Origin of the sequence: Paraburkholderia sp. 31.1, assembly GCF_014397645.1 — a bacterium.
Lineage (GTDB): Bacteria > Pseudomonadota > Gammaproteobacteria > Burkholderiales > Burkholderiaceae > Paraburkholderia > Paraburkholderia tuberum.
Genome location: NZ_VZQN01000003.1, coordinates 170424 through 227650, shown reverse-complemented (window position 1 = coordinate 227650; position 57227 = coordinate 170424). Strand labels below are relative to the sequence as shown.

Sequence of the window (57227 nt, the reverse complement as noted above, 5' to 3'; positions counted from 1 at the left end):
CGTCGACCGTGAAGCCATTGCGGATCTGCGGCCAGTTGAACGCCTGCACGAGCGGCTTCGGCAACGCGAGCCCCGACGTTTCGATCAGCACGTGATCGAGTTCATCGCGGCGCTCCGCGAGCTTTTCCATCACCGGGAAAAATTCTTCCTGCACGGTGCAGCACAAACAACCGTTCGCGAGTTCATACAATTGCCCTTCGGTCTCGACGCCGTTTTCATCGCAACCGATGCCGCAGCCCCTGAGGATTTCGCCGTCGATGCCGAGCTCGCCGAACTCGTTGACGATCACCGCGATGCGCTTGCCGCCCGCATGCTGAAGAATGTGCCGCAGCAGCGTGGTTTTGCCGCTGCCGAGAAAGCCCGTGACGATCGTGACGGGGATCTTGCGCAATTGAGTTTGCATCGTGAGGTCCATCCCTTGGCGTTGATCGGTATGCCGGAAAGTCCGCGCGTGGGTCCGCGTCGGCTGGCGAATGGAGCGAATGAAGCACGCGCAGCAGTACCAGCGATCACCAGACACGGGGACGAACGACGGCATTGCCGCAACAACGGAAATACAGAAAGCGGAACTGAGGTCATGAACGCGCCGCCGCATCCCCGCGGCGGTCGTTCTGCTTCTTTGGGCCGGTATCCGGGCTGGCGAAAGCGCCGCTTCCCCTTCCCGGCCGAGTGGTTTCTCGTCCAGTGGTGAAATGTCCACGCGAGCTTGCGCGAGGACATCGAAGCCGGCACTGCGGTGTCCGGCTATCAAGCCGGAACCGCTTTTCGCTTACCGTTGCGGGGACAGCACAGGTTAGCCGCTCCAGAGCAGGTGGCTCCCTGTTTCCCGTTTAACTGCATGCGCACGAGCGCGCACGCGAGCACCCAAAGTGCGTGCGAGTGTAGGCCCGCGGCCTTGCGCAGTCAAGCAACGCAGCGAGCCGGAAAGCGCCGCCGAGGCTTATCCGGCAAGGCGCCATGTGCTATCGTATGCGCGCGTTTGGTGCCCGCACATGCGCTCGCGTGTGCAGTTAAACGGGAAACAGGCAGCGCCTCGCGCGTTCAACCTGTGCTGTCCCCGCAACGGTAAGCGACCTGCGGCGCGCGATTCGATTCGCCTTCGATTCCGCCGTGCCGCGCATGCGTTTTTTGATGCCACTGTCCCGCGAATCCACAAACCGGGACGGGAAGGCGAAGCGCATGAGGCCGCCAGCCCGGATACCGGCCAGACGCGGAGGCGGTGCCGCATTGCATCCGTGCATCACGCGGCGCCGCCGGCCGCCGGAATCCGCGGGGAACGGATGTGAAGGCGTAGCAGCGCGGCATCGCGCGTGCCCGGATTCGCAGTTCCGCATGACCTCTATATTCACCGCCGCGCGCGCTGTCGCACGCCGCGTCTCTTCTTCCATCACCGCATGGCGCGCGCCATGCACGCCGCGATGACGCGCGCCTGGCTGATCGGCGCCGGTCCCGGCGACGTCGAACTGATCACGCTGAAGGCCACCCGTGCGCTCGCGCAGGCCGATGTCGTGCTCGTCGACGATCTGGTGAATCCCGACGTGCTGCAGTTCGCGCGCACCGGCGCGCAAGTCGTGTACGTCGGCAAACGCGGCGGCCATCCGTCGACGCCGCAAGCCGACATCGTCGCGCAAATGCTCGGGCATCTGCGCGCGGGACGCAGCGTCGCGCGGCTCAAGGGCGGCGATCCGTTCGTGTTCGGCCGCGGCGGCGAAGAGTTGCAGGCGCTACAGGCCGCGGGTATCGAAGTCGACGTGATCAACGGCATCACGGCCGGCATCGCGGCGCCCGCGGCGCTCGGTATCGCGGTCACGCATCGTGATCACGCGCAGGGCGTCGTGTTCGTCACCGGCCACGGCGCCGGCGGCAGTGGCGAACCGGACTGGGCCGCGCTCGCCGCGACGCGCATGACGCTGGTGATCTATATGGGCATGCGCCGGCTCGGCGAGATCGCCCGCGCATTGCTCGCGGCCGGCATGTCCGCCGACACGCCGTGCGCGGCGATCGAGTCGGCGACGCGGCCTGAGCAGCGTCATGTGCTCGCGCCGCTTCGCGAGTTCGCCGAGGCGGTGGCGCACGCGGGGCTCGGCTCGCCGGCGATCGTCGTGATCGGCGGTGTGGCGTCGCTCGCACTGGCGCGTGATGCGGCCAAACGCGACGCCGGCGTTGCTCACGAACTGGCAGCGAGCGCGACACGACACGGACTCGGACGCGCGATCAAAACGCTGAGCGTCGGCATCGGTTGCCGCTTGCACAGCAAAGCCGCTGAGATCGAAGCCGCCGTCCGCGCAGCGCTCGGATCGAATGCCTTCGAGCAGATCCGCGCGATCGCGACGATCGACACCAAAGCCAACGAAGCCGGTCTGCTCGAATTCTGCTCACGTCATCAGCTGCCGCTGCAACTGTTCAGCCGCGAGCAGATCGCCGCGGTACCGGTCGCGTCGCCGTCGGCGGCGGCACACGCGCATCTCGGTGTCGATGGTGTGTGCGAGCCGTGCGCGCTGCTGGCGGCAACGGCGCCGGACTCCACCGCAACCGCGCAAAACGCGCGTCTAATCGTACGCAAGACCGTGCACGCCGGCATCACGGTGGCGATCGCAGCGGCGAACAACGCTGCCCTTAGCGACGCGCCCCCATCCCATCCCGCCTCTCAAAACCAGGACCCTCGATGAAAACCGATCCGGAATCGCATCAACGCATGACCGAACGCCGCCGCGAAGGCCACGAAAAGAAGCAGGCCGGCGCGACCGTCGAAAAAGGCCTGCTGATCGTCAACACCGGCACCGGCAAGGGCAAGAGCACGGCCGCGTTCGGCATGGCCGTGCGGGTGCTCGGCCACGGCATGCGGCTCGGCGTCGTGCAGTTCATCAAGGGCGCGCTGCATACGTCGGAGCGCGATTTCCTCGGCGCGATCGCGCAATGCGATTTCGTCACGATGGGCGACGGCTACACGTGGAACACGCAGAACCGCGAGGCCGACATGGCGACCGCGCGCAAAGGCTGGAACGAAGCGCGGCGGATGATCGAAAGCGGCGACTACCAGATGGTGATCCTCGACGAGCTGAACACCGTGCTGAAGTACGAATACCTGCCGCTCGACGAAGTGCTCGCCGTGATCAACGCGCGTGCGCCGATGTTGCACGTCGTCGTGACCGGACGCCATGCGCCGGACGCGCTGATCGAAGCCGCCGACCTCGTCACCGAAATGCGCGCGATCAAGCATCCGTATCGCGAGCAAGGTGTGAAGGCGCAGCGCGGCGTGGAGTTCTGAGCGATGTCGGCATCCCCCAACGGTGCTTCGTCCGGGGCGTCCCCCCAGGGGACTTCCTTCGGGGCGTGCCCCGCGCTGTTCATCAGCGCGCCCGCGTCGGGACAAGGCAAAACCACGATCACCGCCGGTCTCGCGCGCTATCACCGGCGGCTCGGACGTCGCGTGCGCGTGTTCAAGACCGGACCGGATTTTCTCGATCCGATGATCCTCGCGCGCGCGAGCGGCGCGCCGGTGCTGTCGCTCGATCTGTGGATGGTCGGCGAAAGCGCATGCCGCAACCTGCTCGCGCGGGCGGCGCAAGAAGCCGATCTGATCCTGATCGAAGGCGTGATGGGCCTGTTCGACGGCACGCCGAGCAGCGCCGATCTGGCGACCACGTTCGGCGTGCCGGTGCTCGCGGTGATTTCCGCGCAGGCGATGGCGCAGACCTTCGGCGCGCTCGCGTTCGGCCTTGCGCGCTTCAGACCGCAACTGCCGTTCCACGGCGTGCTCGCGAATCGCGTCGGCTCGGCTAGGCACGCGCAGATGTTGCAGGAAGCACTGCCGCCCGGGTTGCGCTGGTGCGGCCACCTCGCCGCGAGCGACGAGATCACGCTGCCCGACCGCCACCTCGGCCTACACCAGGCCGATGAAATCGACGATCTCGAAGCGCGCCTGGAACGCGCGGCGGATACGCTCGCGTCGACCGCGCTCGCCGAACTGCCGCCGCCGGTCGATTTCGGCGTGCCCTCGCCCGAAGTGCTGCCGCGTCTGCTCGAAGGCAAGCACATCGCGATCGCGCGCGACGCCGCGTTCTCGTTCATCTATCCGGCCAACGTCGCGCTGCTCGAAGCGCTCGGCGCGCGGCTCAGCTATTTCTCGCCGCTTGCCGACGAAGCGTTGCCCGCCGGCACGCACGCGCTCTATCTGCCGGGCGGCTATCCCGAGCTGCATCTGGCGACGCTCGCGGGCAACTCGACCAGCGCGGCATCGATCCGCGCGCACGTCGAGGCGGACAAACCGCTGGTCGCCGAGTGCGGCGGCATGCTCTATCTGCTCGACACGCTGACCGACGCGCAAGGCACTAGCACGCCGATGCTGGGCCTGCTGCCCGGTCACGCGACGATGCAAACGCGCTTCACGTCGCTCGGCATGCAGCAGATCGATGGCGTCCACGGCACGCTGACCGGCCACACGTTCCACTACTCGAAGCTCGCGACGCCGCTCGCGCCGCAGCGCTTCGCCACGCGCGCGCACAGCGACACGCCCGGCGAAGCGGTGTTCCGCGTGGGCCCGATTGTGGCAACCTATATGCACGCTTACTGGCCCTCCAACCCGGCTTTCACGGCCGCCCTCTTTCATGGCGAAACCTTTTGACGACTCCGAGCGCGATGCGGTCTATCGCGCGATTTACGAACGCCGCGACATGCGCCACTTCGTGCCCGATCCGGTCGATCCGGCGGTGCTGCGGCGTCTGCTCGACGCGGCGCATCACGCGCCGAGCGTCGGCTACATGCAGCCGTGGCGCATCGTGCGCATCACCGACGCGGCGCTGCGCACGGGCTTGCGCGACATCGTCGAGCGCGAACGGCTCGCCACCGCCGACGCGCTCGGCAAGCGCCGCGACGAGTTCATGAAGCTGAAGGTGGAAGGCATGCGCGAATGCGCGGAGTTGCTGGTGATCGCGTTGATGGACGGGCGCGAGCGACACGTCTTCGGCCGCCGCACGCTGCCGGAGATGGATCTCGCGTCGGTCGCGTGCGCGATCCAGAACATGTGGCTCGCCGCGCGCGCGGAAGGACTCGGGCTTGGTTGGGTGTCGCTATTCGATGTCGACGCGGTGCACGAGCTACTGGGGATGCCGGAAGGCGCGCGGCCGGTCGCGATTCTGTGCCTCGGCCACGTCGCTGCGTTCTATACCGAGCCGATGCTCGAAACGGAGCGCTGGGCGAGCCGTCTGCCGCTCGCCGATTGCGTGTTCGAAAACCGCTGGCCGCGAGACGAGCCGGCGCAGGAATAACTGATACTCGCGGCCCCGGCGACCCGAGGCGGTGTTTTAACGCTGCAGCGGCTCCATCGAGTCGACGTTCGGCACACCGCTCGTCTTGTCGATGCTGAGCTTCACACGCCAGTCGACCGGCGCATCGAACGGCAGCTTCGCGAGCGCGGTTTTCACGAGCAACGGCAGTGCATGCAGCGGGTCCGCGTCGCGATCCATGAACACCGCGCCGACCTTGTAGCGCTCGGCGCCGCTCGCGTAGTCGAAAAAGCGCAGCGTCAGCGCGTGCTGATACTTGCGCCCAAACAGCAGCGCGCCTGGACCGTCGCTGCCCGCGCCGCAATCGGCGGGCGCGCAATCCTCACCGCCGATGCCGATCGACGCCGGCCGCGTGCTATACGCGATCGACAGCAGATAATGCGCGGGCTTGCCCGCCGTATCGACGAACCCGTGTTTCGCCAACTCGTCGCGCAACAGCTTTTCGACTTGCGGATGGTCGGCGCTGTCGTTCTGCGGCTGCGTGCGCGCGAGCGAATAGGTCTGCTCGCCTTGCAGCGCAACGGCGCGGTCGGCGCCGTTAGCGGAGACGGTGTGCACCTCGGCGCTCAGGCCCGCGCAAGCGGTGAGGCTCGCCGCGGCCAGCGCGGCACAGAGGTGAGCGATCTTTGCCATTGTTTGTTTTCTCTCTAGTACATCGAATACATCAAAGGCGCATCAGACGCGCGGTGCGATCGATTCGTCGAGGGGCGCGTCGTCGAGCTCGGGCAGCCAGATCGTGAAGGCCGTCCCCTCGCCGGGCGCGCTGACGACTTCGACGCTGCCACCGTGGCGCGTGACGACAGTTTTGACGAACGCCATGCCGAGTCCCGCGCCGCCCACTTCCGGCCGCTCCGCCTCGTGAAAACGGCGAAAGCGCTCGAACAATCCCGCTTGCTGCTCCTCAGGAATGCCATAGCCCTGGTCGCGGATCGTGCACGACACGCGCGGCGCCTCGCTGCCCGCGCGCTTTGCCGCCGGCTGGCCAGCGAAGCTGCATACGATGCGCGTGTCGGGCGGACTGTACTTGACCGCATTGTTCAGGATATTGACGAGCGCGCGTGTCATCAGCGAGCGGTCGGCGCAGATCCAGGGATCGTCGTCGGCGTCGTCGCCGGATTCCGTATGCAGCGCGATGCGCTTCGCATGCGCCTGCGGCCAGACCTCGTCGCTCGCATCGATGACGAGTTCGGTCAGATTCAGCGGCTCGAGCACATAGGCCTGCGATTCGGCGCGCGCCAGTTGCACGAAGTCGTCGGCAAGCGTGAGCGCGCGTTGCGCGTAGCGTTCGATGCGCTCCAGCACGCTGCGCGCGAGCGCAGGCTCGGTCCGCGCGCGCTCGATCTCGACCAGCGCAATGATCGACGCCTGCGGCGAGCGCATGTCGTGCGACAGCAGCCGCAGCGCGTCTTCGCGCTGACGCTCGGCCGCATGCAGCGCCGACACGTCGACGAGACCGGCGATCCAGCCGGTCGTCTCGCCCTGCGCGTTGGTGCAGGTCGCATAGCGCAGCAGATGGTCGCGCTCGTTCGCGTCGCGCACCTCGACGCCTTGCGCCATCAGCGCCGCGAACTCGCCGCGCGTCGGATCGAGGAGCGCCGGCCAGTGCGCGTGCGCGGACAGACTGCGCTCGTTGTCCGTGGCCGCGCCGGTGTCGATCGTCTTCACGAGCGTGAGGCCGCCGAGCACGCTCTGCATCGGCTGGCCTTCGGGCATCGGCGCGCCTAGCCGAGCGAAATGCGCTTTCGCCGCGTGATTCGCGATCAGCACGACGCCGGCCACGTCGCTGACGAGAATCGGCTCCGGCACGCTATCGAGGCTGTCCCACACGAAGCGCTTCATGTCCTGCGCCCGTTGCGCGGCCTGCGCCATCAGCGCCATGTGCTGCGCGAGCACGTCGCCGCCGAATTCGCGGCGGCGCTTCGGCGTCTCGGGCAGCAGATGCGGCTCGTCGGCGAGACGTTGCAGTTCGCCGCGCAGATACGCCATCGTCATTTCGAGGCGTCGCCAGTTCCAGATCGGATAGACGATCACGACGCCGAGGATCGCCGGCACCGGCGAGATCCACAGCCTGCCGCCGTACAGCAGCAGCGCGCTGCCGGTCGCGGCGAGCAGCACCAGCGCGCCGGTCAGCAACAACGAGCGGCGCGGCGACAGTACGAGGAAGCCGGCGAGCAGCGCGGCGAGCGGCCCGAGCGCCGCCGCGAACACGACCCACAGCGCGACCGGCTGGATCTCGCGACCGCTCAGCAGCGTGTCGAGCACGTTCGCGTGGATGTAGACGCCGGGCAGCGGACCGAGCTCGCCCGATACCGGTGTCGCGAAGCGGTCGTACAGACCCGACGCCGTCACGCCGATCACGACGATGCGCCCGCGCAACTGATCGGCCGGCACCTTGCCGGCGAGCACGTCGGCGAAACTGAGCTTTGAGTAGTTCGCGGCGTTCGGGCCGAACGGAATCAGGAAGCGCTCTTCGCCGCCGTCGTCGCTGCCGCGTGCGGGCTCGTTCGAGGGGCGCGGCGGCAAGCCGCCGCGCAGATGCAGCTTGCCGTGTTCGACCGCGTCGGCGACGAGCACCGTCAGTTGCGGCCAGCGCGAGCGCTCATCGCCCTGGAAGCGCGCGACGCTACGCACGATGCCGTCGCTGTCCACTTCGAAATTGATATGACCGAGCCCGGCAGCAGCCTGCGCGAGCGGCGCGACGGGTTCATCGACGGTGCGCTTGCCGCTCGCATCGGGCGGCGTCAGCAGCACGGGCAGATAGGTCGGGCTCAGCGCAATGGCGTGGGCGAGCTGGACGTCGTCGACATTGGGCTCGGTGAACAGTACGTCGTAGATCACCGCGGCAGGTTTGGCCGCGGCGATCTGCTCGAGCAGCCGCGCGTGCACGCTGCGCGGCCACGGCCAGCGGCCGAGTGCGTCGATGCTCGCGTTGTCGATCTCGACGACGACGATGTCGGACAGCAGCGGCTGCTCGCGCAGCTTCAGAAACTGGTCGTACACCAGCAGATCGATGCCGGCGCCGACGCGCCCGAACGACGTCAGCAGGATCACCACGAGACCGAGACAGCCAACGCTGACCCACTCGATCAGAAAGCGCCGGCCCGCCCGCCGTCCGAGACGGGCGCGCGGGTCGAGGCTCAGTCGCGTAGAAGTGGCGGGCATGGACGATATAGTCGGGAACGGGAGGACGGACCGGCCAGCAGGCCGGCCCCGAGAATCTACCCGCGTCAGGGCGCAAGCGTAAAGGAGCGGACCGGACTGCTCTTTTCGTAGAAGCGGCCGTTGTCGAACTGCTCGGCGACGATCGTCCAGTAGTAGACGCCCGGAGGCAGATCGCTGATCACGAGTTCGCCGCCCGGCAGATCGGGGCGATCGATTACCGGATGGCTCAGTTCGGCCGTGTTCGCGAGCACGAAGCGGAAACGGGTCGGCACGTTGCTGCGGCTGACGAACCAGCGGAACTCGTAGTCGCGGCTACCCGCGCGCTGCGCGGCCGAAGCGTCCAGCCCCAGCTGGCGGCGCTCGAACGCGTACACGTTCGGCAGGCCGTCGAGACCGTTGCTATCGGTTGACGCGACGCGCACGAAGTACGTGCCGTCGGGCAGATCGCCGAAGTCGGCATGCGGCGCGCTCACGCGCAGGTCTCGCACCAGGTCCAGTTGATCGGCGTCGTGCGAAATCTGCAGCCGATAGCCGACCGCGTGCTCGGCCGGGTTGACGTCGAACGCGACGCTCTTGCCGTCCTGCACGCGCGCCGGCCGCGCGAGCGCGGGTGCGGGCAACAGCTGGACCGGACTGCCGACCGCGCCGCCCGAGTGCGTGACGTTGCCGAAGCTTGCCTTGACCAACTGCTCGGACGCCTGCAACGGCCTGCCTGGCGCCGGCGCGGCGCTCTGGCCATGCTGCGTGGCCGGATCGACGCCGACCGCGCCGTCGAGCACCGCCACCGCGGTGGTTTGCGTATCGCCGTCGTAATCGACGCGGAAACGCGTGCCGCGCACTCCGGCGACCACCGAAGGCGAACGGATCTGGAAGCGATCATCGAGTCGCTTCGCATGCGTGACCTGGCTCTCGACCTCGCCGGCGCGCAGCTCAAAGACGCGATCGGCCACGCCGGTCAGCGTGACGTGCCGCAGTCTCTCTATATTGAGTTCGCCGTTCTGCGCGACCGTCACGTATGAGCCGCCGGGCAGCTCGAGCGTCGCGAACCCGTTCGCGCCGGTGCGCAAGCGATCGCCTTCGGCAAGCGTTTCACCGGTTTTCAGCGGCAGATAGGGGCTCGAGTCGAACGCGTGCTCGACCGGACCGCTTATCGCGATCACGCGAGCCGTGTCCCGATCCTGGCGCAGCCTTCGGGACGGCAAACGCAGCACGATGCCGGCCGCCATGCGGCGCGGCGCGGGCACGTGATTGAGGCTGCTCAACAGCGCCCAGTCGGTCGGATCGGCCATGTAGCGGGCGGCGATGTCATACAGCGTGTCGCCCTCGTGCGTCGTGTACGAAGCGTAGACCGGCGACGCCTTCGCTCCGGTCTTGCCGCGCGCGGGCTGCGCGTGCGCGAGCGCGCTCCAGCCGGTCGCGCCCGTTGCCATCAGACAGGCCGCGGCAAGCCACGCGGCGGCGCGGCGGCCGGGCATGGCGGCGCTGCCCGATGCCGCCCCATCCACGCAGACCGTCACGCTTCCCCCGCTTCTTCAGTGGGTTCGTCGTCGGCGGCCGGTGCTGTGCCGGTTTCGATCCGCTCGAGGCGGTAGCCATAGCCGTAGATCGGCGTGAGCCGATAACCGTGCTCGGGGCGCAGACCGAGCTTGCTGCGCAACATCGACACATGAGTGTCCATCGTGCGCGACGGGATGTCCGTGGCCTGCTTCCAGATCACGTCGAGAATGTGTGCGCGCGACAACGGCCGGCTCATATGCTGGAACAGCAGCAGCGCGAGTTCGAACTCTTTCTGCGTGACGGAGACCGGGGTGCCGCGGACCACGACGTGCTTGACGCTCAGGTCGAACTCGAAGTCGCCGAATACTTCCCTCGTTGCCGGCGGCTTCAGGTAATACGCGCGCCGCAGCAGGGAACTGACCCGCGCGAGCAGCACGGCGCCCGACACGGGTTTGACGAGATAGTCGTCCGCACCGGTATTCAGAATCGAAGTGATGTCGGTTTCGCGGCCGCGGCTCGTCATGAACAGCACCGGCAGGCGCTCGGACAGGCTTTCGCGCACCCAGCGAAGCACTTCTTCGCCGGACATGTCGGGAACGTTCCAGTCGAGCACGAGCAGATCGAACGTCTGACGACGCAACTGGCGCACGAGTTCGCGCCCTGCGCCATACGCGTGACAGACGTGTCCAGCGGCGGACAGCGTTTGACACACAAGGTCGGCCTGAGCCGAATCATCATCGAGGACTGCAATTCTCATAACACCCCACAACGCAACAGCGCCTTCATGGCTGACGGCCGGTATACCGGCTGACGACCGGGATGCCGGCGCAGCACCGCCGATCCGGCTTCCCAAAAAATTCCGGCTGTTACTTTCTGATTAATGGTCCCTCGCCGTACCCCGCCATGACGCTGCTTTCATGAAGCGGAAATCAGCGCATAAATGTAATTTCCATAGCGATTATGCAGGGCAGATTATGCAGGGCAGATCATGATAATCGAAAACCTTCTTTCTTCCCGTTTGCCGTGTACCGGCAATCCGTCGCGAAAAACCCTAATCAGAAACGGCTGACGCGCTTTTCAGGTTTTTCTGGTCTGCCACCACTAGCCGGCGCCGGAAGGAAGTGACACTGCGGGACGGAAGATCCTTGCTGGAGCGGCTTTTTGACCACGCCCGCTTATCGGCTTTAAGATTCCTTTCAGGTACTCTTATTTAACAATTGCGCGTTCAGTATAAGAATAATCTCAAAAGAAATCGTTTAAACATTGTTAGATCTTGTCCCGGTCGAGTTGTCATTCGAGGCAGTCGGCCTGGTCGGGCGAGCGACTCAAAGCCCTCGTTTTGCTTGAGGCATTCGACTGCTTCACATTGTTGGCCGACGCGATGACGCGCCGCGAGACGGACCATCAGCGGGTGATGCGCAGCGTTAGGGTCGCCGGTAAAAAAATGCGGCGCTGCCCCTGTCGGAGCAACGCCGCCCACAAACACTACACACGCTCGCCGGGGTCTAACCGCACGAGTAACGTCAAGTTAGCCTGGGAAAAAGCCATGCTCAAGATGAAAGAACTTCCCTTGTAACCATTGGTGAAGCACTTATTACCCGCCGCACCAGCGCGCGCGACGCGCGAGTCCTACACAGCGCGAGTTCGAAATTGGTATGAGTTGAAGTCCCCATCGACGGTAATTTACATACACAGACGCTTTGTTACAGTGTGGCCCCGATTGGCGTTGCTGCGGCGCGTCAGATTTCCCCCTTGCGTGTCTGCGCGGCCCGTCTGCGTTGCCTCGTTCGGTCACTTGCCCACGCGTTCAACGCGCGCCTTCGATGTCCGGCATAGGCGCGAACAGCGCGTCGAGATCGTCGTCCGAGAACTTTGCGGCGCCGGCCGCATCTTCCGCGAGAATGCTGTCGGCGAGCCCGGCCTTGTGCTCCTGCAACGCGACGATCTTTTCCTCGATGCTGCCGGCCGCGATCAACTTGTACACGAATACCGGCTTGTCCTGTCCCAGCCGATGCGCGCGGTCGGTCGCCTGGTTCTCGGCGGCCGGGTTCCACCACGGGTCGTAGTGGATCACCGTGTCGGCGGCGGTCAGGTTCAGCCCCACTCCGCCGGCCTTCAGGCTGATCAGGAACAGCGGCACCTCGCCCTGCTGGAACCGCTCGACCGGGCTCACGCGATCGGCCGTGTCGCCCGTCAGCATGACGTACGGGATCGCGGCTTCGTCGAGCGCCTCGGCGATCAACGCGAGCATGCCGGTGAACTGCGAGAACAGCAGCACGCGGCGTCCCTCCTCGATCAGCTCGGGCAGCATCGACAGCAGCAGATCGAGCTTGGCCGAGCGCATCGCGCGCTCGCCGCCGCCCGTGGCAGCGCCGTCCGCGATACCGCTGGCGGTGCGCACGAGCCGTGGATCGCAGCACACCTGGCGCAGCTTCAGCAACGCATCGAGCACGATGATGTGGCTGCGCGCGAGCCCCTGCGCGCTGACCGCCGCGCGCACCTTCTGCTGCATCGCGGTGCGCACGGTTTCGTACAGGTCGCGCTGCGCACCTTCGAGATCGACCGGACACACGATCGTCGTCTTCGGCGGCAGCTCCTTCGCGACCTCGTCCTTGCGACGGCGCAGCATGAACGGCCGGATGCGGCGCGCGAGCAACGCGCGGCGCACGTCGTCGCCGTTCTTTTCGATCGGATTGCGCCAGCGTCGCGTGAAGTCCTTCTGGCTGCCGAGAAAGCCCGGCAGCAGAAAATCGAATTGCGACCACAGCTCGCCGAGATGATTCTCGAGCGGCGTGCCCGTCAGGCACAGCCGATGCCGCGCCTGCAAGCCGCGAATCGCCTGGGCGGCTTTGGTGGTCGCGTTCTTCACGTACTGCGCCTCATCGAGAATCAGCAGATGATAGTCGTGCTCGGCGAGCACCTTCTGATCGCGCCACAACAGCGCATAAGTGGTCAGGATCAGTTCGTGTTCGCCGATCTGCTGGAAACGCTCCTTTCTCTGCGGCCCGTTCAGCACCAGCACTTTCAGCTCCGGCGCAAAGCGGCGCGCTTCCTCGCGCCAGTTGTGCACGAGCGTGGTCGGCACGACGATCAGCGCGGGATGCATGAGCCGCCCCGCTTCCTTCTCGGCGAGAACGTGCGCGAGCGTCTGCACGGTTTTGCCGAGGCCCATGTCGTCGGCGAGCACGCCGGCCAGATCCTGTTCGCGCAGGAACTGCATCCAGTTCAGGCCCTGGTGCTGGTACCCGCGCAGCTCGGCCTTCAGCCCGCGCGGCACCGGCACTTCGCGCAGGCCCGGACCGGCTTGCAGACGGCGTGCGAGCTCGCGGATCGAATCGTCGCCGCTGAACTGCCAGCGGCCGGTGTCGTGCAGCGCATCGAGGCGACCCGCATCGACCGCGGGCACGCGCAGAGGCGCGCCTTCGGCAAGCGCGCCGCCGAGCGAATCGAACAGATCGACCAGCACGCGCACCACCGGCTTCAGACGATCGGCGCGCAACCGCAGGCGCTTGTTCTCCTCGGTCTTCAGCTCGATCGGCTCGTCGTCTCGAATACGCTCCAGCGCGCCGGAGAGCCAGCGCCGGTCGCGCCGGAACAGATCGGCCAGCAGCGGTTCGAGCCGCACGTTGCGCTCGCCGACGCGGATCCCCATCTCCAGATCGAACCAGCCATCGCCAGCCTGCTGCGCGGTGCCGTCGATCGCGTCGATCTCGATCACGTTGTAGCGGAACTCGGGCGCCATCGTCACGCGCCAGCCCTTCGCGACCAGATCCGGCACCGCGTCGTTGACGAACTCGGACCACGCGTCGGTGTCGGGCAGACCGAGCATCGTGTCGGGCAACAGACGCGACGCATGCAGGTTGCGCGTCGGCACCTTTTGCAGACCGGTCTTGCGCAATTCCAGCAGACGCTTTTTCTCGGCGTCGTAGCGCCGGCGGATGTGAATCACGTCGCCGCCCGGCAACGGCACCAGCGTCACGCTGCTGTCGGCGTTGATGCTGACACCGTCGTAGTCGAAGCTCGCGGCGGCCAGTTCTACCGCGGCGGACTTGCGCTCCGCGGCCTTCGCGGCCTTCGCGGTTTTTGCCGTTTTGATGCCCTTCCCCGCGCCGGGCAGCGCATGGCTGTTCAGCGTCAGCACCGGCACCGGTTCGACGTCGATCACCCGAATCGCGGGCGCGTCGTGGGTCGGCGGCAGCGGCAGCTCGGGCGCGATCTCGCGCAGCACCGACGCGACGAGCGGCGCCTCGGCGAGCGAGATCGGCGGCATCGCGAGGTAGTCGGGCAGTTGCTGGAACGGCAGCGACAGTGGCACGACGCCCGCCTCGTTGGCGACGCCGTCCACGTACCAGACCGGCTCGGTCGGCAGCACCATGCTCGCGCGCGGTTCGGTGCGCAGTACCGGGCGCAGGCGCTCGTCGGCGAGCGGCTCCCATTCGATGCGGCCGAGGCGGTCGGCGGCGCGCGCGAGCGGCGTCGGTCCGGCCTTGCCCGGCGCGATCCCGAAGTCGAAGAACAGGCGCCCGGTCGCGATCAGCTTCTGCAGCATTTCCGCGCCACTCGTGCCTCGCAGCACGAACTGGCCCAGGTCCTCGCGCGAGCGACCGAGCCATAGGCCGCGGAGGATCGACAGGTCTTCGTCGGACACGAAGCGCGGCTGCCTGAGCAGCGCGCCTTCGACGTCGCCCCAGCTGTCGCCGACTTCGACGATCATGCCGTCCGCGTCGCAACGCGCGCGATGCAGCACGACCTCGTGGCGCATATGAAGACGCGACCAGTTGAGCCGATAGGCGAGCGTTTCCTTGCGCGTGGCGTCGAGCTTCCGGGCGGCGTCTTTTCCGGCGGCGTCGGCCGCGCGGGCGCGGGCGCGAAAACGCTCGAGCCAGCTGACCAGTTCGGGTCGCACACCTTGAGATGAAGAGGGAGACGGTGATGGCGCCGGCGGCGCGCCCGGCACCGTAATCCGTCGCGCGATGAACACCTCCGACGTCGCCGGGTCGCTGCCGTCCTCGACCTGCGTGATGTGATCCATCTCGTCGTGGTAGTCGAGTTCCGCGAGCAGCAGCGCCGCGACGTGCTTGCAATTGCGGCCGACCGGGCACGTGCATTTGCCTTCGGCCGACGGCGAGCCGCCATCGGTGCGAAAGCGAACCCGCGTCAGGTACGGCCGCGGCTGCGAGCCCTGCACGTCGCCCGACAGCGTGTCCCCCTGCCATTTGACGTTGCTGACCGCGCCCACCGAGCGCGCCTTGGCGACGGTGCGCTCACCGAGCCATTCCGCAATCCTTTCCCGATCGAAGAAAACTGATGACATCCGCGTGCATTCCTGTTCAAACCGGCGAAGGCAAGCGCGCGTGGACCATGACGGGGCGCCGCGCGACGCCCGGCCGATTCTGTCCAGTTGCGATTTGCCAGTGATAACCGGCCATTTTACGCGTTGGACGAAAATCGCCAGGGCGGGCGATCTGGACAGTTCGGGAGCAACCCGGTCAAGCCGCGGTTCGACCCATATTAGCGTTCGCCGCGGGCCATGCTGCCCCACACTCCGTCGCGCAGGATCAGCCCATGCAACAACGCCGCCGCCAGATGCAGCAGCACCGTCGCGAACAACGCGAACGCGAGCCACGTATGCAGCGCGCGCAGCAGCGCGAACAGCGCGACGTTGTGCGGTGCGATCGGCGGCAGATGCAGCGGACCGAACAGCGTGACCGGATAGCCGGCCGCCGATAGCATCGCCCAGCCGATCAGCGGCATCGCGAGCATCAGCCCGTACAGCACGAGGTGCGACGCATGCGCCGCGATTCGTTGCGGCTTCGACATGCGCGCGGGCAATGGCGGACTGCCGCGCATCACGCGCACCGCGAGCCGCACCAGCACGAGCAGCAGCAACGCGATGCCGAGCGGCCGATGCAGCGCGACCAACGCATCATGGGCACGCGATACCGTCGCCACCATGCCCACGCCGATAAACAGCATCGCGACGATGAGCGGCGCCATCGTCCAGTGCAGCAGCCGCGCGAGCGGACTGAAGTGAGTGCGGGTGCGCGTCATGAAGGCTCTCCGTTTGGCTGGGTTCGATGGATCTCGGGATGCAGCGCCTCCTCGCGCGTGCGGCGTTGGAACGACTGTGCGTAGGCCGCAGAGCGCGCGGCGAGCAGCGGATCGTCCGATGGCGCGATGCCGGCGGGCACGATCGTCGGATCGAAGTTGATGTCGCGGCAGGCGCCGTCCTCCTGCGACGTGGTGCGTTCGATCACGAGCGTCCCCGCGTCGACGCGCTGGCGGTCGTCGGGCCACTGCAGCGTCGCGTCGCTGGTCGGGTCGCCCGGTTGCGCGACGGTCAACAGCAGATGCCAGCGCAACGGTCCGTGTTGCAGACGCTCTTCGAGATCGGCGGCGAGGAAGTTCTTTTCGGCCTGCTGCGCCGCGGTGATCGGCGCGTAAGGCGTGTCGGGCACGACGGCCCAGCGCACGGCGCGCGTCGTGCCGTGGGCATCGGTAAACAGAAACGCGTCGATGCCGTAGTACGCGGCGTTCGCGAGGCTCGACGACGGCGCGTGCGACTTGACCCAGCGCTGGAACGGCTGCGTCTCGGGATTGGCCGCGTAGAACGCCTTCAGCTTCGCGGGGTCCGGTTTGCCGGTCGCAGGGTCGGGCTTCGCGGCCAGCAATTGCTGATAGAACTGCGCAGGCGTATGCACCGCGAACACCGGCGTCGAATTCATGCCGGTACGCCACTGTTCGCCATCGCGAAGCCGGAACTGCAGCGCGAGACTGCGCACCGGCGAGCTCGTATCGGGCGCGGACGGATTGCCGCCGGGCACCGCGAAGCGACCCGACACCGGCGTGCGGCCCGGCGCGAACACTGCCGCGTGCGACAGCGCCGCGCCATTGCCGTTGCTGTCGAAATAGCCGTCGACGCACAGGCCCTTGGCGTGATTGCGTCGATAGCCGGGATGCGGGCCCGCGACCGCCTCGAACGTATCGATGATGCGCGGGGCGGTCAGACGCGCGGGCGTCAGCCACCCCGCGGTGTAGGCGAAGCCGCCCGCGAGCGCGAGCGCGAGCGCGACCGCGCGGATCGCGGCGAGCCGGCATGGCACGCAGATCGGGCGCGGGTCGGAGCCGGCGGGGTTGGGTTTGGGTGCGAAGGGTGGTGTCACGGAAACTCCTTGCCGGATGGATCGATGATTCGATCGATGGGTCGATCGACTCATCGACCAACGTACGGGCGAACACGCCTCGCTACGGTCTATTCCATCCGGCCCTGGCGCGCACATTCAAACCCATTCGCGCGCCAGTGGCCGATGCTGCTTCAATGGGTGCCAACAGCCGGCGCTCCCGAGTTCGCGACGTGGCTCGCGGCGAGCGCCGCTTGCGCGGCGAGCGCCTGCTTGCGCTGCTCGACCTGACGTGCGAACACGGGACTGACATCGGGATACGACGCGTCGGTGATGTAGTCGAGACCGTTCTGCTGCGCCTCGATCAGTTCCTGGTACACCTGAGCGCGTGTCTTGCCCTGCGCAAACGCGCTCGACGAAGCGGCGAGAACGACGAACGACAAAGCAACGAACGAAAGTTTTTTCATGATCGACTCCTTGGAGAATTGTGCGGGTTCGCACCAGGGAGAACCACGGGTGGGCAGCGTTTATTCCTGTATTCGTGGCGTGAAAAAAACATCGCCGGCGCGGGGAATAAATGTCCCCGCCGCCGTGTTTGCCGTCCGATAGCAGCAATCAAGACCACGCATCATCATGACCTCGACTCACCGCCCCTCCGGCGCTCCGCTCTCCGAAGACGACATCCAGGCCTATGCGGACGGCACGCTGACGCCCGAGCGCGCCGCGTCGCTGCGCGACTATCTCGGCAAGCATCCGGCGGAAGCACGGCGTGTCGCCTTTTACGACCGCTTGAACGCACAGATCCAGGCCACCTTTCAGACCGCCGAGGAGCCCGCGCCTGGGCGCCTCGGCGGATCGCGCCCGCTGCGCATGCGCCCGCAACCGGGTGGTCGCGCACGCCGAACGCTTGTCGCGCTCGTCGCGCTCGCGCTGATGCTGAGCGCCATCAGCGGTTGGCTCCTGGCGACTCAGGTGTCGGCACGAGCGCTCGATAATGCCGCCGTGATGGCGCTCGCCGAAGCCGCCGCACGGCCCTTTTCCTCGGCATCGCCGACGCGCGTCGATCCAGCCGCGCCGGATCTCGGCGCGATCGGCCTGCGCCTCGTCGAGCAACGCGTGCTGCGGCTCGGGCCATTGCAGCGCGCGGACGAACTCGTCTATCTGAACGGCGATCAGCAACCGGTGGTCGTGCTGTCGGCCGCGGCGCCGTTTGCGCGGGAAGAGCCGCAGTGGGCCGCGCGCCGCATCGGCGAGCTGCGGCTGTTGACGTGGACCGCGCAGCGGCAGCGTTTCGTCGTCGCGGGCAATGCGCGCACCCACGGCCTGATGCGCGCCGCCGACGTGATGAGCGCGCGCTGACGCCGGTGCGCGCGGCCCTCGCGGAATAAAATGCGCTGACAGGTGTTTGCAGTTCGAACGCATCGTGCGACGGAAGCCTCCGTGACCGGCCCGGCGCGTATCGATACCGACGCGAGTGAAGCCGATGCAACCCCCACGCCCCTTCACCGGGATCAACCATGGATGTCCGTGACGAGCTGATCGAGCACGTGCCGCGTCTGCGGCGCTATGCGCGGGCGCTGATCAACAATCGGGAGCTCGCCGACGACCTCGTGCAGGACACGCTCGAGCGCGCGCTCGGCCGCACCCGTCTGTTCCAGCCGGGCACCGATCTGCGCGCGTGGCTGTTCACGATCATGCACAACGTCTTCGCGAATCAGGCGCGCAAGGCGTCGGCACGCGCAGTCCACGTCGCGGTCGACGACGACAGCATCGCCGAAAGCGAGCTCGCGGTGCCGTCGGGCCAGACGCGTTCGCTCGAAATGCGCGACCTCGACTACGCGTTGCAGCGGCTGCCGGTCGAACAGCGCGAGGTGGTGCTATTGGTCGGTCTCGAGGAGATGAGCTATGCCGATGTCGCGCTCGCGCTGAACGTTCCGATCGGCACGGTGATGTCGCGGCTCTCGCGCGGACGCGAACGGCTGCGGGCTTTGATGGCGGGCGCCCAGCCCGGTGCGAAATTACAGGTGGTGCGATGAGCGAGCCGCAAATGCCGATCGGCGAAGAAGACTTGCACGCGTACGTGGACGGCACGCTGTCCGGCGAGCGGCGCGACGAGGTGGAGCGCGCGCTCGAACAGAATCCGGAGCTGGCCGCGCGCGTCAGCGATTACTTTTCGCTCAATGGTCTGCTTCACGAGCGCTACGACCGCGTGCTCAGCGAGCCCGTGCCGAAGCGTCTGCAGACCGGTGCGCCGCGCCGCGCGCGAGCAGCCGCGAACTGGCCGCGTTTTGCCGCGCAGTTCGCGGGCATGGCCGCGGCGCTCGTGCTCGGCGTGGGCATCGGCATGCACAGGAACGATCTGATTCCACCGGTTGCGATCGATCGAACCGACCCAGGGGCCGAAACGCAAGCCGGAAATCGTCCGGTCAGCGCGGACAGCGCCGAGGGCTTCGCACGCCAGGCGGCGCTCGCGCACGTCGTCTACATGCCGGCGATCGACCGGCCGGGCGACATGAGCGCCGATCGCGAGCAGGACTTCGTGCAATGGCTCGCGAACCGGCTCGGCACCGAGGTCCATCCGCCGATGCTGTCGAAGAGCGGATTCATGCTGTCGGGCGGCCGCCTGCTGCCCGGCGACGACGGTCCGACCGCGCAGTTCATGTATCGCGGACCGAACGGCGAGCGCGTCACGCTGTGCATCTCGCATCGTCGCGAGAACGCGAATACGACCGCGTTCAAGCTGTATCAGGCGGGGCCCGTCAACGTGTTCTATTGGGTCGACGGCGATTTTGGCTATGCGGTGTCGGGTGGGATCGATCGCAAGGAGCTGCTGCAGCTCGCGCATGATGTCTATGCGCAGTTGACGGGGGCCGCGCCCGGTTGAAGCGGATGGGTTCCGCGCCGCGCGGTTCGCGCATCAACGTCGTGGGTTCTCCTGCCCCGACATGGCCGTGTCATCGCGCGCGGCGCCGCGCAGTTCACGCGGCGTTGCACCGAGCAAACGCGACATGCAGTGCGCCATATGGCTCTGATGCGCAAAGCCCGTTTCGAGCGCGATCTGGCTTGCGCTGAGGCGTCCCTGCAGCAGCAGCGTTCGCGCGCGCTCGACCCTGCGCTGTACCACGTACTGATGCACGGGCACACCGAGCGTGTCGCGAAACAGCGCCTTGAAATGCGGCACGCTCAGTTGCGCCTGCGCGGCGAGCTCGTCGAGCGTCAGACGCTGATCGAGATGCGCGTCGATAAACTCGATCACACGTGCGGCCGTGCGCGGCGCGAGCGTACGCCGCCGGTTGCCCGGCATGGGTTCGACGCCGATCAGACGCACCAGCATCGCCGTACACAGACTTTCGGCGTAGAGCGGATCGGACGCGTCGTTCGCTTCGAGCTCCGCGCGCAGCGCCCAGGCGAGATGCTGAAAGCGCGGATCGCGCATCTGGAAGCGCGGGCGCAGCTGCGCGTCGGCCGAGTTCAACGCGAGTTGCTCGACCGTCCGTCGCGCGAAGTCCTCTGCAAACCAGACGCTGAAAATCGTGCAGGCGGCGTCATCGTTCCACTGACCTTCGAGCCCCGCGGGGATCACGTCGGCGTCGCCGTGCGCCTGAATCCGCGTGTGGCGGCGCGCATCGCACAGACAGCGCGCAGTCACCGGCGCACCAACGTGCACGCCCACGCGATGATGGCGAAACGCGGACATCCGATGCAAACCGGCCGACACGTTGACCAGCTCCGCACCGAAGCCTTGCCAGCCAAGCGCCCTGCTCGTGCGCACGGCGATGCGCGAGCCGCTGTGCGGCGCAGGCGCGGGAATCGGGGTGACGGCGTTCATCGCTTGTCTCCTGAGTGAGCTGAATGACGGCGAGATGCCTGCATTGTGCGGCGTTTTTGGCAGGTTCGCCGTCGTGACGGAATTTCGTAGCTCGCGAACAGCCAACGCGATTCGCGCGACCTGCGCGACCTGCGCGACCTGCGCGACCTGCGCGACCTGCGCGGCATCGGCGTAAAAAATCATCCAGATCTGCGCAAAGTCATCCAGATCTGAGCGCCTCGCGAGCACCGCGTCCCTACCATCACGTCATAGCGATCCTCGAAAGGAGCACAACGTGTTCGTCATTTTCGGAGCGACCGGTCACGTGGGACACGCGAGCGCAACCGCCTTGCGTCGCGCGGGCCACCAGGTACGCGCGGTCGTGCGCGACGCCACGCAAGCCGAAGCGCTCGCGGCAATCGGCTGCGAGCTCGCGATCGCCGACCTGAACGACCCACAGTTGGTCGCGCGCGCGATCGACGGCGCGCAGGCAGTGCAATGGCTCTGTCCGGTGCCGCGAGCGCATGACGATCCCGCGGCCGCGATGCGGCGCATCATCGACGCGGGCGTCGCGGCTTTGCGCATGAGCGCGCCACCGCGGCTCCTCGCGCTGTCCGACTACGGCGCCGAGCACGCGGATGGCACCGGCATCACGACGCTGTTCCACTACCTCGAAACGCAGTTGCGCACCGTCGCGTCGTCGCTGATCTTGTTGCGCGCCGCCGAGCACATGCAGAACTGGGCACGCGTGCTGCCGGTCGCGCTCGGCCGGGGCGCGCTGCCGAGTCTGCATGATCCGCTCGACAAGCTGTTTCCGACCGTCGCGGCGCAGGACGTCGGCGAGCTTGCCGCGCAGTTGCTGCTCGATGAAGGGCCTTCGCGCGCGACGCCACGGGTGGTCAGTATCGAAGGGAAAGAGCGGGTAAGCGCGCTCGACGTCGCGCGTACCTTGGCGGATCTGTCCGGGCGGCCGGTTATCGCCCACCGGGTGCCGCGCGACGAATGGAGTGCCGTGCTGCGCGGCGCCGGGCTCGGCGAGCGGCACGCCCAACTGATCGTCGATCTGTACGACGCGCACAACGCTGGACGCATCGACGTCGAGGCGAATATCAGCGAGCGACGCTTCGGCGCCACCACGTTGCGACAGGTGTTGAGGGCGCTGCTATCGGGCGTGGCCGGTACGGCAGCGGCGGCGCGCTGATCCGCGTGGATGTAGGGCAAGCGGACGGCGTGGCGCGGCGCGAACAGCGTCGAAGGCGTTCAACACTGGAGAGACAGCATGCAGACCTGCCCGTTGCTTCGCGCATCGATCGACGCCAGATCAACGAAAAACGCAATGCGACGGATGCAGTGCGTAGCGTCAACACCGTCAACACCGTCAACGCACCCGAGCTCACGCGCCGAGCGCTGGCTGCGCATAGCGATAAGGCTATCGAGCTTCATGGGCTGGCGCGCGCTTGCCAACCTGCTCGCCGCGATTCCCGACAGCAATGACGATTTCGGCGTGTTCTAGGTTCTCAGTCATGAGCCGCGGGCGGGTCAAGCGGCGGTGCTGGCCTGGTGGCAAGCACCGCAAGCCACCGCCAACCCGCTTATCGAGCCGGTTTACTCGTTCTCGTCGAAATAGCGACGCGGGCGAGTCTTCTCGTACAAACCTACGCCAACGCTTACGCCGGACCACTGAGAGGTCGATACTGTCAGCGATACAGTCGGGTCACGGCCTTTTTCAACGCGATCAACCCTGAACCAGGGTTCGAGCTTCTCTGACCACAACGACGACTTTTAAGGTACGACCACGCCACTTGCCTAACTGAGTCGGCCGGCGGGTGGTCTTGAGGTTTGTTCGACGCCTGCCCATCTCCGCGGACTCACGAGCGCGTGAAGTCGCACGTTGGTTGTATTGGGGGTGAGGTCCAAATTACTACGGTCATCCGCCATCCATCACAATGCACGTTTTGTCCGGGTGAACGCGTTTGGGACGCAGCTAGTATCCAATCGCCGCACATCCTGTGGGACCGCCTTCACGTCAGTTGCGATTTTGCCTGTCGCCATCAGCGCCCTTTTCGCTGAGGGTTTGGTCTACATCTTCTCCTTCACACCGGAACGAATCAGCCACCAGTTCACAGGGTAGCTCGTTACGAAGCCCGCGAGCATGGCGATCTGCATGGCGAACCAGAACTCCGAACTTGTCACGTTCGCGATGCCGCCAAAAACCGGCTTGAACCATAAGAACTGAATGATCGCCATTGCTCCATACATGCCAATCTGCCACGCGGTTATCGAGGCAATATCCGCTTTGACTGCAGCGATCACGCCCTGTCCAATCGACAGGTCGCGCATCGGCTTGATGGTGAAGTACTGAAAACCGATTCCTAGCAGAAAGGCGATCATGAAGTCCGGGATCCAGACGGCAAAAGTTTTCTCGTTGAATACGCTGTGCCATCCGAACCACACCGCCAACCCTGGAAACGCAAACGCTGACCATTCGACAACAATGTCGCCGAGTGTGCAACCAGCGCCGCAATGACTAGTGCCTTTCATCACGATCACTGTGAACGGTTGCGTTTTATCGCCAGCTTCGGCGGCGAGCACGTTGCGTCCCCATGCATACCTGTTCGCGGTGATCTCCCGCTCGGCACGTTGCCCCGGGCCATCGGTCAGAATCACAAGAAGTGAGTTTGGCCTCGCGTTGGCGCGGCCTCCGAAACGCTCCGACAGATCAAACCAGCAGGTCGAGCGATCGACTCTGCCGTCAGAGGAGCGACTGCGCCACCTGTCTCGACTTTAATCCGGCGTGCGTCTCCGGCCCGCGCTGTGCGAGTGGCGAGAGGTCGCGCCGGTTCAGAACAGCTGGTGCAACAGAAAACACCTCACATCGGCATCCCATCTCAAGTCGCGCCAGCTCATTCCTGTCTTTTCACCGCGCTGTTACGCGTATTGCGCTCGATCGCTGTGAGCAGTAGCAGCAAAGTCAGGAAACCTGTCAACGCGAGAAGAATTCCCAGCGACGAACCGAACTGAGCGTTTTTGCCCTCTGCCGCCTGAACGGCGCTTTGGGCCGCATCAATCCGCCAAATCTTGACACGGGCATACTGATCCATGGCCGCTGCAACATACCGCTCGCGGTTGTCCCATTCCCACGTAGCAGCGTGCTGCCCGGCAGCCGCAACGACGTCGGACAGTTCATCCAGGAACTGCTGTCGGTCGGCTTGGGGAATACGCTCGAGCCACGCCTTGAGCAGCGGTTGGCTTGCATTATTCTGGTTCAACAGGGCATTAAGCGGAGCGGGGATAATTAATCCCGCGGCGCCAGCGACATCCGCCATGGCGTTGCCGTTCGCGCTGCCGATCTTCAGACCGTCATTGGCCGCCTCCGAACCCGCTATCGAAGAGAGTACCTCGCTCGCGCTGACGGGCGGATCTGTGATAACAGCTGCCGTCCTCGGAACGCCAAGCGCAAACATTAATGCGATCATCGCCAGGATGGCGCCAACTAGCGCGATCAGACATAGCACGCGCGCCATGCCCAATAGACGCTTTTCGATTCTGTCTGCGATCCCCATATGAACTCCGTCGATGTCTGTTCGACCTACCGTCGCCTTTGCCTCACGGCTTGCGCAGATAACGCTCCGAGAGCGCCTCGTACAGCGGTGGCGCAAAAAAGCGCGAGACGCGACTCGCGATGAGCGCCGTGGCCATCAGCGAGATAACGAGCGCGTGCCCGTTGATCATCTCGATGACGATCACGAACGCCGTGATTGGGCTCTGGGTGACCGCCGCCAGATAGCCGACCATGCCGAGCGCGATGAGCATCGGAAGCTGGATCTGCGAGAACGCCATGTGAACGGTGTTGCCGATGCCAGCCCCGATCGCGAGCGACGGGGCGAACAGGCCTCCGGGCGCGCCTGGCAGATACGACCCCACCATCGAGACCATCTTCAGGAGCGGGTATGCCGCGCTGACATGCGCGCTGCCTTCCAGCATGCTCCGCGCTTCGGCATAGCCGCTGCCAAATGTATGGCCATTGGCGCTCACGCCGACGAGCGCAATGACCAGGCCGCATAGCGCGCCGAACAGCACAGGCCGCTTCACGCGCAGTTCGAGCAGAACTTCGGGCATCCAGCGCTTCGTGTTGAGCAACAGCCAGCAGAAGCATCCCCCTAGCGCGCCCGCAAGGACACCGATCAGCACTACGGCGAGGCTGAGCCATCGGGGCAATCCCGACCCGATATCGATCGTGCCGAAATACACATAGTTTCCCTGAAGCCCAAGTGAGACGACGCCAGCGAAGATGATCGCCGTGATCAGCACGCCGCTCGCGCGCTGCTCGAAGCTGCGCATGAGTTCCTCAATGGCGAACACCACGCCTGCGAGCGGAGCATTGAATGCCGCCGACAAACCGGCGGCCGCACCCGCGAGCGCGAGTCTGCGCTCCAGCACGCCAGGCCGGATCGCCAGAAAACGACTCGGGTAAAAGCGTCTCAGGCTGAACATCAGGGCGGCGCCAACATGAATGGTCGGACCTTCGCGGCCGATGGTAAAGCCGCCGAGCAGGGCCAGGAACGAGACCAGAATCTTTCCAACGAGAATACGCAGTGTGAGCAGCCGTGGCCCGAGTTCGTTCGGCCCGTGCAGCATGGCGATCACCTGGGGGATACCGCTGCCCTCGGAACCGTCAAAGAAGCGCCGTGTAAGCCACACCGTAACGGCGCCTGTTGCGGGCGCCACGATCAGAGGCAGCCAGAACCGGTCAGCCGCATAGCGAAGGAACACAGCGTAGCCGAAATCGATCAGCTTCGCGTAAAGCACCGCGACCAGGCCTACGGCGATCGCCCCCAGCCAGAACACGCCATAGTGGAGCCATAACCGGTTGATGCGCTGCAGCTTTCGACGGTCCATCAGCGCGAGAATGCGCACGATCTGTTCCCCTGTTTTTCTTCTGGGTTTTTTCCGGCGACGCCCTCACCGGCTGCATGTCGCGCCAGAAGCGCGACTCAGGCTTTCCGCGGTGACGGAACCTTCATATTGAACGCGATTGCGAGCCAGCACAATACGAGCCCGGAGCACGCGTAAAACACCGCGTTCGCGCCATCGTGTTTTAGAAGCCAGCCGCCAACCACGCCGCCGAGGGCAAGGCCGATCGACTGCGTGGTGTTGTATACGCCCGTGGCCGCACCCTTCCGATCGCCCGGCGCGAGCTTCGAGACGAGCGAGGGCTGCGACGCTTCGAGGATGTTAAAGCCGAGGAAATACACGAACAGGACGGCGGGCACGATAACGAGTGTATGTTCGAGCGAGCCAAGCAATAGCTGGCCAATGAGGATCAGACCGATTGCAGAGACGACCACGGCCTTCATTTTCCCCCGCTTCTCCGCGGCAATGATGGCCGGCACCATCATGACGAACGCAATACCCATGACCGGCAGATAGACCTTCCAGTGCAACGAGACCGGCAGCCCTGCGTCGACGAGCAGGCGAGGCACCACAAGGAACAGCGCCGTTTGCGTGGCGTGCAGTACGAGCACGCCGAAGTTCAGGCGCAGCAGCTCGACGTTGTGGAGCACTTCGGCAAATGGCGCCCGCAAATGGACGGGCCGGTTCGGCGAATCCGGCACGACCCAGATCACCACGCCCACCGCGAGAATCGAGAGCGCGCCGACCAGCGAGAACAGGCCGCTCATCCCGAGCCAGTGGAACACCAGAGGCGCACCCACGATCGCCACCGCAAAAGAAATGCCGATCGAGGCACCCACCATCGCCATTGCTTTTGTGCGGTGCTGCTCGGCAGTGAGGTCGGCAATAAAAGCGAGCACCGCGGAGGAAACGGCGCCCATTCCCTGGATCACGCGACCGACGATGATCCACACAATATCGTGCGCCCCCGCGGCGACGAAGCTGCCGATCGCAAATATTACGAGACCCGTCGCGATAACTGGCTTGCGGCCAACCTTGTCGGAAACCCAGCCGTAGAAGATATAGAAAAGCGATTGAGTGACGCCGTACGCCCCCAGCGCGATGCCGACCAGCAGGAGATTGTCGCCGCCGGGAATGGTTTTCGCATACACCGAAAACACCGGCATGATCATGAAGAGACCGAGCATGCGCAGTGCAAAGATCGCTGCGAGCGACAGCGTCGCTCGCAGCTCGAGCGCACTCATGCGCGAGCGGGAAGTGGCCGATGTGGAAGTTGCGCTCATATCGTGTAAAAAAAAACCCAGCAGTCGCTGGGTGAAGATAGCTGCCGATGCAGCAGTCGGACGTGCTTGACCGGCAAGCTGAGGACACGTCGAAGTCACGCGATTCCGCGCCGCACCCGCTGAAAGCCTGGTGCAATATTATGGCACGACATGACATTTCCAGGAATTTAGACGCGAAAACTTAAACGAAACTTAAAACCCGGCCCATGAGCCCTCGCTCGTGTCGCGCGCGGCACCGCCGCCCGCACGCCGATGGGCACGCGCGATTTACCGCTCGCGCCGATTACGTCGGATCGCAATCATTTCGCTTCGCGACATGTCGAGAATTATTGGTCCGATGCGGCAGGTCGCTAATAAATGATGCGTCGGCGCCGGGTTCGATGCGCGTGGCGACGATGATCCTTTGAACGTCAGGTCGCATCTGCAGACTTATCGCGTCTATCCCTGGAACGCCCTTGCGCTGACAACGGCATCGGCGCTGTCTCGCGATAACGAAGACATGCGCCGGTACCTCAGTGCTCCAACGGTCTAAATACCCCAGAGAATATCGTCGCCATGGCGATGGGCCTCGCGCATCATGTCGAGCAATGGCCAGGCGCGATGTTCGACGGTCGCGGCCGCACTGTTTGAACTATGGTCGTTCGGCACGTGATGGAGGACGTTGAGGGCTAATTCAGTGCGTGCCTGATCTTCGATAGCGCGTTCAAGTCGCGTTATCACCGTACCCAGTTCGTCGTGGCTGATGACGCCACGAGTGGCGACTTGCTTACCAATGGCTGCGAGGAGATATTCCGCGAGGTTCCGCAGCATGACGACGTCCGGAGTTGAACGGCACTTGAACGTAACAAGCATACAGACCTCTCCGCGAAGGACAACTGTGCCGTTGCGACGGACGCCGAGACGGTCGCCTGATGCAATCGACGCTTATAACCAGCAACGAGGCTTGCGCTAATCTCGATATCCAAAGTGTAGGCCAATGTGTCACATTGTGCTATATAAAGATCAGATGCGCGGACCATACCCTACCGGCGCGCAGGCAGGTCGACATGAATCTAACTCGCGGGCAGCGCTCATTAGCTGCGCACGACGTTCGTCGTGTCGTGGCATAAGCGGAGGCAATAAATGCCATGATCGACTGCTCTTTGGGGGCGTGATGAACCTTCAGAATAAGCTAACGCTAAATTGTCCCTCTGTACCGCCAGGGACGCTTTGGCATCGCGGACAGATTCATCGTGCGCTCGCGGACGAGGCGGGATGCTCGGCAGGCTTCGAAGCCATTTGTGCGGTTTGTGCGTGCTGAGGAATGGCGTCCAGGTCGACCCAGTCATACCGCACGCTCGCCACCGCCTGCCGGAGGGCGTCATTTGCTTGATAGTACTGGTGATGAGAGATCAGCCTCGCAGCGTCATTGACGTCCGCGATCACCAGTTTTAGCGGAACGAGTTCCATGGTGTAGGCAACGTTAATATTCGCGACCTTCAGGGCGTTGAGCGCCTGATCCCGCTGACCTTGCTTGATGTGCTCATTCGCGGATGCCACCGCTTTGGATTTCTCGGAAGACTGGGCGAGATTGTCGGTGATAGTTACGTCAGCGCCAACTGGAAGCCACATCAACTCCTGCGAAGCGCGAGCGACGTCCGCTTGGACATGCGGCGCGCTGGAAGCCGTGGGTGGAAGTTTCAAGTCTTTTTCAGCCTTGGTAAAAGCAGTATTGTCAGCCTGCGCTTCCTGCAGTGATTTCTGGGCGGCTTTTACAAGCGTGGCGGCCTCCGAACCGTTACCGTTGAAGATTGCGAGCCGCGCAAGTTCGATCTGCTGGAACGCCTCGTTTCCTTTCCCCGAGACTTTGCCCATGTCCGACGCGACGGCCCGCGGGGACTCGGCGGCCTGCACGGCCGCACCACAATAGGCGGCGGAGAGCAACGCGCACATGACAGCGATAACCTGATGCCTTTTCATGGTTCATTCTCCTCAGCGAGTGTCCAGTTCCAGACGTCGCATGCGGCCTTGCGCGCTCACATCGGCGGCGCATATGGCATGCGAGACTTTCACAGGGCTTGAACTTCGAACAGTTGACGCTTTAAAGCTAGGCCGTGGTGCTTAAAGGACGCTTAAGAAGGAGCCATCCGGACGCAAGGCGGCAGCACTGGGTAGTGCGAAGAACCGGACCTCGCCAGTTAGCGTTCGCATGATGTGGTAGCAGCGCGAAGCGACCACAGCCGCTTCTGATGCGCAATGACGTCAGGTTCATCGCACATACTCGTGATCATCGGCGTTAGAGGGCGCTCATTCTGCCCTTCGCTTCCGGTTAGACAAGTCTTGCTCGATCTCCGCTCATTACATGAGCGCGACTCCCTGACCAGATCTCACCGTTGGAAGTCTGGCTTGCAGTTCAGGCGGGTACTCGGGTAGTCCCTTCAAGCGCCCCGCTAACGGATAGAGCTTCCGTTGACCCCTCCCTCGCTGAACGATGGCGTTGCCAGTCAACTCGTCGCGTCCATTCGCTCCATCATTGCTCGCGTCTGCTCGACGCCCAACGCGCAGCGCATTGCGAGCCTCATCACGATCACGCTCCAGAGCGCCACTAGAAGAATGTCCCAACCGAATCCGATCACACCGAGTCCGCCACCGACGCCGCCGAGCCACGACAATAACCAGATGCCCCCAAACCATGGCAACAGCCACGCAATGTTGTTCCAGCCGAAGTCTTTCGCCGCTTTGCGCAAGACGATGTGGTAGTACGCCGCGTAGAGTACGAAACCGATCGCCACCAGCGCAAACAGAAAGGTGTTCGTTGCAAAGCCAGTCCAATATATTACGAGGTTGCTGCAGATAAATGCGACTGGCGCCAGCACGGGCGCGGCCCACATGCGAAATGGACGATGCAGTTCCGGAAGGTTACGGCGCAACACCAGCAACGCGACCGGACCAAGACCATATGTCAGCACCGTAACCGACGTAATGTAGTCGACCATCTTCTGCCATGCAGGAAACGGCAGCAGGAAAATGGTGCCAACCACCCACATCACGAGAACCGCCAGCCATGGCACCTTGTTGCGGTTCAGCTTTGTCAGCACGCGGGGACCTGCCTCCATTTCGCCCGTAGCAAAGAGGACGCGCGATCCGCCGGTTACATACATCAGCCCCGTGCCTCCAGGCGATATATAGGCGTCGATATAGAGAAGCGTCGCCATCCAGCCGAGCCCGAGCGTCGCGGCAAGTCCAGCGAACGGTCCCATTTCCCCCTTGAAGCTGAGGTGTGCCCATCCGTGCGCGAGATCGACCGGCGACAGCGCCCAGATAAAGGCCACTTGCAACATGATGTAAACCACTGCAGCGAGCACGACCGAGCCAATCACGGCTAGCGGAATGTCGCGATGTGGATTGGCCGTTTCGCCGCCGAGGTCGATCGCAGTACGGAAGCCCAAATAGCTGAAAACGATACCTGCTGCGGGAAGTGCCGTGAACATGCCGGAGAGCTTGTAGGTGTCAGGCGCTGCACGCACGACATCCCAGTGGGTGCTCGCTGCCATCAAGCCGACGATGGTCAGTATCGGCACCAGAATTTTCCACCACGTAATGGTTGAATTGACGTTGAGCAGCCATCTGATCACCATCAGATTCAGCAGCGCGGTGATTCCGAGCAAACCGGCGCACACGAAGAAGCCCGCCAAACTCAGCACCCCGGCGGAGCCAGGACGGATCAGCCATGGCAGATAGTTGCTTGCATAAGTGACGATTGCTTCGGCTTCGACTGCAGGCACCGGGACATAGGCGAGGAAGAGCAGCCAGCACCACAACCTTCCAAGTCCGTCGCCATGGCTCGCGTGGCTCATATGAACCAGCGCCCCACTACGAGGAAAAACGGCGGCAAGCTCCGCGAAACATAGCGCAATCAGCATGATGATGACAGCGCCAAGCGCCCAACTGCCTATGCTCAACGGACCGGCTATTCTCGATGCATGGTAGGCGCCGAACAGCCACCCTGAACCAATCATGCTAGTGGTGCTTGCGAACAGCAACCCCACTATCCCAGCATCGCGACGCAGTTTGCCCGATAGCGTCAGGTCGGAAATCGTGCTCATTTCTGGTCTCCTTGCGCCTGCCCCGAAGTTCGGCTTTGAACCGGCGTTGCGCGAAAGAGGCGGTGCGCATCCGCGCACCGTCATACATGAACGGCTCACCCTGAACGCTTCGACCGCAAAGACGGCGATAAAATTCCCGCCGTGAGCCGAAGCAACAATTAAAGGGCTTGGAAATGCCTGTGCGCTTCGACGAGCGTTAGTTCACACTGTGCCATTTCATATTCGTGGCATGGCTTCATGCGATTCAAGCATCGTCGAGCATGCGCCAATCGCTCGCACTGGCCCCGGCCAGAGTACGAACACGAGCTTCGTCGCGCGCAAGTTCTCGCGCGGATCCGGAAAAAACGACCCGACCATCGTCCAGCACGCAAGCCGCGTCGGCAATCTCGACAGCCGCTCGAACGTTCTGCTCAACCAGAAGCACCGACATGCCTTCGGCGCGCATTCTGACGATAACATCAAACACTTCCCGCACCATCAGCGGTGCGAGACCTTGAGACGGCTCATCGAGAAGCAGTACGCGTGGGTTGAGCAGCAGGCCGCGTGCGATCGCGAGCATTTCCTGCTCCCCTCCGGAGAGTTGCCGGCCCTTGCTGTTCCGACGCTCGCGTAACCGGGGAAAAAGCTCAAACACACGTGCGATCGTCCAAGGACCGGTGCGCCCGTTGGGCACAAGCAGATTTTCTTCCACGCTGAGACCCGCGAATATGCGCCTACCCTCGGGCACATATCCGACACCGAGCGACGCGACCCGGTCTGGCGGCCAGCCGGTCGTTTCGCGGCCTAGAATGCTCACCCTTCCCGCGCGTGGCCGGGTCAATCCCATCAGGCTTCGCATGGTTGTCGTCTTGCCGGCGCCGTTGCGCCCTACCAGGGCGACAATCTGGCCGTCGTCAACGTCCACCGATACGCCATGCAGAATGTGGCTCTTGCCGTACCAGGTCTGCAGTCCCTCGGCAACCAGGGCACTCATTTTGCTGTTCCCAGATAGGCTGCTTGCACGGCTTGATTGCCGGTGATTTCTTCCGGCGTTCCTTCTGCCAGAATCCTGCCTTCGGCGAGCACCATGATGCGCTGTGCCAGTTGGAAGATGACGCGCATGTCGTGCTCGATCAGAATCATCGTCAGCGATCGATCGCGGTGCAGGCGTCGTATCAGTCGCGTCACGTCGTAGGTTTCCTGATCTCCCATCCCCGCAGTCGGTTCGTCGAGGAGCAGGAGCCTGGGTTCGAGTGCGAGCGACATGATGATTTCCGTGGCTCGCTGGTCGCCAAGCGACAGTTCACCCACCAACCGGCGCGCACGCTGCTCGAGTCCGCCGAGCACGAGCAATTCTTCCAGCCGCTGGTTGACGGTCGTGCGCGCCGCCCTCGATAGCCACGGCGAGAGCCTGTGCCCGGCCCGAAGTTCGACCGGAATCCGCAGATTATCGCGAACGGACAACTCAGGAAAAACTTCCGTAATCTGGAAAGTCCGCGCCATTCCCATGGCAACGCGGCGATGAGGCGCAAGCCGGGTCACGTCGCGTCCGTCGAACACGATACGCCCCGACGTAGGCGGAAAGAACCCACTGATCAGATTGAAGAACGTCGTCTTTCCTGCACCGTTAGGCCCAATTACCGCGCGAAGCTCACCGGCTTCCACAGTCAGGCAAACATCGCTAACCGCGCGAAGATTGCCGAACCGGTGAGATACGTGATCGACTACGAGCAGGCTCATGAACGCACCCCGCCCGTCCGGATGCCCAGCACGCCACGGGGAAAGAACAGAACGACGAGGATGAACAGCAGGCCGATAAACGACATCCAGTTCTCAGTCCGTGTGGAGATGTAATCCTGAACCAGCACGAAGACGGCCGCGCCGATCAGCGGTCCCCACAACGAGCGCATTCCCCCCAGCACGGCCATGATCACAAAATCGCCTGACTGGTCCCACCGCAGATCATGCGGATCGGCGAAGTTATTGAGCAGCGCGTACAAGGTACCGGCAAAACTCACGAAAAAGCAGGAGATCACGAACGACAGCCAGATATGCTGCTCCACCGGCAGCCCCAGGAAGCGCGCCCGCTTTTCGTTCTCGCGTATCGCCAGAAGCGTACGGCCAAACGGAGAGCGCAACAGCGCAGTCATGACGGCAACCGACACGGCAAAGCAAAGCAGAACGAAATAGTAAAACACGGTGCTGTTGCCAAGAATGTCGATTCTCTGCTGGCCAAAGTGGAGAGGCATGCGATGCCATCCGGAGAGTCCATCGTCGCCGCCAGTCACGGCGTTCCAGCGAAAGGCGACGAAGTAGAACACCTGGCCGAATGCGATCGTCGCCATCGCGAAATAGACGCCCCGAAGCCTGGCAATCAGCGCGCCGATGAGCGCCGCCGCCAGCGTGCCGGCCGCGACCCCAATGACGATACCAAGCGGCGTATTCGGCACCAGATAACGGATCGTCATACCAACGCCATACGCGCCGAGACCAAAATATGCCGCGTGACCGAACGACAACACGCCAGTAAAACCGAGTAGAAAATTGAGCGCCATCGCCGCCAATGCCATTACTACTACGCGTGTACCAAGTGCCGTATAGCCGCCGAGCCAGGTGATCCAGTACGGCATGGCTGCGAGCGCCAGCCAGACCGCCGCATCCCCCGCGAGTTGCAGTGATGATCTCACTGGACCCTCCCTTCCTCACCCAGCAGTCCGCGCGGACGTACGAGCAGCACTAGACCCATCAGGACGTAAATCACCGCCTCGGTCGCGGACGGGAAAAAGACAGAAGTCAGGCCAGAAGCGACGCCAATGAGAATGCCGCCGAGCAGCGTACCCGGCAGGCTGCCCAGTCCCCCGACGATGATCGCAACGAAACTCGGCATGATGAGCGAATCACCGATGGTCGGTTGCAGTCCGAGCATGCCGGCTGCCAGTACGCCAGCCAGCCCCGCGAGAAAGATGCCGAGGCCGAAATTCATGCTGCGAAGCCACCGTACATTCACGCCCAGTGTCGCGACCGTTTCGAGGTCTCCGACGCCAGCGCGGATACGAATGCCGGATCGAGTGAACTTCAGGAACATGAAGAGCGCCGCCACGACGATCACAACCAGAACGACCATGAACACACGATAGCCCGTTAGAAAGAAGAACGAGGACGTCAATGGCCGGTTCAGCGCGTCCGGAATCTGGTATGGCAATGTCTGAGGCCCCCAGATATAGCGGCTACCGTCCTGCAGCAGAAACGCGAGCCCGAACGTGAGCAGCAGACTGTATAGGGGATCTCTTCCATACAGCGGGCGAATCAGTACCCGCTCGATCAGCAGTCCGAGAGCAGCGGTCAGCAAGGGTGCAATAACAAGCGCCGCCCAAAAGCCGACATACGGCATGATCGTGTAGGCGAGGTAAGCGCCAATTGCCAGGAATCCGCCGTGCGCGAAGTTGATGACACCGCTCAGATTCAGGATCAGCGACAGGCCAAGCGCCATTAGCGCGTAAAACGCGCCAATGACGATACCGTTGAATACGTTGAACAGGATCAGTTGCGTCATACCGTTACCTGTGCTGCCGACGTCCGCTTCCGATGTCCCGGCTCATCGGTCGCGCGGCAGTTGCGGCAGCGCGACATCATTAGGCACTCAGCCCCCTGTCTGGCTCCCCGAACCGGTCATGCCCATCTGAGACGGCAGCCGGTTTCGCTGACCGGCAGCGCCGCGTCGATGCCCTTTACCAGCTGATCGACGTGGAATAGATCATCAGGTCTAGGTCCCTGCGCTACCGCATGTCCCACATAGAGATCCGGCATGAGCTGATGGTTGCCGGCCCGATAGAACGGTGTGTCCGGCATCAGCCCTACATCCGGCGGCAACTTGAAGCCTTCGAGCGCCCGCGCCAGTTTCACCGCGTCAAGCGTCTTCTCCTGATTAGCGACGAGTGCAACGCTATTGACAGCGACGTGCCCGAACCAGTGTCTGGCAGTCGGCACTCTCCCGGCCTTCTTACGGATGCCGGCCACGTATTCCGCTACGTGGGGTACGTTGGGCTGGTCCCAGTACCATTCGAATACCCACGTACCGATTCGCGCATCCGGCGGCAAGCCCTCGAGCACCTCCAGTTCCTGCTGCGCCCCGGCGATGTGGAAACGCTTGTTAAGGCCGAACTGCACCGCCTGCTTAAGCGAATTGACAGCATCCTGACCTGCGGTAAGAAACAGGATGACGTCAGGATCGGCAGCCTGCGCCTTGATCAAATATGACGAATAGTCGGTGGTGCCAAGCGGCGCCAACGCGGCTCCAGCCTCCACCCCTCCGAACTTCTTCAGGCTCGCCTCGAAGCCGAGTTGCAAGGTGTGGCCAAATGCGTAATCGGGGGTGATGAAAAACCATTTTTTTCCGTACCGGTCGAACAGGACCTTCGATACCGAGTTGGTTTCCATCCTCGTCGTATTGCAGACCCGAAAGACGTTCCAGTGACAATCTGTACCGGTCACGGCGTCGGTATGCCCACCCGTCACGATATGCAGTGTTTTCAATTCGTTTGAAACCTGCCCGATCGCAAGCGCCATAGCCGAGTTGACATTGCCAAGCAGGAAGTCCACCTTGTCACGTTCGATCAGCTTGCGCGCCTTCTGTACGGCAGCGCCAGTATCGGCGCTGGTGGAATCCTCCACGATGAGCTGAACCGGACGACCCAATATGCCCCCGCGCGCATTGATCTGATCGATCGCGTATTCGCAACCCATTTGCTCGTTCTTGCCGAGTTCGGCGTAGGTACCTGTCAACGGGTCGTCGAGCCCGAATTTGATTGGAACCTCTCCGCGCGCCTTGATGATGAAGGGTGCGCCGATCTGCGCAATTCCGGCTGCGGCAGCAGCCTTCAGTACGAGCCGGCGATGCCGTCGGCCCGCGGTCGATAGTCTTCCCATTTCGGTCTCCCACAGAATGGACACGTCCGAGCAATGCTCGCGCTCTCCTCCTGGGAAAGCTGGTTCCGATTTCTACGCTTCGGATTTCCAACGCATATCAAATGTTAGTGCACGATATGACATAATTCCATGAGATGTAACGAAACCTCTGAGTGCCAGCCGGTCTATCGCGGTGATTCAACGCACACCGGCGCGGTGCGCGGGTAAAGCGCTTCAGTAAATGTCCCGGAATGCGCATGAAAGAGACTCGGGAAAACCTCCACTCTGAAGAACCCTTCCTCCATGAGGCATCTGGAACAACTCCGATGCTCGCGCCGGGTGTTGGGAGATCTGGCAGCATCGTAGGCAGTGGTCGCGCTCGCAACCGATCCGGTTGTCAAAGATTGCGCCAAAGCGAACGCGAAATTGTGGGACCACATCGGCGTTTCGTGCGCGGCATCCGTTACAGAGATGGCCGATTTCGAATGGGTGAGTTCCCCTCCACAATCAGGCAAGACCAGCCACGGCCCTCGCTACCGCGATTGAGATGATTAATCGAGGCTCGAAGCCCCGAAACCCAACGCGCTGAGTGCGAAACTTCCTGCGCCAAACGCATTACGTGACGGCGTGTATGCATCGTCAAACGCCAGGATTTCGCCGTGCGCTGCCAGCGATATGTCCGCCAAAGAAGACCGGGAATACGGATCGGCGCGCTCCGGATACCATGGTGTCGTTGGAGAGGATACTGCCTCAGAGGTCGAGCCTCTGCTCGAAGACCTCATCTTGGCCCATGGACCAGAGGAATCCAGCGGCACTAACTCTTCCAGCATCCGATCACCTGTCATCGCGTTCACGCTACCGCACATGGCTGTCGCGACCAACAGCACGGCCTTGGTGAGCTTGCGAAGGAGTTTTGATGAGTCTGGCGCAGACTTCATGAATGATCGCTGTATCACTTCAGAATTCAGACGTTTGCAACTTGCCGCCTCACGGCACAGTCGCTGCATGATAGCGGGTGGCCTCTGCCAAATAAATCTGTGTTTACTCCCTATCTGCGAGTGCAGCGCACCAATGGATCCCGCACCCGGTGCTCACCCTCGATGATCGGATGTGGCCCTGCAGCGGCCGCGCATGCCTTGTCCAGCCATCTGGCCGACAATTTGCGCAAACTCAGCGCATATGCCACGAACAACTTCATTGTACGGATGTCGCAAGGCAACGCTCGCCTCAAAGCTGCCCATCCGAAATCCAGTACTACATGCCGATATATCTGTAACGCTCCGCCCGTGCGTCGTAAAGTGGTGGCGCAAAAAACCTCGAAATGCGGCTGGCAATCAGCGCGGTCGCCATAGCGAATGACCAGTGCGTCCCTATTGATCATCGCGATGACAATCACGAAAGCCTTGCCAACCCGGAGATGACGCCGATCAGCAGCACCGCGACGGCGAGTAGCGGATGGTCCGAAATCGCGCGGGATGGAAGTGCCGCAGGTTAAGCATCAGCGATGCGCCGACGTGGATCGTCGGCACGCCGCAATATGTCACAATCTGCATCAATCAGATGCGCTTCCAGCACTGCGACGAGAGCGGTGACCAACGGGCCCACCCAGAAGATTCCATAGTGGAACCAAAGCCGCCGAACATGTTGCAGCGTTCTTCTGTCCAGGATGCGGAAGAAAGTGGCAGACGGTTTCAACGTCAGATAGGGATCAACGAAAAAAAAGCCCAGCCGTGAAGCTGGGCGGAGGGGAATCGCCTTCTGTCGCCTGAAAACGAGTGGGCTTGCTGCCGGACCATACGCCATAACATGCAATATCGGCACGCCAGGTCCCACACCACTAGCCCTTAGGATAAGCACGTTGTGACATTTATTCAAGCGATTCCTGCACCTTTTTCGTAAAACCAGGAAGGGGGAACACGGCAGGAGTTCATTCAGATGACCTTCGCGAGATAACGGCGGCGGCTCCGATGGCGGCATCGCCTGGGAAAATACGGAGGCACACCACGCAAACGCCACATAGACTTCAAGACGTCGCTTCCCTCGACGTACTGCCCTGCTCCACGTCGTCACTTTTCTGGGAGACAGAATGAAAAAATGCACGATCCGGCTCACGTTCGTGATGCTCGCGCTGCTCGCCGGATGTCATGAAACGAAAACGCCGCAAACGGTCACGTCGAGCGGCCAGGCTGCCAATGCGTCGGCGCTCAGTACCAGTCCCTCGACGATCGACGAACTGAACAATCCCAACAGTCCGCTTGCAAAGCGAAGCATCTATTTCGATTTCGACAGCTATACGGTCAGGGATGACTATCAGGCGCTACTCCAGGCACATGCGGACTATCTGCGCCGGCATCCGTCCCAGCATGTGCTGATACAGGGCAACACCGACGAGCGCGGCACCACCGAATACAATCTCGCCCTGGGCGAGCGGCGCTCGCAGGCCGTTATGCGTGAGTTGAAAACGCTTGGCGTGCCCGGGACGCAACTGGAAGCCGTCAGCCTGGGCAAAGAAAAACCGGTTGCGCTGGGGCACGACGAGGCGTCGTGGTCGCAGAATCGCCGCGCCGACCTGGTGTACCGCTAATCGCGCAGCGCACGACGCGCGGACCAGTTCAAAGCCCGAAGTACCAGAGCCGCACGTCCTCTTCCTCCGACCATATCTGCACGTCCAGCATCTCGTCGAATTCGACCGGCTCGCCCTGGTACATGCAGCAGAACCCGCGCTCGGTCCGATAGACGATCACCCACTCGCGCGGGTCGGGGGTTGCGTCGGGCGAACGGTCTTCCCGTGTGCTCCCGGCATCCGCAAGGTGCGCTGCGGCCTTGAGCCGCTCGCGCAACGTCCGCCACTCAGTTTTCAGCTTCACGGTCGCTCACCTTGAGACCCCTGCCGTGCACGGCATACGAAGCGTCGTTGACGCGCACGGATTGCATCGACGTGGCGGTCCTTCCGCGAGCCCGGGGCTGGAAAATATCGATACTACGGGCGACGGCGTCCGCAATATGCTCCTTCGCAATCACGCCGGACACGTCGAACGCGCCATCGACAGCGGCATCGACGAGGACCACCGCCATCACCGCGCGGCGCTGCCGGAGTTCGCTGATCACTTCGAACGCCGCATCGGATCGCTTCACGACGATGAAGTTGCGATTCGCGAGTTGCCCGATCGTGACCGTCGGATTGTCATGGCTGACCGCGCGGCGCAGGCCGGTGTTGATGCGCAGCACGCCGTACAGCATGCCTGCCTTCGTGACGACGATGTGCCGGAACGGCGCGACGCCCATGCGATCGAGGAGATCGCGAAACGGGACCTCCGCGTCGAGCACCAGTATGTCGGCCTCCATGATCGCCCCCGCGTTCTGCACGAGAAACATATTGGCGTGCAACGCATCTGGAATGACATGACCGCGCCTGACGAGTTTCATCGTGTAGATCGTCTCGCGCGAGAGGAGCCGGCGGGTGCCGATGCTGAACGCAACCGCAAGTATCATCGGCAGCACGATGTCGTAATCGCGCGTCATTTCGAAGATCATCGCCACTGCCGTCATCGCGGCACCCGTGCCGCCCGCGACCACCGCCCCCATGCCGACCATCGCGAATGCAGGCACGCTGACCGGAGCGGCCGGCACCAGCAGATGGAACAGGGACGCCAGCGCGGCGCCCAACGTCGCGCCGATGAACAGCGACGGCGAGAACACGCCGCCCGACGAGCCGGAGCCGAGGCTAACCGACGTCGCGGCCATCTTGCACAGCGCAAGCAGCAGCAGGAACAGGCCACCTTGCAACTGTTCATTGAGCGTCGCCTGGATCGTTGCGTAGCCCACGCCTTCCACGTAGTAGTGGCCTGCGTAGCGCATCAGCAGATACATCATTACGCCGACGAACAGCATGCCGAGCGCGTGGCGCGCAAAACGCCCCGGAACGCGATCGAAGGCGTCCTCCGCCCAGTGCAATCCGCGAATCAGCAAGGCGGCCGCCACACCGGCCACGACCCCGAGCAGCGCGTAAAGCAGCAGCGTGAAGCCGCTCGCGAGATGGTTATCGAGCGCTCCGAGCTGAGGGGGAACCAGGAAAGCCGCTGCTCCGCCCAAGAACAGCCGTCCCACGAATGTCGCGGTGCCCGTTGCCAGTGCGACGGGCAGAAAAGTCCCCACGCTGATTTCCGGCATCATCAGCTCGGTCGCGAACAGTACGCCGCCGATCGGCGTATTGAACGTCGCGGCAATGCCGGCCCCCGCGCCGCTCGCAACGAGAATGATCCGCTGACTGGCGGGCATCCGCAGCCACTGACCCAGCGTCGAGCCCAGTGCAGAACCGATCTGGATGATCGGACCTTCCCGGCCCACCGCCGCGCCGGTGCCGATCGCGATCGCCGATGCGAGCGACTTGACGACCGCCACGACCGGACGGATCACGCCGCCCCCGAAATAGATCGCGTCCATCACTTCTGGCACGCCATGCCCTTTTGCTTCCGGTGCGAAGCGGCTTACCAGCCACGTGACCACGAAGCCGCCTGCTACCGGCACAAGAATCACCCATGCGCCCCACGGCGACGGCGGGGTAAACTGGCTCGCGTCGTAGAGCGGCGAAAGGCGTCCGAGAAACGCCGCATTATGGATAGTGCCGATCAGCATCCTGAACACGACCGCGCCAAAACCGGTCACGATCCCGAGGCAGAACCCCAGCATGCTCATGCGATAGAGGTCGAGCGGCTTCACGACTTCTTGCGCGTTTTCAGGAGGCGCCGAATCTCCTTGCTTGCCGTCGAGCTTCGTGGGGGCCATATCCCGCTTCTCCTCGCATGACAACACCGCGTCATCGTTCGGCGCGGGAGCCTCGAGCGGTCCCATGCACGCAATACAAGGTCCACGCAGAAAGAAGCCGAGCGGTCTTGGGGGATGATCGAACATCGCACCGCCCGCCTGAATCGGTCGGTGCGACCGGGTAGACAGGCCTCGGCAATCATGTCATGCCGTGCCATGCACTATAGTCCTATCAACGCGTGTTCACCAACCTTGATGGTCGTGGCGATACGGAACACCCACCGTTCACCGCATCCAGATCCGGCGCGGGCACGCAATCCATCTGATACGATTTTGCGCTGTCACCCCGTCACGCCGCATTGCCGGTGCGCCTTGCGATAGAGCAACAGGATTTCAGCAAGGCTGCAGAGAATCCGGTTTCAGGCGCCTGGTCCATGTTCCGAACGAGACAGGTAGCAAAGTGAAGCAAACATCACCGCACATCCGGGTCGGCATGCCCAACAAGCAGGATCTCGAAGCCATGTCCGCATTCCGTTACCAGTTACGCAGGTTCCTGCGGTATTCGGAAGAAATTACTCACGCCGAAGGAGTCACGCCTCTGCAATATCAGATGCTCCTTCACGTCAGGGGATTTCCCGAGCGCTCCTGGGCCAGTATCGGCGAACTGGCTGAACGGTTGCAGGCAGCGCCCAACGGCACCGCGGCGCTCGTGTCCCGCTGCGAAGCCGCCGGGCTCGTCGAGCGTCGCCCCGACGCTTCCGACCGGCGACTCGTGCAGGTCCACCTGACGGAAAAAGGCGATCGGTGCCTGTTGAAGCTCGCGATGCTGCACAAGCGGGAAATCGAGTCATTCGGTTGGGCGCTGGGGCAGTTTCAGGTTCAACAGACACCACTGGTTGGCGGAGCGGCCAAATCGCCAGATTGGTGATCATGCAGCGGCGCCAGGGATGAGCGTTCGTCGACGGCCGGCGCGCCAGCGACGATCTCTGCGTGCCAGCCCTTTAGTCCGTGTCCGTACGACCCATTCTCAAGACATCCAAGACCGCTTGGGCTAATGGGTGATTACCCTCGCACGGACGCGCCAGAAGCTTTCAGGCCTGGCTTAATTGGGGCGATCGTACTTGTCATGCCAGGAGCGGCGCCTGTGGCGCGAAGTCCGCTGGATGACATTTTCCGATGGACACGAGTGGCTCGACGCCCCTCAGCGGCCACCGCTCGCCGCTTCGTGCGGAGCAGCAATGCACGCGCCTTCCGATTCGGCGGCACGTTCGACAGCTGGCCAAAGTGCCTTGCTAAATGCCCTATCGTGCGCTAAAAAATATTTACTTCCTTCGCGTGTCTACTGGCCGTCCGGCCAATGCCATGGACGCCCCCACTCCAGCGAGCACGACTGTCCATGAGTCTTCTTGAGCTCAGAGGCGTTTCCAGGCATTTCGGCGCCATTCAGGCCCTGACCGACGTGACGCTCAGTCTGGAGTCAGGTCAGGTCGTGGGGCTCATGGGCGATAACGGGGCCGGGAAATCGACTTTGGTGAAGGTCGTCGCCGGCAACTTTCCACCTTCGCACGGCGAAATTCTCATCGATGGAAATCCCGTGCATTTCAACAAGCCGGTCGACGCGCGCGCGCGCGGCATCGAAGTCGTCTATCAGGATCTCGCGCTCTGCGACAACCTGACGGCAGCCGCCAACGTTTTCCTTGGCCGCGAACCGCGGGTCGGGTTCGGGCCTATCCGCGTGCTCGATCACGCGACCATGTATCGGCGTGCGGGTGAACTGTTCAAGGCACTGAAGTCCGAGACGCGCCCGCGCGACCTCGTCAGGCAAATGTCGGGGGGACAGCGGCAGGCGGTGGCCATCGCCCGCACACGCCTCTCGGAAGCAAGGCTCGTCCTCATGGACGAGCCGACCGCCTCGATCAGTGTGCGCCAGGTCGTCGAGGTGCTGGATCTCATCAGACGCCTGTCCGAACACGGTATCGCCGTCATCCTCATCAGCCACCGCATGCCTGACGTATTCGCCGTTGCCCACCGGGTGGTTGTCATGCGGCGCGGGCGCAAGGTCGCCGACAAGAAGACCGAAGAGTCCTCCCCGGAAGAAGTGACCGGACTGATCACCGGCGCCATCGCCGCTGCCTGAAACTGCCTCGCATCGGAGCCACCACATTGAACGACGCGCCGCGAAGGCCCCCTACAACCCCGCCATTGCTCGATGATCCACAGTCCGCGAGGACGCATACTCGCTGGTCGGGAATGCTCGCAAGCCAGGTGTTCTGGGTCGTGCTGGCAACGATCGTCGCCTGTATCGCCCTGTCTTTCGCGACCTCGACCTTCGCGACCTCCGAGAATCTTTTCAACGTTACGCGAAACTTCGCCTTCGTCGCCATCGTGGCGCTGGGAATGATGGCGGTGATCGTCACGGGCGGCATCGACATTTCGGTTGGCTCGACGATCGGCATCAGCGGTATCGTGCTCTCGGTCGTCATGAACGCGGGCTACCCGATCTGGGCCGGTATCGGCATGGGACTACTGACCGCCGGGCTGGTCGGCCTCGTCAACGGCTTGCTCATCGCGTATCTCGGCATGCAGCCTTTCGTCGTGACGCTCGCCATGCTGAGCGTCGGCCGCAGCCTCGCACTCGTGATCTCCCGCAGCCGGACCATTTTCGATTTCGGCCCCGACGGGAGCAAGCTCCTCGCGCTCGGCGGCGGCGCGACGCTCGGCGTCGCCAATCCGGTGTGGTTCCTGATCCTGCTTGGGCTGTTGTTCTGGTTCGCGTTCGGCTGGACGCGCTGGGGCCGCTATGTGTTCGCGATCGGCGGCAACCGTCATGCGGCGACTCTCACCGGCGTACCGGTGCGCCGCATCGTTTGTTCCGTCTACATGCTCTGCGGCCTCATGGCGGGCGTCGCGGCGATTCTCGAAGTCGGCTGGCTAGGCGCGGTGACGACAGGCCTCGGCACCGGCGACGAACTGCGCGTGATCGCTGCTACCGTGGTCGGCGGGACCAATCTGATCGGCGGGGTTGGCAGCGCCTTCGGCACGATCGTCGGCGCGGCGCTCATCGAGGTCATCCGCAACAGCCTGATCCTGCTCGGCGTCGACGCGTTCTGGCAGGGCACGGTCGTCGGCAGCTTCATCGTCGTCGCGGTGCTTTTTAACAGGCTCGGTGGCGAGCGGCAAGGAGATTGAAATGTCGTTGGACGCGCCGGCCGCTTCCCGGCCGGTGCCGCGGGAAGCGGGTGCGGCCGGATCAGGCGCGGAACTGCCGCACGCATGGGTTCACAAGACCGCGAGGATCCGCTCCAAGGCCGAGTTCCGATTTCGGGCCTGACGTTGGATCGTTATGAAGACTGTGTAGGCCCACATGGGCACCGTAGAGCCGGCGCCGAACAGGAGGAAGCAATGAAGAAACTGTGGATGTGTCTTGCCGCGGCTGGAGGACTCGCGATGCTGGCGTCCTCTGGCTTCGCGGCCGATAAGACCCTTGCGCTGGTGGTGAAGGGTCTCGACAACCCGTACTTCGACCTCATGCATCAAGGATGCGAACGGGCGAACAAGGAACTCAACAAGCAAGGCTACAACTGCTACTACACCGGTCCCGCGACCGCCGCGGACGAGAGCGCGCAAGTGCAAATCATCGACGACCTGCTGACCAAGGGCGTCGCGAGCATGGCGATCTCGCCCGCGAACGCGCCGGCTGTGGCGGAGGTGCTGCGCCGCCGCGGCGGCTCGGTCCCGGTCATCACCGCGGATGCCGATCTGCTGCCGAAGGATGCGTCACTGCGCAAGGCCTATGTCGGCACCGACAACTACGAACTGGGCGCCAAGCTTGGCGAGCAGTTGAAGATGCTGATGCCGAAAGGCGGCAATGTCTGCCTGGTGATGGGCAATCCGGCAGCGGAGAACATCAACCAGCGGGCCCAGGGCGCGCGCGATGTGCTCTCCGGGAAGAAAGGGATCACCAAGCTCGCTGGCGAGAACGGCTGGCATGAGATCAGTGGCTGTCCGCTCTACGTGAACGACGACGCCGCCAAGGCGAACCAGATGATGCAGGACACGCTGACCGCCCACCCCACGGGTCTCGACGCCTTTCTGCTAGCGGGCGGCTGGCCTCTCTTTGCGCCGCAGGCCTTTTCGCAGGTTGTCGCGCCGATAATGGACAAGATCAAGAACGGCAAGTTCGTGATCGTCTCGGCGGATACGCTCGGGCCCGAACTGCAAGCGCTCAAGGAGCACAAGGTGAATGTGCTCGTCGGCCAGCGGCCCGAGGAAATGGGCTACCGCGCCGCGATGGTCATGCGTGACCTCGCGGAAGGGAAGTCGGTACCTCCGGTCATTCACACCGGACTCGACGTCTGCACATGGAAGAACGCCGACACTTGCCTGAAGCATTGAAGGCCGGCGCCCCACATCATCACGATAACGCGCGAGCCGGATCGACACCGAGCCGACTCTGCGCTGCCTCAATGCATCGACGACACCATTTGCCTGCTCTTCCTGAAAGAGGCCGGGCGCGGCATTGAACACCAATAGCGCGCCGACAATGCACGCTTCGACACGTTCGCCGTTGATGCGCATCGTTAACCTCGCCTTAAGTTGCCCAGGAGTACGCTGATTACATGAGAAATCCCACGGCTCGAAGCATCGCTCCGGTTTGTTCAGTCATCCCAAACATGACTTCGCTAAGCATCAGATAAGCTTCGCATCCTGGACTTCTCTCACGTTCTTCTCATTGCACCGCAGGGATTTGACGTTGGTCAAATGACCCGGCGTCTCCGCATTGCAGCAACCACAGGCCAGCCCGCCTGAGCGAATCCTGCAAGGCGAGCACCGAGTCCCAAGGAAATGCATGGACCGAACCTCCTTATAAGCCCAGTAGCCCATAGTTCGTCTCCTGCAAATCACAGCTTTTGAGCCAAATGTCGCTGGGTCGCGATAACTAAACAGAGCGTCTTGAATAATGCAGCATAATCTTCGCAAAATCTCGTTTGACCTGATCCAGTGTCGGAAACAGGCCTCGACGGCCTCAAGCACTTCGACGAGCGGGGAAAAGTAGCGGTTGCGCAATTCGCCAGTGGCGTGCCGCGATCGCGGCGCGGCTGACAGAATGGCACCGGCCATTTCGTACAGCAGGAGATTGTCTGAGTGACCCCTCTCCTCCCGATAAAGTAGGCGTCTAGCATGAGTGAATACTTCACACCTCTGTCATGCATTTGCGCGCCCAAAACGACGTTCGCGCGCCCGATATGATGCGAGTGCGGCATCAAGCGCGGCGTCGTCAAAATCTGGCCAGAATATGTCGGTGAAGTAGAGTTCAGTGTACGCGAGCTGCCATAGCAGGAAGTTGCTGATGCGCTGCTCACCTCCGGTCCGGATCAGCAGATCGGGTTCCGGCGCGTACGCCATCGCCAGATATTGCGCGAAGCTGGCTTCGTCGACCGGCACGGCGTGACCATCGACGGCACTCCGTGCGGGTAGCTCGCTTATAGCGTGAAGGATATCCCAGCGACCGCCGTAATTCGCCGCAATGGTCAGCGTCATACGTGTATTGTGGGCGGTTCTGATTTCCCCTCGCTTCACGAGCGCCCGAAGGTGCGCATCGAACGCCGATAGATCACCAACGACGCGCAAGCGGATGCCATTCTTGTGCAACCGTGCCGTTTCACGCTGTAGCGTCGCCCCGAACAGACGCATCAGGAACGACACTTCGTCCTCCGGCCGGCGCCAGTTCTCCGAACTGAATGCAAACAGCGTCAGGAATTCGACGCCGCGCCGCGCGCAGCCCTCGACGATCGCGCGGACCGCTTCGACACCCTTCACGTGACCGGCCACTCGGGGCAGCTTGCGCTGCGCCGCCCAGCGGCCATTGCCGTCCATAATGATTGCAATGTGCCGCGGCACATCGGTCACGGCCGGTACGCTAACGGTCGAACTTTTATGGATCATGGGAACCGCCGCGAGTCAGGCGGAACACGAAAGTCCCCGAAGGTCATGAAGGTGCCCCTGGACCCTTTTCCTGGTGATCAACTCGACCGCCACCAAATCACGTGGACATCGGCTGGGCCACCGGACGAAATGGACAATCGTATGGTATGCAGACGAAACTGAAAGGATGCTTAAGACGGAGATACTCCGAGTTGTGCGTCGAAGGTCGTGGGCGGACCAATGCGTGACGGGCAAGCGCGGCCGGTCATGCTTCGGGGCGATATTGCAATATGATTGACGATAGTAGACGTCGTGCTGGGCCACTGTTTGATTCGTCGACATTCCGCGCGACGAAGGGAATAGGATTTTATCCTTGGCCTGATCTAGACGCCGTCGCACAACGACCTGGGAGTGTCCGGAATTTTGTGTAAACGGGTTGAGGTTTAACCCGGCACCAGCCGCTCTTCGAACTGGATCGTGAAGCGGTTCAGTGCGGCCTTCCAGTCGCGGATCGGCATCGTCCACTTCTTGCTGATGTTGTTCAGGAAGACGACCAGCATCAAGCGCGTAATGCTAGGCGCTACGCAGTTCCATGCGAAGGCGCCGGCGTCGACCGGCCCCTTCCAGATAGTCGCGGCACCGCTGTCTGACGGTGTAATCGCCTGGGTGCGCAGCCGCTGATTCCCGTTCTCCGCAGTGTCGAAGGTTCGGTTCCGGAATCGCGTTCGACGCGCTTCGTTTACCACGCAGCGATCGCTGCGGCAAATGAGGTCGACGGCCACTCACGAGCTTCACCTGTCGCATGCGACCGTCGATCGGCGACTTATAGCGATACCTCCATGACTTGCGGCTCGTTGAAGCCTGGTAGGCGTAGGCCTGGAAATCCCTCAAACGTCATGTGCTTGCCGCTCGGCAGCTTGGCCACGGCACGTGCATCAAAGCGCATTCTTCCCTCGGCGCAGGTTTTCCGCATAACGGCACAAAAACCTACGCCAGCATCACAAGTTTGGGTAAGCGGAGACACGCATCGACACACCAACCGACGGGCCTGAAGCGTTAATATTTTTCTTAAAATTCAGTTACTTGCGGTATATCCTGGGAAGGCTTTGGGCTTACCGAGACAAGCCTGAAAACATGGTTATTCATTCTCGTCGAAGTAATGCCCGAACTTCAGCTGCTTCGTGCGGATATACCGCTCGTTTTCCTCGCGCATCGGAATCGCGAGCGCGACACGCTCGCACACCGGAATGCCGTGCTTCGACAGCGTGTCGAACTTTTCGGGATTGTTACTCATCAGCCGTACCGACGTGACCTTCAGCGTGCGCAGGATGCCCGCGGCCGAATCGTATTCGCGTGAATCGTCGGGCAGGCCGAGATCGAGGTTCGCTTCGACGGTATCGCGCCCCTGCTCCTGCAGCGCATACGCGCGGATCTTGTTCGACAGACCGATGCCGCGTCCTTCGTGCCCGCGCAGATACAGCAGTACGCCGCAACCCTCTGCCGCGATATAGCGCAGCGCGAGATCGAGCTGCTCGCCGCAGTCGCAGCGATAGGAGCCGAGCACGTCGCCCGTCAGACATTCCGAATGCAGGCGCGTCAGCACCGACGACTGGTTGGCGACATCGCCCATCACGAGCGCGAGATGTTCGGCGCCGCTGTCGACCACGCGAAACACATAGGAAGTGAACGTGCCGTAGCGCGTGGGCAGCGTGGCGGTGGCGTCGAGCACGACGCATTCGCCGGTGACGGCGCCGTCCGCTGCGGGCGAGGGATCCTGAGACGTGAGCATGGCGTTGAACAATGGTGCTGGCATGAACCCGGTCGAGCCGGGGATAAGGTGTGGACTGCGAGTTTACCGCTAATCCGCATGCAGCACGTGGATGCCCCTTCGCTTGCACGGGACGCTGCCCCGCGACAAGCCGCACCAGGCATACGCCCATCACGCGAAACACGAGCCCGAGACCCGAAACAAGCCCGCGCGGACCGCGTCAATCCAGCGGGCATCGTCCGGCGCGCCCGAGGTATTCCCGGTGTACCGCGGGCGCACGTCGCGCCTATACTGGTATCGCCTGTCCCTCACGACAGTGCGCCACTTCGGCGTGCTGCATTGCGAAACGGAGCCGCTCCATGACAAGCGTTGCACAGCTTCTTAAAACGAAACCGAACCCCTCCGACGTCTACACGATCGGCGCCGACGATTCGGTCTACGAGGCGATCCGGTTGATGGCCGAGAAAAGCATCGGCGCGCTGGTGGTGACTGACGGCGACAGCATCGCCGGCATCATCACGGAGCGCGACTACGCGCGCAAGATCGTGCTGATGGACCGGTCGTCGAAGGCGACGCCGGTGCGCGACATCATGAGCAAGGCGGTGCGCTTCGTTCGTCCGAACCAGACGACTGAAGAGTGCATGGCGCTGATGACCGAGCGGCGCATGCGTCACCTGCCTGTCATCGACAACGAGAGGCTGGTCGGCATGGTGTCGATTGGCGACCTCGTGAAGGACATCATCGCGGAACAGCAGTTCACGATTCAGCAACTCGAGTTCTATATTCACGGCGAACGGCTCTGACAGGCAGCACGGTTTTCGCTGAGCGACACCGCATCGATCATCCGCGCGGGACCAGACGCAAAAAAAGCCCAAACCTCTAAGAGCTTGGGCCAAGCTACCTTGCGGCAGCGGAGGTTCCTTCGGAAAGAGGAACGCAACTCGCGCGGATGACACGCTCTCGGGCGCATGAGTGCGGCGCGCTCGTTTGAAACAGTACCGGGTATGAAACGCTGTGTGCGCCGTCAAACGACGCGCACACAGATTCTGCTGCCTGCTTGGTTACCGAAATTAGTTACCGAAATAGACGCTCTTCGGGCCGCTCATCGGCTGCTTCATGCCGCCCGCCTGGGTCGATCCGCTCATCGGCGCGCCGTAACCGCTGGTATCAGCGCTCGGCTGGGTTTGCGCGACGGCCGGATTTTGCGCTTGCACGCGCTGCTCGGCGGCCTGGATGTCGGCCGGATATTTCGGGTCGCTCGAGGTCGCCGGGTTGTAGCCCGCGTGCTCCAGCTGGATCAGTTCGCTGCGGACTTCCGCGCGGGTGACCGGCTGCTGGGTCGACTGCGCGAACGATACGACTGGCGCGGCGACAAGGGCCGCAATGGCAACTGCCTTGATCAGCGATTTCATGGTGACTTCCCTCCAATGTGGTTTTATCTGCATCGCCTACACCTCGGTGTCCAGCGAATGACTTGAGTCTAGTCACCGCACTGCCAAGGGAAAACCCTTAATTTCGAGATAGAAAATTGCTCGGTTCGCAACGATCTCGGGAAATATCGTGGAACCGCCTCCGTTAGCATGATCTTCGGGGTAACAATTGCCCGGATCGTCACCTTTGCGTCTGATGTTTCCGAAATACGTCTGATCGAAGAAAAAATTCGCCCGCACGCACGCCGAAACGTCTGAATCGATGTACGCGCGTAGCTGCGACGTCATGCGCCCGAATGCGGAATCGTCAGTAGCTTGCGCGGGCCGCTGACGAACGCGCTGCCCGGCTCGAAAAATCGCAACGGACGGTGCATCTCGCGCGACAGGCCGATGCGCGTCGTCACGCCGATCGGCGCGTCGCCAGTCTCGATCACGCCGATCCATAGCCCCCGCCCCGTACACAAATCGCGGCCGTCGAGCGCCTGGCCGATGCCGAACGCCACCGTCAGCCGGCCGGGTCCGCGCGCAAGATCGCGCAGCGGCACGCCGGGACGGCGCGCTTCCATCAGCGCGAGTCCTTCGAGCGGTTCGATCGCGCGCAGCAGGATGCCGGCGCCGACCTCCTCCGCTTCGGACGACATGTTGAGCATGTAAGACACGCCGTAGGTCAGCCGCACATAAGCATGACCGCGCGCGAGGAACATCGACCCGTTGTACGGACGACGTCCGATGAACGCATGGCTCGTCGAGTCGCCGAGCGGATACGCCTCGGTCTCGACGATGCGTCCGCTCAGGCGTCCTTCGGGCAGATCGTGCACGAGATATTTGCCGACCATGAAGCGCGCGAGCTCCACGGTATCGATCGGCAGATCCTCGCGGCGCAACGGTCGGATCGGAAGAGCTTCGTTTCGCATGCGCTGGGTGTCCTTGAGTCGGTGCTGAAATCGGTGCTGAAACCTACAGCCTCGCGACAAGCGCGCAGTCGCCCCACTCCCACGTCATCGACCGGTTGCGCTCGACAAATTCGTTGTACCGAAGCCTCATTTTCTGCGCCATGGAAGTCAACATGGCACCAATTGTTGTATTGTGTTCATCCGGCCGGTCACACGGCCGTTTGCATGTTTCGGCGCGCGCTTCGCGGCTCGCTGAAACCGCGTGTCGGCTGAAAGGAAAGCGTTCGCAGACTGCTGTACCTGTTCCATTGGCATGGAATCCCGCCGTACCCGCTGGTGTAAAAAAATCGACCCCATCCGGGGATCGACGTTCTACGACAACAGGAGATGGTTGAATGAAAGCATTCTCGGCAATCAAGATGATCGGCGGCGCACTGGTCGTTCTCGCTTCCCTCAACGCGTACGCGCAAAGCAGCGATGCGGCCGCGACCGCAGCGCCGGCGGCAACGGCACCGACCACCAAGCAGACTCGCGCGGCTAATCGCGCGCTGCAGAAGAAGGTCCGCGCGACGCTCGCACGTACGAAGGGCCTGAGCGTCGGCAATATCACCGTGCGCGCACGCGAAGGCGCCGTCACGCTGGAAGGCTCGGTGCCGGAACAGGCTCAGATCGAACTCGCGACGAACGCCGCTCAAGGCGTGGCAGGCGTGACGTCGGTGAAGAGCGCGCTGTCGATCCGCGCGATGGGCCAGTAATCCGGTCGAACGGCCGAAGAAGTTGCGGTAACAGCAGCAAGCTGGCGTCGACGGCGGAAAGCTCCGCCGCGACGCCAATTCCCCCTCCGATGCAGCGCTCGACACCATTGCCTCACGGTGCGGCCATCGCACCATCCGACGCGGCGATTCCCCGCGCCCCCGAAACCGCGATATTTTTAATGCGCTACGCGCGTCGCGACGACGACCCGACCGCGTGGCGACGGCTTCTCGTAACGAGTTATCCCCGATAATTTAATAGCTTAACGTCACTTGTTAAGATATTACTTCAAGTTCACACACGCACCGAAAGGAAGGCCGCATGACTTCGTCCGCGACCGTCTTGCCTCGTTGGACCCTCGTCGCGCCGATCGTTAGCTGGATCGTGCTCGCCGCCGCCTACGCGATGCCGGGCAACACGCTGCTGCTCGCACTGGCCGGCATGTCGCTATGCGCGGCCGTGTTTGCCGCCGTGCATCATGCCGAAGTGGTCGCGCATCGCGTCGGCGAGCCGTTTGGCACGCTGGTGCTCGCGGTCGCCGTCACGGTGATCGAGGTGGCGCTGATCGTCTCGGTGATGCTGACGTCCGGTCCCGAGAAAGCCGGCCTCGCGCGCGATACGGTATTCGCGGCCGTGATGATCGTCTGCAACGGGCTCGTCGGGCTGTGTCTGCTGGTGGGCGGCATCCGCCATCTGGAACAGGACTTCCAGAGCCGCGGCGCGGCGGCCGCGCTGGCGGTGCTCGCGTCGCTGTCGGTACTGACGCTCGTGATGCCGAATTTCACGACCACCAGCCCCGGGCCTGTCCTGTCGCCGTCGCAGCTCGCGTTTGCCGGCGTGTCGTCGCTGGTGCTGTACTGCGTGTTCGTGTTCGTGCAGACGGTGCGCCATCGCGACTACTTCCTCGCCGGCGTGCCCGACGAAGACGTCCATGCCGAGCCGCCCGGCGCGCGCCTCGCCGCCATCAGCGGCGTGCTGCTACTCGTGAGCCTCGTCGCGGTCGTGCTGCTCGCGAAAGTGCTGTCGCCGGTGGTCGAGTCAGCGGTGCTGAGCGCGGGCGCGCCGCCGGCGGTGGTCGGTATTGTGATTGCGTCGCTGGTGCTGTTGCCGGAAGGACTCGCGGCGCTGCGCGCAGCGCGCGCCGACCGTCTGCAGACCAGCCTGAACCTCGCGCTCGGCTCGTCACTGGCGAGTATCGGCCTGACCATTCCCACCGTCGCCGGCGTGTTCCTGTACATCGGTCAGCCCATCGTGCTCGGCATCGATGGCAAGGACATGGTGCTGCTCGCGCTCACGCTGGTGGTCGCCACGCTGACGCTTAGCACCGGGCGCACGACGATTCTGCAAGGCGCCGTGCATCTGTCGCTGTTCGCGGCTTATCTGTTTCTGTCGTTCGCGCCGTGACGCGATGCCTTATCCGGCACGGGCGGACGGCAACCTCACTCTTCCCAATGCTCGGCGATCCAGTCGCGGAACAGATTCAGCTTCTGCTGTTGCGCGACTGAGTCCGGATACACGAAGTAATAGCGCCAGCCGGTCTTCAGCACGGTATCGAACGGCCGCACGAGGCGCCGGGCGGCGACGTCCTCGTCGATTAGCGCGAGGTCGCTGATCGCGACACCGAAGCCCTGCGCGGCGGCGTTGGTCGCCATGTCGAGCGTATCGAAGCTCGGGCCGAGCTCCGCGTCGATCGTCGCGGCGCCCGCCGAATCGGCTTCCGCGACTTTCGCGAGCCACATCTTCCAGTCGCGGTGATCGCGCGTCGGATGCAGCAGCGTGTGGCGCCCGAGATCGGCCACCTGCGCGAGCGGCTTGTCCTTCAGCAGCTCGGGCGTGCAGACCGGCGTCAGACGCTCCTCGAACAGCGACACCGCCTGCACGTCCGCACCGGGCGACGAACCGTAGATGATCGCCGCGTCGAACGGCTCGCTCTGGAAATCGACGTCGTGCTGCCAGGTGGTCGTGATCTGCACGTGCAGATCGGGATAGTCGGACTGGAAGCGCATGATCTTCGGCAGCATCCAGCGCATCACGCAGGTCGGCACCTTGAGCGCGAGATCGGTGCGCTGCCTCGTCAAGCGCAGCGACATTTCCTCGATCCGCGCGAAGCTCTCCTTGACCGCCGGCAGCAGCATTTCGCCCTCGGCGGTCAGCGTCAGCCCCTTTGCGTGCCGCTTGAACAGCGGAAACTTGTAGTACTCCTCGAGCGCGATGATCTGCCGGCTCACCGCGCCTTGCGTCAGGCACAGATGATCGGCGGCACGCGTGAAGCTGCGATGGCGCGCGACGGTTTCGAAAATCTGCAGCGCGTTGAGCGGCGGTAGGCGTCGCATCGGATGTCCAGGATCAGAAAAAATCATTGCGTGGCTGCGGCAGCGCCCCTCGCCGCCCTGCCCGTCAAGCCCACAGCATACGCGATCGGCTATGCGCGCACGAGTGGGCGCGCAGGCAAACCCGCATGCGTTCGACTCATGGCATGCGTGAAAAACGCCTGTACCGAGGAATGTCGCACCGGCGCGGTGCAAAAAAGCCTTCAGCAATCGCACCAGAACCGAGCTTTCCTCATACCTCGACGCACGCTGGATTTCCTCAGCCAGATCTGGACGTTAACCCGCATACGCCATCGCCCGTAGCTTCCCGGCGCGTCGCCAAATCGCTCGCCACCGCGTTCGCCGGCGGCGAGCCATGAGCGTACGTCATGCGATCCATGCGCATATTTCGATTGTTGCGTGATTTTGGCAAACCTACAGTGCATCCACGCACGGTATATCCGGCAGCGGTCACGGCGAATCATGGGCAACGGGCGTTCAACACAGGAGACCGCCATGCAGCAGATCAAACGGGGTAGAAGGCAGGCCATCAAGACGATCGGTACGGCGCTCGCGGCATCCGCGCTGCCGATGCCGTTCCTCAATCTGCGCGCGCAGGAGCACAACTTCAGCGGCAAGACGCTGCGCATCCTGACGTGGTCGGACGATACCGGCACGGCCGCGCTGCGCAACATCGCCGCGACCTTCACGGCGAAGACCGGCGCGAAGGTCATCGCCGATCGCGCCGACGGCACCTCCGGCATGGTCGCCAAAGTCAAGGCAGCGGGCGAGCGCCCCACCTATGACGTGATCACGCTCGCCGGTGTCGGCGCCTCCGGCCTCGCCGACGCGGGCCTGCTGATGAAGCCCGACCTCGACCGCCTGCCGAACCTGAAAGAAGTCGCGCCGCCATACCGCACCGGCGCGAACGGCTTCGGGGTCGGCTATCTGCTGTGGTCCGACGGCCTCATCTACAACACCGCGACGGTCAAGACGCCGCCTTCGTCGTACGAGGCGCTGTGGGACCCGAAATACGCCGGCCGCATTTTCCTGCCGCCGCCCGAGTGGGCCGAAGCGGTCGATCTCGCGATCATCGCCGCGAAGATGAACGGCGGCTCGCAGCAGAACATCGAGCCCGGCTTCAAGAAGCTCGCGCAGCTCAAAGACCGCGTGATGACGCTCGGCGAGAACCCGAACCAGGTGGCCGACCTGTTCCGCACGGGCTCGCTCGACATCGGCGGCATCTACTCGCCCGCGTTTTTCCCGGATCAGATCCGCAAGCCCGAATACAAGATGGGCGTGACCTACGGCATGAAGGAAGGCTTCGCGACGCAACTGATGTTCACGGTGATTCCGAAAGCGCATCCGGGCGACACCGACCTGATTCACGCGTTCATCAATCACTCGCTCGACGCCGGCGTGCAAGGCCGCATGGCGGCCGATGTGCTGAACGGCCCAGTCAATTCGAAAGCGATGATTCCGGCCGAGAGCCGCGCGTTCGTGCCGAGCCCGCAGCAGATCGCCGAGAAAGCCGTGCTGCATGACGATAAGGCGCTCGCCGCCGTGCAGCCGGCATGGATCAAGCGCTACACCGAAATCTTCTCGGCGTAACCACGATGCTCGCGCGCTTCCCGCGGCGTGCCGCGATGATGCCGGACGAAGCGGCGCCGGGCCCGACGCCCGGCGGCGCTGCTTGCGCTTGCGCAGCCGTCGAGACTGCCGTGCCCGACCCCGCTGCCGGCGCAACGACGCTCGCGAAAGCGCGCCCGTGGCTGCTGCTCGCGCCGATCCTTGTGTTTCTGGCGATACTCGGCGCGGCCGCGCTGGTCGTGCTGCGCATGAGCTTCGGCACCTCCGGCAACGAATGGCGCAGCTTCACGCTGCAGAACTACGCGGACCTGCTCGACGGCTACTTCCTGAAATCGTTGTGGCTGACGCTGCGGCTCGCGTTCCAGAGCATGCTGTGCGCGGTCGTGCTCGCGATTCCGGTCGCGCTCGCGATGGCGCGCACGACATCGCGGCTCGCGCGCCGGCTGCTGCTCGCGGGTGTGCTGCTGCCGCTGCTCGTCAATCTGCTGCTGCAAGGCTATGGCTGGCTCGTGATCCTCGGCCCGGCGGGTCTGCTCAATCACGCGCTGCTCGCGAGCGGACTCGTCGAGCGTCCGGTGATGTTGCTGTATCGCGAGCATGGCGTGCTGCTGGGGCTGATCCAGACCGCGTTTCCGCTCGCCGTGCTGCCGCTGTCCAGCGCGATGCGCGCGGTGTCGATCTCGTACGAGGAAGCCGCCGCGACGCTCGGCGCGACGCGCTGGCAAACGCTGCGTCACGTGCTGCTGCCGCTCGCGATGCCGGGCCTCGTGTCGGGCGCGCTGCTGGTGTTCGCGTACAACGCGAGCGCGTTCGCGGTGCCGCTGCTGCTCGGCGGCCGGCGTGTGCCGATGCTCGCGGTGCTGGTGCACGATCAGGTCGCGCCGCTCTTGAACTGGCCGGCCGCCTCCGCTTCCGGCGTGGCGCTGATGATCGCGACGCTCGCCGTAATGGCGCTGTCGCAACGGCTCGTGCGCCGCACCCAGCGTCTGACCGGGGAGCCTCACGCATGAGCACGCCGCTGCCGACCTCGCGCCTGCCGCGCATCGAACCTCGTTCGCCACGCTTCCCGCGCCTGCCGCAGACGATGCCCGGCCAGCTCGGCCGCGCGACCGCGCTCGTCGCGGGCGTGGTGCTGTTTCTCGCCGCGCTGCCGATCCTGACGATGATCGCGATGTCGTTCAGCGCGGCCGACACGCTCGAATTCCCGCCGCACGCGTACAGCCTGCACTGGTACCGCGCGGCGTGGCACAGCTTCGTGTCACCGGACGCGACCGATACGCTGTCGATGGGCGCCGCGCTGAGCACGAGTCTCGTCGTCGCGCTAGCGACGATGCTGATCGCGACGCTGGTCTCCGTGCCCGCCGCGTACGCGCTGTCGCGCTACCGTTTTCGCGGCAAGCCGATGGTCGAGCAACTGGTCGCGCTGCCGCTCGTCTATCCGCTCGTGATGCTCGGCCTGTCGCTGCTGCTGGTGTTCAACGTGCTGCCGGTCGAGCTGGGCGTCGGCCGTCTGATCATCGCGCATGTGATCCTGGCGCTGCCGTTCACGGTGAAGAACTGCGCGGCGTCGGTCGCGTCGATCGGCCCCGAGTTCGAGGAAGCCGCGCTCGTGATGGGCGCGAGCCCCGGCCGCGCGCTCATCGACGTGGTGCTGCCGCTGATGCGCCCCGGCATTCTCGCCGGCATGCTGTTCGCCTTCATCGTGTCGTTCAACGAGTTCACGGTGACGTTCTTCCTGTACAGCATCGATACGATG

Annotated in this window: 52 protein-coding genes, 2 pseudogenes and 2 riboswitches (2 of these 56 cut by a window edge); of the genes and pseudogenes, 22 read left to right on the top strand and 32 right to left on the bottom strand. The window is 63.5% G+C overall.

The features are described 5' to 3' along the window. A protein-coding gene (gene cobW, locus F6X37_RS03305; protein ID WP_316251932.1) for a cobalamin biosynthesis protein CobW crosses the window boundary here: on the bottom strand, positions 1 to 403 show its 5' end (the start). It extends 689 nt beyond the left edge of the window; the window shows 403 of its 1092 coding nt (coding positions 1–403); its start codon is at positions 401 to 403; the stop codon falls past the left edge of the window. 201 nt (positions 404 to 604) lie between these two features. Next, positions 605 to 883, bottom strand: a riboswitch (cobalamin riboswitch). Between the two features lie 80 nt (positions 884 to 963). Continuing rightward, a riboswitch (cobalamin riboswitch) is annotated at positions 964 to 1224 on the top strand. A 194-nt stretch (positions 1225 to 1418) separates the two neighbouring features. Here cobW and cobA point away from each other — a divergent pair. The 5 genes and pseudogenes from cobA to bluB all read left to right on the top strand — a co-directional run. Then, positions 1419 to 2159, top strand: a pseudogene (cobA, locus tag F6X37_RS37570) (uroporphyrinogen-III C-methyltransferase); the annotation flags it as partial. 15 nt (positions 2160 to 2174) lie between these two features. After that, on the top strand, positions 2175 to 2669 hold the full coding sequence (locus tag F6X37_RS37565) for a cobalamin biosynthesis protein (RefSeq protein ID WP_410451195.1): 495 nt from the start codon (positions 2175 to 2177) through the stop codon (positions 2667 to 2669). Further along, positions 2666 to 3268: a cob(I)yrinic acid a,c-diamide adenosyltransferase gene (gene cobO, locus F6X37_RS03295; protein WP_090805916.1), complete on the top strand. Its 603-nt coding sequence runs from the start codon at positions 2666 to 2668 to the stop codon at positions 3266 to 3268. Before F6X37_RS37565 ends, cobO begins: the two co-directional genes overlap by 4 nt. 3 nt (positions 3269 to 3271) lie before the next feature. Next, positions 3272 to 4624, top strand: coding sequence for a cobyrinate a,c-diamide synthase (locus F6X37_RS03290; RefSeq protein ID WP_187610293.1), 1353 nt, complete (start codon positions 3272 to 3274; stop codon positions 4622 to 4624). Further along, a complete protein-coding gene (gene bluB / locus F6X37_RS03285; protein ID WP_187610292.1) occupies positions 4608 to 5267 on the top strand; it encodes a 5,6-dimethylbenzimidazole synthase in 660 nt (219 codons plus the stop codon). The genes F6X37_RS03290 and bluB overlap by 17 nt, the downstream gene beginning before the upstream one ends. Before the next feature lie 36 nt (positions 5268 to 5303). On the opposite strand, the gene F6X37_RS03280 is transcribed toward bluB, so the two are convergent. The 8 genes from F6X37_RS03280 to F6X37_RS03245 form a co-directional block, all read right to left on the bottom strand. After that, a complete protein-coding gene (locus F6X37_RS03280) occupies positions 5304 to 5918 on the bottom strand; it encodes a DUF4136 domain-containing protein (RefSeq protein ID WP_187610291.1) in 615 nt (204 codons plus the stop codon). 42 nt (positions 5919 to 5960) lie between these two features. Beyond that, on the bottom strand, positions 5961 to 8447 hold the full coding sequence (locus F6X37_RS03275; protein WP_187610290.1) for a CHASE2 domain-containing protein: 2487 nt from the start codon (positions 8445 to 8447) through the stop codon (positions 5961 to 5963). A gap of 65 nt (positions 8448 to 8512) precedes the next feature. Beyond that, positions 8513 to 9964, bottom strand: a complete 1452-nt coding sequence (locus F6X37_RS03270) for a FecR domain-containing protein (protein ID WP_187610289.1) — start codon at positions 9962 to 9964, stop codon at positions 8513 to 8515. Continuing rightward, positions 9961 to 10701: a response regulator transcription factor gene (locus F6X37_RS03265; protein ID WP_187610288.1), complete on the bottom strand. Its 741-nt coding sequence runs from the start codon at positions 10699 to 10701 to the stop codon at positions 9961 to 9963. The genes F6X37_RS03270 and F6X37_RS03265 overlap by 4 nt, the downstream gene beginning before the upstream one ends. A gap of 1050 nt (positions 10702 to 11751) precedes the next feature. Further along, entirely contained in the window at positions 11752 to 15258 is a 3507-nt protein-coding gene (locus F6X37_RS03260) for a DEAD/DEAH box helicase (protein WP_187610287.1), read from the bottom strand. 197 nt (positions 15259 to 15455) lie between these two features. Further along, a complete protein-coding gene (locus F6X37_RS03255) occupies positions 15456 to 15995 on the bottom strand; it encodes a cytochrome b (RefSeq protein WP_187610286.1) in 540 nt (179 codons plus the stop codon). After that, positions 15992 to 17107 (bottom strand): catalase family peroxidase, encoded by a 1116-nt coding sequence (locus F6X37_RS03250; RefSeq protein ID WP_316251931.1) that lies wholly within the window; start codon positions 17105 to 17107, stop codon positions 15992 to 15994. The genes F6X37_RS03255 and F6X37_RS03250 overlap by 4 nt, the downstream gene beginning before the upstream one ends. Before the next feature lie 152 nt (positions 17108 to 17259). Next, the gene (locus tag F6X37_RS03245; RefSeq protein WP_187610285.1) at positions 17260 to 17532 is read right to left on the bottom strand and encodes a DUF4148 domain-containing protein; all 273 of its coding nucleotides are present in this window, start codon (positions 17530 to 17532) and stop codon (positions 17260 to 17262) included. Positions 17533 to 17698: 166 nt separating this feature from the next. Between F6X37_RS03245 and F6X37_RS03240 the strand changes: the two genes are divergently transcribed. The 3 genes from F6X37_RS03240 (at position 17699) to F6X37_RS03230 (ending at position 19949) form a co-directional block, all read left to right on the top strand. Continuing rightward, a complete protein-coding gene (locus F6X37_RS03240) occupies positions 17699 to 18424 on the top strand; it encodes an anti-sigma factor family protein (protein WP_187610284.1) in 726 nt (241 codons plus the stop codon). 158 nt (positions 18425 to 18582) lie between these two features. After that, entirely contained in the window at positions 18583 to 19101 is a 519-nt protein-coding gene (locus tag F6X37_RS03235; protein WP_018421072.1) for a sigma-70 family RNA polymerase sigma factor, read from the top strand. After that, on the top strand, positions 19098 to 19949 hold the full coding sequence (locus F6X37_RS03230; protein ID WP_187610283.1) for an anti-sigma factor family protein: 852 nt from the start codon (positions 19098 to 19100) through the stop codon (positions 19947 to 19949). Before F6X37_RS03235 ends, F6X37_RS03230 begins: the two co-directional genes overlap by 4 nt. A gap of 33 nt (positions 19950 to 19982) precedes the next feature. On the opposite strand, the gene F6X37_RS03225 is transcribed toward F6X37_RS03230, so the two are convergent. Beyond that, on the bottom strand, positions 19983 to 20894 hold the full coding sequence (locus F6X37_RS03225) for a helix-turn-helix domain-containing protein (RefSeq protein ID WP_187610282.1): 912 nt from the start codon (positions 20892 to 20894) through the stop codon (positions 19983 to 19985). A gap of 274 nt (positions 20895 to 21168) precedes the next feature. Between F6X37_RS03225 and F6X37_RS03220 the strand changes: the two genes are divergently transcribed. Further along, positions 21169 to 22074 (top strand): NAD(P)H-binding protein, encoded by a 906-nt coding sequence (locus F6X37_RS03220; protein ID WP_187610281.1) that lies wholly within the window; start codon positions 21169 to 21171, stop codon positions 22072 to 22074. A 78-nt stretch (positions 22075 to 22152) separates the two neighbouring features. Then, positions 22153 to 22386: a hypothetical protein gene (locus tag F6X37_RS03215; protein WP_187610313.1), complete on the top strand. Its 234-nt coding sequence runs from the start codon at positions 22153 to 22155 to the stop codon at positions 22384 to 22386. 566 nt (positions 22387 to 22952) lie between these two features. Here the strand turns inward: F6X37_RS03215 and F6X37_RS03210 are convergent. From F6X37_RS03210 to F6X37_RS37840, 14 genes and pseudogenes are all read right to left on the bottom strand, one after another. Then, complete coding sequence (locus F6X37_RS03210) at positions 22953 to 23540, bottom strand: DUF4396 domain-containing protein (protein ID WP_316251930.1); 588 nt, start codon at positions 23538 to 23540, stop codon at positions 22953 to 22955. A 236-nt stretch (positions 23541 to 23776) separates the two neighbouring features. Then, positions 23777 to 24436: a hypothetical protein gene (locus F6X37_RS03205; RefSeq protein ID WP_187610280.1), complete on the bottom strand. Its 660-nt coding sequence runs from the start codon at positions 24434 to 24436 to the stop codon at positions 23777 to 23779. A gap of 43 nt (positions 24437 to 24479) precedes the next feature. Beyond that, positions 24480 to 25772 (bottom strand): chloride channel protein, encoded by a 1293-nt coding sequence (locus tag F6X37_RS03200; RefSeq protein WP_187610308.1) that lies wholly within the window; start codon positions 25770 to 25772, stop codon positions 24480 to 24482. Between the two features lie 95 nt (positions 25773 to 25867). Then, a complete protein-coding gene (locus F6X37_RS03195) occupies positions 25868 to 27031 on the bottom strand; it encodes an MFS transporter (protein WP_187610279.1) in 1164 nt (387 codons plus the stop codon). A gap of 567 nt (positions 27032 to 27598) precedes the next feature. Next, complete coding sequence (locus F6X37_RS03190) at positions 27599 to 27922, bottom strand: DUF1840 domain-containing protein (RefSeq protein WP_090805945.1); 324 nt, start codon at positions 27920 to 27922, stop codon at positions 27599 to 27601. 375 nt (positions 27923 to 28297) lie between these two features. Then, entirely contained in the window at positions 28298 to 29029 is a 732-nt protein-coding gene (locus F6X37_RS03185) for a YfdX family protein (protein WP_187610278.1), read from the bottom strand. A 524-nt stretch (positions 29030 to 29553) separates the two neighbouring features. Then, positions 29554 to 31155, bottom strand: coding sequence for an APC family permease (locus F6X37_RS03180; RefSeq protein ID WP_187610277.1), 1602 nt, complete (start codon positions 31153 to 31155; stop codon positions 29554 to 29556). A gap of 244 nt (positions 31156 to 31399) precedes the next feature. After that, on the bottom strand, positions 31400 to 32128 hold the full coding sequence (locus F6X37_RS03175) for an ABC transporter ATP-binding protein (protein ID WP_090805950.1): 729 nt from the start codon (positions 32126 to 32128) through the stop codon (positions 31400 to 31402). Further along, complete coding sequence (locus F6X37_RS03170; protein WP_187610276.1) at positions 32125 to 32874, bottom strand: ABC transporter ATP-binding protein; 750 nt, start codon at positions 32872 to 32874, stop codon at positions 32125 to 32127. The genes F6X37_RS03175 and F6X37_RS03170 overlap by 4 nt, the downstream gene beginning before the upstream one ends. Then, positions 32871 to 33764, bottom strand: coding sequence for a branched-chain amino acid ABC transporter permease (locus tag F6X37_RS03165; protein WP_262419786.1), 894 nt, complete (start codon positions 33762 to 33764; stop codon positions 32871 to 32873). The genes F6X37_RS03170 and F6X37_RS03165 overlap by 4 nt, the downstream gene beginning before the upstream one ends. 53 nt (positions 33765 to 33817) lie before the next feature. Further along, positions 33818 to 34687, bottom strand: a complete 870-nt coding sequence (locus F6X37_RS03160) for a branched-chain amino acid ABC transporter permease (RefSeq protein ID WP_187610274.1) — start codon at positions 34685 to 34687, stop codon at positions 33818 to 33820. 116 nt (positions 34688 to 34803) lie between these two features. Beyond that, positions 34804 to 36060 carry an ABC transporter substrate-binding protein gene (locus F6X37_RS03155; protein ID WP_187610273.1) on the bottom strand — a complete coding sequence of 419 codons (1257 nt, stop codon included), beginning with the start codon at positions 36058 to 36060 and terminating at the stop codon, positions 34804 to 34806. Positions 36061 to 36590: 530 nt separating this feature from the next. Next, positions 36591 to 36977: a hypothetical protein gene (locus tag F6X37_RS03150; protein WP_187610272.1), complete on the bottom strand. Its 387-nt coding sequence runs from the start codon at positions 36975 to 36977 to the stop codon at positions 36591 to 36593. Positions 36978 to 37293: 316 nt separating this feature from the next. Continuing rightward, positions 37294 to 37441: pseudogene (locus F6X37_RS37840) on the bottom strand (chloride channel protein); the annotation flags it as partial. 53 nt (positions 37442 to 37494) lie between these two features. Here F6X37_RS37840 and F6X37_RS03145 point away from each other — a divergent pair. Then, positions 37495 to 37773: a hypothetical protein gene (locus F6X37_RS03145; protein WP_187610271.1), complete on the top strand. Its 279-nt coding sequence runs from the start codon at positions 37495 to 37497 to the stop codon at positions 37771 to 37773. A gap of 352 nt (positions 37774 to 38125) precedes the next feature. After that, positions 38126 to 38623, top strand: a complete 498-nt coding sequence (pal, locus tag F6X37_RS03140) for a peptidoglycan-associated lipoprotein Pal (RefSeq protein WP_187610270.1) — start codon at positions 38126 to 38128, stop codon at positions 38621 to 38623. Between the two features lie 28 nt (positions 38624 to 38651). Here the strand turns inward: pal and F6X37_RS03135 are convergent, their stop codons facing one another. Beyond that, positions 38652 to 38906 (bottom strand): hypothetical protein, encoded by a 255-nt coding sequence (locus tag F6X37_RS03135; protein ID WP_187610269.1) that lies wholly within the window; start codon positions 38904 to 38906, stop codon positions 38652 to 38654. Then, entirely contained in the window at positions 38890 to 40824 is a 1935-nt protein-coding gene (locus F6X37_RS03130; protein ID WP_187610268.1) for a chloride channel protein, read from the bottom strand. Before F6X37_RS03130 ends, F6X37_RS03135 begins: the two co-directional genes overlap by 17 nt. Positions 40825 to 41296: 472 nt before the next feature. Between F6X37_RS03130 and F6X37_RS03125 the strand changes: the two genes are divergently transcribed. From F6X37_RS03125 to F6X37_RS03110, 4 genes are all read left to right on the top strand, one after another. After that, entirely contained in the window at positions 41297 to 41731 is a 435-nt protein-coding gene (locus F6X37_RS03125; protein ID WP_187610307.1) for a MarR family winged helix-turn-helix transcriptional regulator, read from the top strand. A 468-nt stretch (positions 41732 to 42199) separates the two neighbouring features. Beyond that, complete coding sequence (locus F6X37_RS03120) at positions 42200 to 42940, top strand: ATP-binding cassette domain-containing protein (protein WP_184067230.1); 741 nt, start codon at positions 42200 to 42202, stop codon at positions 42938 to 42940. A gap of 113 nt (positions 42941 to 43053) precedes the next feature. Then, complete coding sequence (locus F6X37_RS03115; protein WP_090805964.1) at positions 43054 to 43992, top strand: ABC transporter permease; 939 nt, start codon at positions 43054 to 43056, stop codon at positions 43990 to 43992. Between the two features lie 213 nt (positions 43993 to 44205). Beyond that, complete coding sequence (locus tag F6X37_RS03110) at positions 44206 to 45198, top strand: sugar-binding protein (RefSeq protein ID WP_187610267.1); 993 nt, start codon at positions 44206 to 44208, stop codon at positions 45196 to 45198. Positions 45199 to 46008: 810 nt separating this feature from the next. Here F6X37_RS03110 and uppS read toward each other — a convergent pair. The 3 genes from uppS to ribA form a co-directional block, all read right to left on the bottom strand. Beyond that, on the bottom strand, positions 46009 to 46749 hold the full coding sequence (uppS, locus tag F6X37_RS03105) for a polyprenyl diphosphate synthase (RefSeq protein ID WP_090805968.1): 741 nt from the start codon (positions 46747 to 46749) through the stop codon (positions 46009 to 46011). 422 nt (positions 46750 to 47171) lie between these two features. Further along, the gene (locus F6X37_RS03100; protein ID WP_187610312.1) at positions 47172 to 47510 is read right to left on the bottom strand and encodes a hypothetical protein; all 339 of its coding nucleotides are present in this window, start codon (positions 47508 to 47510) and stop codon (positions 47172 to 47174) included. A gap of 356 nt (positions 47511 to 47866) precedes the next feature. Continuing rightward, entirely contained in the window at positions 47867 to 48517 is a 651-nt protein-coding gene (gene ribA / locus F6X37_RS03095; RefSeq protein WP_090805969.1) for a GTP cyclohydrolase II, read from the bottom strand. 338 nt (positions 48518 to 48855) lie between these two features. Here ribA and F6X37_RS03090 point away from each other — a divergent pair, with 338 nt between their 5' ends. After that, positions 48856 to 49299: a CBS domain-containing protein gene (locus F6X37_RS03090; RefSeq protein ID WP_090805971.1), complete on the top strand. Its 444-nt coding sequence runs from the start codon at positions 48856 to 48858 to the stop codon at positions 49297 to 49299. 267 nt (positions 49300 to 49566) lie between these two features. Here F6X37_RS03090 and F6X37_RS03085 read toward each other — a convergent pair whose 3' ends face one another. Further along, positions 49567 to 49908, bottom strand: a complete 342-nt coding sequence (locus F6X37_RS03085; protein WP_187610266.1) for a DUF4148 domain-containing protein — start codon at positions 49906 to 49908, stop codon at positions 49567 to 49569. 302 nt (positions 49909 to 50210) lie between these two features. Further along, positions 50211 to 50840, bottom strand: coding sequence for a DNA-3-methyladenine glycosylase (locus F6X37_RS03080; protein ID WP_184067218.1), 630 nt, complete (start codon positions 50838 to 50840; stop codon positions 50211 to 50213). Positions 50841 to 51214: 374 nt separating this feature from the next. On the opposite strand from F6X37_RS03080, the gene F6X37_RS03075 reads away from it, so the two are divergent. After that, on the top strand, positions 51215 to 51574 hold the full coding sequence (locus F6X37_RS03075) for a BON domain-containing protein (RefSeq protein WP_187610265.1): 360 nt from the start codon (positions 51215 to 51217) through the stop codon (positions 51572 to 51574). 319 nt (positions 51575 to 51893) lie between these two features. Continuing rightward, positions 51894 to 52976: a calcium:proton antiporter gene (locus tag F6X37_RS03070; RefSeq protein ID WP_184033990.1), complete on the top strand. Its 1083-nt coding sequence runs from the start codon at positions 51894 to 51896 to the stop codon at positions 52974 to 52976. Positions 52977 to 53011: 35 nt separating this feature from the next. On the opposite strand, the gene F6X37_RS03065 is transcribed toward F6X37_RS03070, so the two are convergent. Next, positions 53012 to 53905 (bottom strand): LysR substrate-binding domain-containing protein, encoded by an 894-nt coding sequence (locus F6X37_RS03065; RefSeq protein ID WP_090805978.1) that lies wholly within the window; start codon positions 53903 to 53905, stop codon positions 53012 to 53014. 492 nt (positions 53906 to 54397) lie between these two features. On the opposite strand from F6X37_RS03065, the gene F6X37_RS03060 reads away from it, so the two are divergent. The 3 genes in view from F6X37_RS03060 to F6X37_RS03050 are tightly spaced (at most 5 nt apart) and all read left to right on the top strand, a layout consistent with a single transcriptional unit that may run on beyond the window. Continuing rightward, complete coding sequence (locus tag F6X37_RS03060; RefSeq protein WP_187610264.1) at positions 54398 to 55492, top strand: PotD/PotF family extracellular solute-binding protein; 1095 nt, start codon at positions 54398 to 54400, stop codon at positions 55490 to 55492. A gap of 5 nt (positions 55493 to 55497) precedes the next feature. After that, positions 55498 to 56481: an ABC transporter permease gene (locus tag F6X37_RS03055; RefSeq protein WP_187610306.1), complete on the top strand. Its 984-nt coding sequence runs from the start codon at positions 55498 to 55500 to the stop codon at positions 56479 to 56481. Beyond that, on the top strand, positions 56478 to 57227 hold the 5' portion of the coding sequence (locus F6X37_RS03050; RefSeq protein ID WP_187610263.1) for an ABC transporter permease. Its footprint extends 144 nt past the window's final position; only the first 750 of its 894 coding nucleotides appear in the window; the start codon lies at positions 56478 to 56480; the stop codon falls past the right edge of the window. The genes F6X37_RS03055 and F6X37_RS03050 overlap by 4 nt, the downstream gene beginning before the upstream one ends.

Excerpts from the sequence above, each read along its gene's own strand:
- bluB (WP_187610292.1), top strand. The coding sequence starts at position 4,608 with ATGGCGAAACCTTTTGACGACTCCGAGCGCGATGCGGTCTATCGCGCG.
- F6X37_RS03160 (WP_187610274.1), bottom strand. The coding sequence starts at position 34,687 with ATGACGCAACTGATCCTGTTCAACGTATTCAACGGTATCGTCATTGGC.
- F6X37_RS03280 (WP_187610291.1), bottom strand. The coding sequence starts at position 5,918 with ATGGCAAAGATCGCTCACCTCTGTGCCGCGCTGGCCGCGGCGAGCCTC.
- F6X37_RS03110 (WP_187610267.1), top strand. The coding sequence starts at position 44,206 with ATGAAGAAACTGTGGATGTGTCTTGCCGCGGCTGGAGGACTCGCGATG.
- F6X37_RS03230 (WP_187610283.1), top strand. The coding sequence starts at position 19,098 with ATGAGCGAGCCGCAAATGCCGATCGGCGAAGAAGACTTGCACGCGTAC.
- F6X37_RS03065 (WP_090805978.1), bottom strand. The coding sequence starts at position 53,905 with ATGCGACGCCTACCGCCGCTCAACGCGCTGCAGATTTTCGAAACCGTC.
- ribA (WP_090805969.1), bottom strand. The coding sequence starts at position 48,517 with ATGCTCACGTCTCAGGATCCCTCGCCCGCAGCGGACGGCGCCGTCACC.
- F6X37_RS03145 (WP_187610271.1), top strand. The coding sequence starts at position 37,495 with ATGGTCCGAAATCGCGCGGGATGGAAGTGCCGCAGGTTAAGCATCAGC.
- uppS (WP_090805968.1), bottom strand. The coding sequence starts at position 46,749 with ATGATCCATAAAAGTTCGACCGTTAGCGTACCGGCCGTGACCGATGTG.
- F6X37_RS03255 (WP_187610286.1), bottom strand. The coding sequence starts at position 15,995 with ATGACGCGCACCCGCACTCACTTCAGTCCGCTCGCGCGGCTGCTGCAC.
- F6X37_RS03240 (WP_187610284.1), top strand. The coding sequence starts at position 17,699 with ATGACCTCGACTCACCGCCCCTCCGGCGCTCCGCTCTCCGAAGACGAC.
- F6X37_RS03225 (WP_187610282.1), bottom strand. The coding sequence starts at position 20,894 with ATGAACGCCGTCACCCCGATTCCCGCGCCTGCGCCGCACAGCGGCTCG.
- F6X37_RS03080 (WP_184067218.1), bottom strand. The coding sequence starts at position 50,840 with ATGCGAAACGAAGCTCTTCCGATCCGACCGTTGCGCCGCGAGGATCTG.
- F6X37_RS03055 (WP_187610306.1), top strand. The coding sequence starts at position 55,498 with ATGCTCGCGCGCTTCCCGCGGCGTGCCGCGATGATGCCGGACGAAGCG.
- F6X37_RS03070 (WP_184033990.1), top strand. The coding sequence starts at position 51,894 with ATGACTTCGTCCGCGACCGTCTTGCCTCGTTGGACCCTCGTCGCGCCG.
- F6X37_RS03190 (WP_090805945.1), bottom strand. The coding sequence starts at position 27,922 with ATGCTTGTTACGTTCAAGTGCCGTTCAACTCCGGACGTCGTCATGCTG.
- F6X37_RS03180 (WP_187610277.1), bottom strand. The coding sequence starts at position 31,155 with ATGAGCACGATTTCCGACCTGACGCTATCGGGCAAACTGCGTCGCGAT.
- F6X37_RS03165 (WP_262419786.1), bottom strand. The coding sequence starts at position 33,764 with ATGCCGTACTGGATCACCTGGCTCGGCGGCTATACGGCACTTGGTACA.
- F6X37_RS03085 (WP_187610266.1), bottom strand. The coding sequence starts at position 49,908 with ATGAAATCGCTGATCAAGGCAGTTGCCATTGCGGCCCTTGTCGCCGCG.
- F6X37_RS03150 (WP_187610272.1), bottom strand. The coding sequence starts at position 36,977 with ATGAAGTCTGCGCCAGACTCATCAAAACTCCTTCGCAAGCTCACCAAG.
- F6X37_RS03090 (WP_090805971.1), top strand. The coding sequence starts at position 48,856 with ATGACAAGCGTTGCACAGCTTCTTAAAACGAAACCGAACCCCTCCGAC.
- F6X37_RS03075 (WP_187610265.1), top strand. The coding sequence starts at position 51,215 with ATGAAAGCATTCTCGGCAATCAAGATGATCGGCGGCGCACTGGTCGTT.
- F6X37_RS03175 (WP_090805950.1), bottom strand. The coding sequence starts at position 32,128 with ATGAGTGCCCTGGTTGCCGAGGGACTGCAGACCTGGTACGGCAAGAGC.
- F6X37_RS03130 (WP_187610268.1), bottom strand. The coding sequence starts at position 40,824 with ATGGCCCCCACGAAGCTCGACGGCAAGCAAGGAGATTCGGCGCCTCCT.
- F6X37_RS03215 (WP_187610313.1), top strand. The coding sequence starts at position 22,153 with ATGCAGACCTGCCCGTTGCTTCGCGCATCGATCGACGCCAGATCAACG.
- F6X37_RS03205 (WP_187610280.1), bottom strand. The coding sequence starts at position 24,436 with ATGGGGATCGCAGACAGAATCGAAAAGCGTCTATTGGGCATGGCGCGC.
- F6X37_RS03185 (WP_187610278.1), bottom strand. The coding sequence starts at position 29,029 with ATGAAAAGGCATCAGGTTATCGCTGTCATGTGCGCGTTGCTCTCCGCC.
- F6X37_RS03265 (WP_187610288.1), bottom strand. The coding sequence starts at position 10,701 with ATGAGAATTGCAGTCCTCGATGATGATTCGGCTCAGGCCGACCTTGTG.
- F6X37_RS03235 (WP_018421072.1), top strand. The coding sequence starts at position 18,583 with ATGGATGTCCGTGACGAGCTGATCGAGCACGTGCCGCGTCTGCGGCGC.
- F6X37_RS03200 (WP_187610308.1), bottom strand. The coding sequence starts at position 25,772 with ATGGACCGTCGAAAGCTGCAGCGCATCAACCGGTTATGGCTCCACTAT.
- F6X37_RS03155 (WP_187610273.1), bottom strand. The coding sequence starts at position 36,060 with ATGGGAAGACTATCGACCGCGGGCCGACGGCATCGCCGGCTCGTACTG.
- F6X37_RS03290 (WP_187610293.1), top strand. The coding sequence starts at position 3,272 with ATGTCGGCATCCCCCAACGGTGCTTCGTCCGGGGCGTCCCCCCAGGGG.
- F6X37_RS03120 (WP_184067230.1), top strand. The coding sequence starts at position 42,200 with ATGAGTCTTCTTGAGCTCAGAGGCGTTTCCAGGCATTTCGGCGCCATT.
- F6X37_RS03245 (WP_187610285.1), bottom strand. The coding sequence starts at position 17,532 with ATGAAAAAACTTTCGTTCGTTGCTTTGTCGTTCGTCGTTCTCGCCGCT.
- F6X37_RS03170 (WP_187610276.1), bottom strand. The coding sequence starts at position 32,874 with ATGAGCCTGCTCGTAGTCGATCACGTATCTCACCGGTTCGGCAATCTT.
- cobO (WP_090805916.1), top strand. The coding sequence starts at position 2,666 with ATGAAAACCGATCCGGAATCGCATCAACGCATGACCGAACGCCGCCGC.
- F6X37_RS03260 (WP_187610287.1), bottom strand. The coding sequence starts at position 15,258 with ATGTCATCAGTTTTCTTCGATCGGGAAAGGATTGCGGAATGGCTCGGT.
- F6X37_RS03125 (WP_187610307.1), top strand. The coding sequence starts at position 41,297 with ATGCCCAACAAGCAGGATCTCGAAGCCATGTCCGCATTCCGTTACCAG.
- F6X37_RS03275 (WP_187610290.1), bottom strand. The coding sequence starts at position 8,447 with ATGCCCGCCACTTCTACGCGACTGAGCCTCGACCCGCGCGCCCGTCTC.
- F6X37_RS03115 (WP_090805964.1), top strand. The coding sequence starts at position 43,054 with ATGCTCGCAAGCCAGGTGTTCTGGGTCGTGCTGGCAACGATCGTCGCC.
- pal (WP_187610270.1), top strand. The coding sequence starts at position 38,126 with ATGAAAAAATGCACGATCCGGCTCACGTTCGTGATGCTCGCGCTGCTC.
- F6X37_RS03060 (WP_187610264.1), top strand. The coding sequence starts at position 54,398 with ATGCAGCAGATCAAACGGGGTAGAAGGCAGGCCATCAAGACGATCGGT.
- F6X37_RS03195 (WP_187610279.1), bottom strand. The coding sequence starts at position 27,031 with ATGAGTGCGCTCGAGCTGCGAGCGACGCTGTCGCTCGCAGCGATCTTT.